We start from the raw sequence: 55736 nt of genomic DNA, 5'->3' as shown, positions 1-55736 counted from the left end.
GTGCCCGCCGCGTCAGCGGTAGTGGCCGTGCTTCTCCAGCACCTCGATCTTGTAGCCGTCCGGGTCCTGGATGAAGAAGAAGCGCGCCAGCAGCTCGCCCTCGGCCTTGAACTCCTTGACGGGCAGCGGCGCGAAGCCTTTCTGCACCAGCTCGGCATGCTTCTCCGCCACGCTGTCCACGACCACCGCGACGTGGCCGTAGCCGTCGCCATGGGTGTAGGGCTCCTCGCGGCCCTTGTTCCAGGTCAGCTCGATCTCGAAGCCGCTCTCCTCGTTGCGCAGGTACACGAGCGAGAAGTCCGGGAAGTCGAGCCGGTGCGCGGGCTGCATGCCCAGCACCTGGCGGTAGAAGTCGAGCGACGCGTCGAGGTCGCGCACGCGGATCATGGTGTGGATGATCTTGGCCATGGTTGCTTCCGAAACTGTTGGGGGAGTAATCAAAACTTCAGTCAGGACCTCATTCTGGAGCACGCGTTTCGCCCTGCGCCGCCGACAGCGCCGCGCGCCACCAGGCGGCATCGACGTGGCCGGGCCAGTCGTTGTGGCCGCTGTCGGGCAGCACCAGCAGCCGCCGGGGGCCGCGCAGCGCGTCGTGCAGCGCGCGGCCGTAGCGGGCGGGAACGATTCCGTCGTGCTCGGCCACGACCACCACCACGGGCCGGTCGAAGCCGGCCAGGTGCGCCGCGCTGTCGTAGCGGTCGCGCAGCAGCCAGCGCACGGGCAGCCAGGGATAGTGGTGCGCGGCGACGTGGACGAGCCGGTCCCAGGGCGTGATGAGCAGCAACCCGTCGGCCTGACCGCGCTGCCCGGCCGCCGCGCCGGCCGCCACCCCCGCGCCCAGCGACTCGCCGACGACGACCAGCGGCGCGCCGTAGCGCTCGCGCGCCAGCGCCAGCGTCGCCTGCGCGTCCGCCACCAGCGAGGCCTCGCCCAGCGCGCCGCCGCGCGGGCCGTAGCCGGGATGCTCGGCCAGCAGCACGCGCCAGCCCAGCGGGCCGAGCATCTGCGCGTAGTACGCGCGGTGCCCGACGTGCCCGCCGTTGCCGTGGAAGACGACGACCGTGCCGCGCGCCGCGCCTTCGGGCTCGGCCACCAGGCCGCGGAAGTCCTGCGCCGAGGGCCAGGGCCGCAGCGCGCCGACGGCCAGCTGATCCACGGCGGCGCGCTGCGGGAAGTAGATCAGCCGGTCCTGCCAGTGCCACACCGCCGCCAGCAGCAGCAGCGCCGCGGCGGCGAGCGCCAGGAGGGCGGCGGCCATGCGCTTCATGGGACGGCGCGGCACCCGCTTAGCGCCGCCGGCGCGGCCGGGCGGTGCGGTCCCAGTACTCCGGCGGCTTCTTCGCCACCCAGGCGATGAAGTCGGCCATCTCCGGATGCGCGCGCAACGCGGCCCAGGTGTGGAAATGCCGCGCCAGCTCCTTCTCGCTGAAGGTCGCGTGGATCTTGCGGTGGCAGATGCGGTGCACCAGCTCGGTCGCCTTGCCGCCCTGGCTGCGCGGCACCAGGTGGTGCTCGTCGGCCGAGGGGCCCCGCACGATCTCGCGCCCGCACAGTGGGCACGGCGGCACGGGCGCGTCCGCCGCCGACGCGAAGGGCTCCCCGGTGCGCAAGTGCCGTTTGCCGACCATGGGGTCGGTTCTACCGCAGCCCGTGGAGCCCTCGCCCGCGCGGGGGCTCGCCGCGCGGGCCGGTGCGGGCCGTCACGGCGCGGGCCGAGGCGCCGGCTCCAGCTTCAGCGTCGCCAGCACGCCGGCGTGGTCCGAGGGCCAGAGGCCGGCGCCGTCCGGGCGCAGCGGCGCGGCGCCCAGCAGCGCCGCGTCCACGGCCCGCACCGCGCCGCGCAGCCAGACCAGGTCGGCGCGGCGCGACAGCAGCGACTCGGCGTTGTCCATCGACGGCGCCTGGCAGCAGGTGGCGCCGCCCGTCCCGGGGCGCGCCTGGGTCCAGGCGTCCCTGAAGCCCTCGGCCAGGAAGTCCGCGTACACCGCGTCCGGCGGCGGCCCGGCGCTGCCGTGGCTGGACAGCGCCAGCGCCACCGGCAGCGGGCTGGCGCCGGCCATGGCCCGCAGCAGCTCGCCGTCGAAGCGGCGCTCGTGCGGCATGAACGGGTCCAGGTGCGCCAGCTGCGCGGTGACGACGCGCAGCAGCCGGCCGTGCCAGCGCACATCCACCGAGGCCCAGGCGCGCCCGCCCGGCCACACGCCCAGCTGCGCCGTGCCGCGCGGCGCGAGCGCGGTGGGCGGCAGCGCCGGCGCGTCAAGCCGGCCCGACTGCGGGTTGTGCCAGCCGCCCCGGCCGCGCGGCAGGTCGGCGCGCACCAGGATCACGTTGCGCTCGGTGACCTGCACGCAGCGCCGCAGCCCCGGCGCGAGCTGCGCCGGCATGGGCGGCAGCGCGAACTGCGTGGCCTGCACCGCGACGCGATAGGGCACGCCGCGCTGGCGCAGGCCGTGCTGCAGCGCGGCGAGCATGTCGGACTCCAGCCGCATCGGCCCGCAATGCAGCCCCGGCGAGCGCGCGCCGACCGACCAGCGCCCAAGCGCCTGCACCGCGGCCACCTCCGGCGCGGCCTCGGCGATGTGCGCCGCCAGCGCATGCATGCGCGCCTGCGGCCGCGTGGCGCGCACCTCGCGCAGCACCTGGCCGGCGCCCGCGACGTAGGAATCGACATCGACGGCGAAGTACAGCGGCGTCCAGGTGGTGCCGGCGCCGGCGTCCCAGGTGAGCAGGCGCAAAGGGGGCGCGGAACCGGAGTCCGGCCCCGCGGGGCGGTCCTGCGCCGGCGCCGGCAGCGCGGCCAGCACGGCGGCCAGGGCCAGCAGGGTGGCCGCGGCGCGGGGGCGGCGGGAAGATTTCTTCGGCGGGACTTCGGCGTTCACGGGCGGGATCGTGCCGAAGGGGGGCGGGCGGGCGCCTTGATGCGCATCAAGACCGTGGGAACGGTGGTCCGTAGGCACGCGCAGCCCGCACCTCACTTCGTCATTCCCGCTTGCGCGGGAATGACGAAGCAGTAGGCGTGGTGTTTCAGCGTCTGGCCGACGCCTTTTCAACTTCCCCGGACAGCAGTGCGCCTCCCGGCCAACCAAGCCCGGTCCCCAGAGGTCACACCGGATAAATGATCGAGTTCGGAATCATCTCGCTGTCGTACACCACCAGCCGCGCCTTGAACTTCAGCGCGCCGTCCCCGGCCCGCACGATCGTGTCGAGCGTGCGGCCGACGTTGAATACGGTGGTCAGCTCCGAGAGCTTGGTGCGGAACACCGCGTAGTTGGCCTCGCACTCGAAGCGGCCGGCCTCGGCCTTGCGAATCAGCGGCGCGCCCAGCACGTGGCGCTGGTAGTAGGGGTCGTGGAACAGCGTCTCGCGGATGCCGTAGGCGCGGTCCTTGAGCATGCCCTTGCTGGTGAAGGAGAGCGTCGCCAGCGGAAAGCCGCGCTCGTGGTTCTCGCGCGGCTGCAGGCGGTAGCTGCAGTCGTCGGTGAAGAACTCCACCCAGCGCTCCCAGTCGCCCGCGTCCACCGTGGACGCGTAGTCGGCGTAGAGCTGCTGCAGCGCGAGGTAGTCGGCGAAGCCGATGTCGGGAAGGGGGTTCACTGCTCGGCCTCCATGACTTCGCGCCAGTAGCGGTACATGCCGCGGATCAGCGTCTCCGTGACCATGTGCGGCGTGTGCTCGTCCACGCCGCGCCCGCCCAGCTCGGCCAGGGCGCGGTGAGACGGCTTGCTCTCGAAGGCCTGCTGCGAGAACTCGATGACCTCGCCGTCGTCGGCCGACACGAACCCGGCCGGGCCGAACAGGTTCGCTTGCCGCAGGCGGCGCTGGGTCATCTCCTCGGTGTCGTCCTCAAAGCCGAAGTGCGTCCAGACGAAGTCAAAGCTGCCGTGGCCGCTGGGCTGGATGTGGCGGGTGGAGACGCTGTTGACCTGCTGCTGCAGGATCACGCTGGGGAACAGGGTGGTCATCACCGCCGTCGGGCCGCCCCACCAGGGCTCCGGGACGATGTCCAGGAAGCTCGGGTCGTGCAGCTGCATGGTCTGCTTGAAGCTGGCGACCTGCGTCACCTGCCCGCTGGCGCCAGCGGCGCCGCCGGTGCCGCGGGTGGAGACCATGGCGGCGTGGCGGTGCTTCGCGTCCATGACCAGCTCGGACTGGTTGTCCGCGCGCCAAAGGCCGAAGGTGACGAACCAAGTGTGCAGCAGGCCCGGGTGGTACGGGTCCTTGATGTTCTCCTGCATCAGCTTCCAGTTGCCCGGGATGCGCTGGCGGTTGTAGCCCAGCAGTGTGAGTTTTCTGCCGTTGAAGAGTCGGTCGAAATACTTGAGCACCGTCGGGCCGATGTAGTCCTCCAGCGGCTCCACGCCGTGGTCGAAGCTGGCGAAGACGACGCCGCCGCGGGTGGCGACTTTCAGCTTGGTCAGGCCGTGCTGGGACTGCTCGAAATCGGAGGGCATGCCGCCGTCGAGGCGCCCGTCAGGCTGGCGCACGCCGCGCTTGAAGGGCACGCCCATGAGGTCGCCCTTGGGCGAGTAGCTCCACTGGTGGTACGGGCAGACGTGCAGCTTGCGGTTGCCGTGGCGCTCGCGGCAAAAGCGCATGCCGCGGTGCGCGCAGACGTTCTCGACCACGTGGATGGAGCCGTCCGCCGCGCGCGTGAGCAGCACGGAGCGCTCGCCGATCGCCGTGCGCTTGAAGTCGCCGGGGTTGGGAATCTCCGCCTCCAGGCCGACGTAGCACCAGTGGCCGCGGTAGAAGAAGCGCTCCAGCTCGCGCCGGTAGAGGTCGTCGCTGGTGTAGGCCAGGAAGGGGATGCGGCTGGTGCCGTCGCCTTCCCAGCGCGGCAGGGCAGCCGCGGCGGGGTTGGGATCGCTCATGGGGTTGTCTCCTGGGGTGGCCTCTGCGGGCCGGTTCCGTTGGTGGCCCCTCGACGCGGCACGCGGGGCGCAGCGGCGGGAGCGGGGACATCATCGCGGGCGACGGTGATTCAGTAAACGGAAAGTGCGATGGGCGTGGTCGGCGAAGCGCTTGCGGGCCCGGTCGGCAGGTCTGGCCGTCGAAGCGCATGAGCGCTCCGGAGGCTTGTCATTGAAGAAGTTGGTGCCAGGGATTGTTGGTTAATATGGCCTATTGCATAGCGACATGCGCGCAGGCGAATGACAGGAGTTTGAATATGAAATCACCCCTATATGACCAGGATATTTTGCTGTGGGCGGAACAACAGGCGGCCGCCCTGCGGGCCGGCAATTTGTCCGCGCTGGATACCGCCGGCCTGCTGGAGGAACTGGAAGACATGGGCAACGAGCGCAAGGAAGCACTGCAATCCCTGCTGCGCAACATCATGGCGCACCTGCTCAAGCTGCAGTATTCGCCGGCCCACGATCCGCGCGCGGGCTGGGTCGAGGAAATATCGGAATGGCGGGCCCAGATCGAAACCAAGCTGGACGACACGCCCAGCCTCAAGCATTACAGCGAGGAGCTGTACCGCAAGGCTTGGCCGCAGGCCCGGCGCGTGGTCGATAGATCGTTCCGGCAGTATGGCGAGCATGCCCAACTGCCCGATGATTGCCCGTATGCGCTGGAGCAGGTACTGGATTACGACTTTTTTCCGGAGCAGTGAACTCACTGCCTGCATTGAATTGCACGAGCCGGGATATTTTCTAATATAGAAGACGCTGAATGCTGTCCGAAGAACCGCAAAAACTGGCGCAACGACCAGTGACTTCATACAACAAAATTTCAAAATTCACAAACAGGGCCGAAATAATACAATGCAAAAGCCAAATGAAAATTAGTTATATTGCTGAAGCTCCATTCGAATCGATTTTGCAAGACCACCCAAATCTCCATAAATTGTTTTAGAATTGATATTCATTTTTCTGAGACCAACAAAGATACCCTCCAAGAATTGAAATGGTATAATTATCTTGTGCATAGACGATTCGTCGTAAATACTCTCAGACAGAACCGATTCAATAGGTCTCTCCAAGTTTCCAGAGATCAAAAAAGTGCCAGCTTGTCTATCGATACGAGCGTTCAGTTCGCATGGCTCTGTAATCCACGCTATATCGTATGAGTGCACATCTACAATTTCGTCAAAAACTTCATCTGGTTTCTTAGAAATACTATGCCGTGTCTCATTAAACTTTGCATGCCTTGACTTTATTAGTGAAATTGATTTCTCCATAATATCAGTATAATCAAAGGCATAGACAGCTAAATTATTTTTAGATAAAACATCGTAGGTTTCCAGCGCAAAATAAAGAGCTGTGTAAGGACTCGTGGTAAAGTCAATAAGCCTCGTTGGAACCCCATAATGCTGCATCACAGACAACCAAGCCAATTTTGATTTCGGCGTATGCTCATTACCGTTGTTGTAAATATGATATTTTGACTTAAAAGCATCTAGAGAATAATCCTCGAAAGTGCGAGCGCGAATAGGACTCCACTCGTCTCCCAGTACACGCTCAAGCGCAGACTGAATTTTCCACTCAGCGTTTGCCTGTCCACGGTACGCAAAATGATTAGGCAGAGAATTTAGGTTATGGAATAACTCCTCAATGCTTTTCACGACGAATGACTTTATCATTCTGCACCTCCCTATAAGCTTTAAGAACCGCTTCCATCACATCCTCCATCTTTTCATCTACCTCAGCAAATGCTTTCTTTGCGTGCTCGCCAAATTCAACCTTCGTTGATCTTGACTGAGCGGCTACCTTTATGATTGCGGAAGCTTTATTTGCTGTTGCTGCCGTCGATTTTGCAACAGCTTCCACTACGTCCTCGTTTAACGATGCGCCTTGTACTGTCACACTTCCGTGGTCGCCTCCGACTTGTTGACAGTAAAAAGCCAAAGGTTTTTGAAATATTTCATCCGCATCAATTGGATTAGGCCCCGTGAACGACGCGGTAAATTTCTTTATTGAATGCGCGCTCCTGATCTTTTTCAGAAAACTTTCAGGATCAAGAATTTTATCTACACGAACGTCTATTTGATTCTGCATTACCAACGGTGAAACAGACAGCAGCTTTTTAATTTTATCAGCAATTGCCTCAACATCTGACGCCAACTTTGTTTTCTTAGCAATCCCAAGCAAACCAATTCTGCTATCAAAGTATACATATGTATAAGGCCCCGTCTGCTCGATCTGACGGACAAAATTCCTAGAATCTTTATCAAATTTTTCTTGCGCCGCTCTTGCATCTCTTCCAATAGCAAATCTCCCCGTTGTATTGTCAATGTATTCTATATTTCCTATACGCCAAACATTTTCTCTTCGGGACTCTATAGAAGGTCGATCGGCAATACCTTCGATAAACATAGCCTGCGGGGTTATTTGAGGATCAAAAAGACCTTTTTGGGCTGGCTTTATGAACTTAGTTCTGTACAAGTGAAGCTCGAATTGGGACATATGTTGTTTTGCGCGCGCTTTTGGAAATGACTTGGCACCTTAGGTGTCAGTTGATAAGCCAACGGAACGACAGTGTTAGTTACGACACTTTAGCTTAATATTCACACTTTTCACACCTTCGGCCCCACCCTCAACACCGCCTCCGGCACCGGCAGTTTCTCCGCCCCAAACAGCTTCGGATCACGGTTTTCCCACTGCCCCAGGACGGCATTCAACTGCCCCAGCCTTTCCTCCGCCTGCTCACACCAGGCCGTGAAGTTTTCAGGCTCGAACGGCAAATCCTTCGTCCCGGCCAGGTTCCCCGGGAAGCCCTGGAAATGCGGCCCGTTGAGCTGCCGCCGCATCTGCATCAGCCCGGCTTCCAGCTGCGTGGACAGCACGCGGAAGCGCACCCAGCTGTGGACCTTGAAATTGAAGTCGTTGAGCAGCGTCTCTCCCGCCCGGTCGCCCTTCCGGATCACGCCCTGGATCGTCTCCGGCGACATCGCCAGATTCAGCCCGCCCTCGTCGTCCCGCAGCCGGATCTGCACGATGCGCTCGCGGTAGCTCGGCAGCATCGCCTGGTCGTTGTCGCGGTACACCTGCGCGGTCGTGAATATCGAGAACAGGAAGCGCGCCAGATTCCCGTCCAGGTTCACCCACTCGGTGGCTGGCGTGGCGTCGGGTTTCGGGAGGTAGATCGGGTCCAGCACCGGCGCGGTGCGCTCGCCTTCCTGCCGCGTCGGGTCGCCGACGTAGCTCATCTGGCTGTCGTGCAGCGGCGCGCCTTTCCCGTCCATCGCCTCGGGCGGCATGGAGGTCAGGTTCACGCCGAAGGTCGGCCGCCCCGGCAGCCAGCCGTCGAAGAATTGAATCGGGAAATTGCTGCAGATGCCGCCGTCGCTGAACCAGTTGCGCTGCAATTCGCCCTCTTCCACCGGCAGCACCGCACCCGGCGCGCCATAAGCCGCCTTGGACGGCGCGATCGTGTAGAGCGGAATCGCGCTGAGCAGAATCGGAAAGCTCAGGCTCATGCGCGTGGCGACGATCACGGGCAAATCATCGGCATCCGGGAACAGGAAATAGCCCGCCGGCAGCTTGAAATCCTTGGCGCGTGGATGCTTCGACGCCACGCTTTTCATGTGCTCGACCACGTCCGCCGGGAAGAAGCGCCGGAATTCGGCTTCCTGGAAAACGAACAGGTGGTTCTCGAACGGCAGCACGTACGGCTGGTACTGGCTCAGGTCGGACGTGAACATGCGCAGCGTCACGTGCTTCTTCGCCAGGTCGCCGAAGGTCAGCACCCGGCCCGCCAGCGCCGGGCCGGCCATGGCGGTGAAGCGCTCGTGCAGCCAGTCGGTCAGCACGGCGGCCGGGGGCGCGGACGCGCCATGGGCGTGTGCCGGTCCGTGTCCGTGCCCCGCCGCGCCCCCGTCCGCGCGCCCGGTGCACATGCCGAACTGGTTGTTGGGCAAATCCCTGGTGACCAGCTCGAACAGCGCGCCCACCACCGCGCCGATGCGGCCCAGGACGAAACCCAGCAGCACGAAAGCCGGCAGCGCCGCCAACGGGTTGAACTCGGCGCCCGCCAGCGCCAGCGAGGCCACCGGCAGCCCGGTGAACAGCAGCGCCAGCAGGACGCCGGTGAACAGGCCCACCGTCCCCGCCTTCCCCTCCCACTGCGGCCAGGGCTGGCGCAGCGCGGACCACAGGAACCACAGCACGAAGCCGGCGCCCTTTGAACCCTTCGCGCGCCTGTCCATGGCCCTGAGCGCCAGCTGCATCAGCGGCGCCAGCCGCGGCGCGGGCTGGAACAGGTCGCGCAGGAAGGTGCCCTGGGACAGCACTTCCTGCATCTTGCGCAGCTCGTCGAAGCCGCCGGTCTCGCGCCCAAGCTCCGCGGCCGCCGCCCCGGCCGCCGCGATCGCCCCGGCCGAGGTGCCGCCGATGGCGCGGAAGCGGTAGCGGTCCTTCAGCTTCAGGATCAGCGGCGGATACACGATCCCGCTGGTGATGCCGCCTTTCATCACGAGGTCGCATTCCTCGGTCGGCACCGCGGCGGTGCCAGCTGCGCGATCGGACATGGAGCGCTCCAGAAGCTGAGGGCCGTAATGTTTCCAATTGTTGTGGAAACCGCCCGGCCGCGGTGATGCTTTTTGCGCTCGCCTGCTGCCCTCCGCTCAGCCGGCGGCGGGGTCGCCCGCCCTGCGCCGCCGCGCCGCCACCGCCCCGACCACTCCCATCCCCGCCAGCAGCATCGCCCAGCTCCCGGCTTCCGGCACCGGCGTGGCGAGGTAGATGCGCTGGCTGCCGTCGGGCGCCGTGCCCCGCCCGATGAACTGGCCCCGGTCGTTCACGGCATTGGCGCTTTCCAGCCGCCAGCCCTCCGCCGCCGAGCCGATGAGCAGGTCGTCCAGGGCGCGGCTGCCCTCGGCCCGGTACAGCATCGCCACCCGCTCGTACTCGTGGTAATCGACCTCGTACACGTCCGTGCCCACGGCCAGGTCGCGGTTGTTGATGTCCACCGCCAGGCTGACGCTGCCCAGGTTGACGTAGCGGCCGTCGATCCACAGGCTGCTGCCGACCTCGCCCCAGTTGTAGTCGTACCAGCGCACCACGGCGTTGCCGCGCTCGTTCACGGCGGTGAAGCTGTACTCGCCGCCGTACTCGAACACGATGGGCTCACCCATCACCGTCACGCCGCCGCCGCGCGGGGCCGTGAAGCCCCGCTGGTCGAGGTCGTCGCCCTCGCCCGGCTCGAAGCCGCCCACGACCAGGCCGCGGTCGTTGATGTCCAGCCCGACGCTGCCGCGGGCGCCCGGCACGTCGAGCCAGCGCACGCGCCCACCCTCCCAGACGTAGGCCAGGCCGTCGGCCGTGCCGATGACGGCGCCCCGGGCGTTGATGCCGTTGGCCTGGCCGTCGCGGGTGCCCAGCACGCCGGACAGGTCCTTGAAGCTGCCGTCGCGCCAGACGAAGGGGCGGCGGCTGCCGTCCGCGCCCAGCCGCGCGCCGGCCACCTCGCCGCGGTCGTTCACCACCACGTCGCCGCCGCCCCACGCCCCCAGGTCGTGCAGCCGGCCGCCGCGCCACAGGAAGCTGTGGCGGCTGTCGAAGTCCAGCAGCGTGAAGTCGCCGCGCCGGTTCATCGAGAACACCGACACGTCGTCGAGACCCGTCAGCGCGCTCAGGTCGCGCAGGCGGTATTCCGCGAAATCGGCCTGCGCCAGGGCGCCCAGGCTCGCGCCGGCACCCAGCGCCAGCGCCGCCAGGCGGTGGAGGAACGAGGGGAAAAGGGATGTCGCCATGGCCGTGCCGCTTCCTCACGAAAGACCGGGCCGCGCGGGCCCCGAGGCGCCCATTGGGGCAGCCCGGCGCCCGCAGGGTTCTTGCGCGGAAGTACGCGCTGCAACCGGAGGTTGCGCGGCGGCGGCCTGGCCGGCCCGGGCGCGACGCGACAATCCCGCCCCGGGAGGCACCGACCAGACATGAAGAAGACGCAGGCCCTGCGCATCCACGCCGGCCGCCGGGCGCTGTCGCACCTGCGCGAGCACGGCCTGCGCCCCGCCGACGTGCGCGTGCTGCCGGCGGCGGCCTCCGGGCCCACGGGGCTGGTGCTCAACCCGCTGGACCGCTTCGTCTTCGGCCACTGGCTGCCGCGCTCCAGCCAGCCGGTGCACCTGCTGGGCGCCTCGATCGGCGCGTGGCGCATGGCCAGCGCCTGCCTGCCCGACGCCGACGCCGCCTTCGCGCAGATGGCGCAGGACTACGCCCACCAGCGCTACGAGCACGCGCCCGGGCGCATGCCGGCGCCGGGCCACGTCAGCGCCGTGCTGGGCGCGCTGTTCGACGACCGTTTCACGAGCCGCGCCGACGCGGTGCTGGGCCATGCGCGATTCCGGCTGCACCTGTTCACCGCGCGCGGGCGCGGCGCGCTGCTGCGCCGGCAGTGCCGCTGGCGCAACCCGCTGGGCTACCTGGGCGCGGCGGCCTTCAACACCCTGATCAGCCGCCGCGCGCTGGGCGCGTGGCTGGAGCGCGTGGTGTTCCACGACCCGCGCGCGCCGCTGCTGCCGCTGCGGCTGCACGATTTCCGCAGCCGGCAGGTGGCGCTGGACGCCGGCAACCTCGGGCCGGCGCTGCTGGCGAGCTGCTCCATCCCGTTCTGGCTCGATGCCGTGCACGACATCCCCGGCGCGCCGCGCGGCGCCTACTGGGACGGCGGCCTCACCGACTACCAGTTCCACCTCGACTACGCCTCGATGGGCGACGCCGGGCTGGTGCTGTACCCGCACACCGAGGCGCGCATGGTGCCGGGCTGGCTCGACGGTTTCATGAGGCACCGCCACCGCGGCCGCGGCCGGCTCGACAACGTGGTGGTGATCTCGCCCGACCCGGACTGGGTCCGCACCGCCCTGCCGCGCGGGCGGCTGCCGGACCGCACCGACTTCACCGCCTTCGCCGGCGACATCGAGGGCCGCGCCCGCACTTGGCTGCGCGAGATCGCCGAGAGCCAGCGGCTGGCCGACGAGTTCGCGCGGCTGGTCGAGCAGCCGTCGATCGAGGCGCTGCCGCTGGATTGAGCCCGCGCCGGCCGGGCACGCCGTGCAACCCCAGGCGCACGCGAAGGCCGGCGCCCTCGGTACTCACGGCGCGCCGGCGCCGCGCGCCATCTCGGCCGCCAGCCAGTCGCGGAACGCCGCCACCGCGGGCAGCGCTCGCTTGCGGGCCGGGCAGACGAAGTGATAGGACCGCGCCACGGGCAGCACCACGTCCAGTGCGCGCACCAGCCGGCCGCCGCGCACCTCGTCATCGACCAGCATCGAGTGCGCCAGCAGCACGCCCGCGCCCTGCACCGCGGCGTCGATGGCGTGGTCGGCGCTGCTGAAGTGCATGCCCGGCACCGGCGCCACATCCGGCGCCAGGCCGGCAGCCCGCCACAGCTCGTCCCAGCCGGGCATCTCGGGCCGGCCGGCGAGCTGGTCGTCGTGGATGCGCGGCAGCCGGCGCAGCCGCTGCCGCGCCGGCGCGCCCTTCGCGCCCGCCAGCAGCCTCGGGCTGCACACCGGCACCAGGCTGACGTCGGCCAGCTTCTCGTACACCAGCCCCGCCTCCCGCGGCCGGCCGTCGGGCACGTTGCGGATGGCGGCGTCCACCCCGTCGCTGCCGAAGTTGGCGTAAGCGGCCGAGGAGGCCACGCGCAGCTCGATGCGCGGATGCGCCTCGGCAAAGCGGTACAGGCGCGGCGCCAGCCACTTCGAGGTGAAGCCCGGCGGCGCGCTCAGCACCAGCACCTGTTGCCCGTCCAGCGCGCGCAGCGCCTCGACGGCCTCGCGGATCTGGCCGAAGCCGCTGCGCAGGCCCGGGAACAGCGCCTGGCCCTGCGGCGTGAGCGCTACGCCCCGCGCACGGCGCTCGAACAGCCGGCAGCCCAGCAGTTCCTCCAGGCCGCGGACCTGATGGCTCAGCGCGCCCGGCGTCACGTGCAGCTCGTCGGCCGCCCGGGTGATGTTGGCGTGCCGCGCCACGGCCTCGAACGCGCGCAGCGCAGCCAGCGGGGGAAGCGCATGAGCCATGAGCCTTCCTCAAGGATCGGTGGACAAGATCTCCATTGTGGCCATGCGCCACGGAGGCTCCAATGAAGCTTCACAGGCATTGAGCCGAATTCAACTCACGCGGGCTCCCGGGCCCGCGCACCGCGCACCGCGCACCGCGCACCGCGCACCGCAAGGAGCTTCGCCATGTCCGTCCTGCACTTCGCCGTCCACACCGCGCTCCACCCCGCCGCGGCCGGGCAGCCGCCCGATGCCGCCGCGCTGCCGGCGCGACTGAAGGCAGCGCTGCGCCGCTGGAGCCGTGCCGCCGCCGCGCTGCAACTCGCCGCCGAGCAGGACGTGCGCCTGGCGCTGGCGCGCCGCGAGCGCGTGGTGTTGCGCGGCCTGCGCGGGCAGGCGCTGGTGTGCGAGTCCGGCGAGCTGTGGGTGACGCTGGACGGCGACACCGCCGACCACGTGCTGCAGCGTGGCGAGCGCCTGGCGGTCGCCGCGAATGCCTGCGCCGTCGTGACGGCGACGCGGGCCTCGCTGCTGCGCGTCACGGCGCTCCGTACCATGGCCGCCCCCGCACCACACCCCTGAACGCCCCGCCATGCCTGCTGCCGCCGCCCCGACCGCTCCGTCTCCCACCACCCCGCCCGCCCGCATCGCCGTCATGGGCGCCGGCGCCGTGGGCTGCTTCTACGGCGCGATGCTGGCGCGCGCCGGGCACGAGGTGACGCTGATCGGCCGCCCGGCGCACGTCGAGGCCATCCGCCGCGACGGCCTGAAGCTGGAGATGAACGGCGCGGTGGAGACGCTGCTCGTGGCCGCCGACACCAGCGCGGCCGCCGTGGCCGGCGCGTCGCTGGTGCTGTTCTGCGTCAAGTCCACCGACACGCTCGACGCCGCGGCGCAGTTGCGGCCGCACCTCGCGCCCGGCGCCCTGCTGCTGTCGCTGCAGAACGGCGTGGACAACGCCGAGCGGCTGCGCGAGGCACTGCCAGGTTGCGAGGTGGCGGCCGCCGTCGTCTACGTCGCCACCGGCATGGCCGGCCCCGGCCATGTGCGCCACCACGGGCGCGGCGAGTTGGTGATCGAGCCGTCGGGCCAAAGTGAAAGCGTGGCCCGGATGCTGGCCGCCGCCGGCGTGCCGTGTGAAATCTCGGACAACGTGCGCGGCGCGCTGTGGGCCAAGCTGATCCTGAACTGCGCCTACAACGCGCTCTCCGCCGTCACGCAGCTGCCCTACGGCGTGCTGGTGCGCGGCGAGGGCGTCACCGACGTGATGCGCGACGTGGTCAGTGAATGCCTGGCCGTGGCCGCCGCCGACGGCGTGCAGGTGCCCGGCGACGTGGAGGCCGCCGTGCGCCGCATCGCCGAGACCATGCCGGCGCAGCTCTCCTCCACCGCGCAGGACATGGCGCGCGGCAAGCGCAGCGAGATCGACCACCTCAACGGCTACGTGCTGCGCCGCGGCCAGGCGCTGGGCATCGCCACGCCGGTGAACCGCGTGCTGCACGCGCTGGTGCGGCTCATCGAGGACAAGGCCGCCGGGGCGGCAAAGCCGGGCGCATGACGCACGCGACCCGGCCTGCTTGACCCGCCTCAATCGGCGGGCCGCGCGCAAGCGCCTAAACTTGCGGGACTTCCCTGCCCCGATTCATTCCCGCTTCAGCCCGTGCGCCGCCTCATCGCCATCGTCCTGATGCTCCTGCTGCCGATCCAGTCGGCGTGGGCGCTGGTGGCCATGCCGTGCCAGGGGCAGGTGGACATGAGCCAGGCACATGCGGCGCACGCCGGCCACCACGGCGACGCCATGCAGCACGCGCTGCACGCGGAAGCGGTCGCCACGGCCGCCCTGGCCGATCCGGCGGGACACGACGCCCACCACGGGCATCACGGCCTCGATGGCCTCGATGGCTTCGACGGCCACCACGCCGCGCCGCAGCCGGCCGGCCATCCCGATGGCGACCCGTGCAGCGGCTCCGCCGCCTGCATGAGCCTGCACTCCCCGCCGCTGGCGGCGGATTTCGACGCCGGTCTCCCCGTGCTGCAGCTGCCCCACGCGCTGCGCCCGGCCGGCGGCAGCGCCTTCAGCTCCGTGCCGCCGGCGCGCGAGCAGCGTCCGCCCATAGGCCTGCCCGCCTGAAGCGGCGGGAGTCCGTCCACCGATTCCTGTTGCGCGAGCCGCTGACGCGGCCGCGCGCGCCCGCCGGGCCGTCGAGCCCGGAGCCGGGCGCCTCCTGCCGCTTCCCCACCGCCATGCATCCGCATCGTCGTTGTCGAGGAAGCCTTGTTGATCAAACCTCTACTTGTGTCGGCGGGACTCGCGGCCACGCTGGCCGCGGCCGCCGCGGCCGCCGCTGCCGACGCGCCCACGCCACGCCCGGCCGAGCCCGGGACCGGCGCCGCCTGGCCCGATACCGCCGCGCCGTCCACGCTGCGCGCCGCGCTGGAGCACGCCTGGGCGCGCACGCCCGCGGCCCGCGCGCTCAACGCGCGCCATGAACAGGCCCGCGCCGCGGCCGACGCGGCGGGCTCGACGCTCGCCGGTCCGCCCACGCTGAGCCTGGGCGTGCTCGACGACCGGCTGCACCGCCGCGCCGGCCGGCGCGAGTGGGAGGCCGAGATCGGCATGCCGCTGTGGCTGCCCGGGCAGCGCGGCGCGCAGCAGTCCGTCGCGCAGGCCCGGCTGCACGACCTGGCCGAGGGCGCGGCCGCGCGCCGCCTGCAGCTCGCCGGCGAGCTGCGCGAGGCCTGGTGGGCGCTGGCCGCCACGCGCGAGGATGCCGCGCTGCAGCGCGGCCGCCTGGACGCGGCACGCGTGCTGCAAGCCGACGTCGAGCGCCGCGTGCGCGCGGGCGAGCTGGCGCGCACCGACGCGCTGCTGGCCACCGGCGAGGCGCACGCCGCCGAGGCCGCGCTGGCCGACGCGCTGCTGCAGGAGCGGCTCGCGGCCGACCGGCTGCGCGCGCTCACCGGCACGCCCGTGCCCGCCGCGCTGGCGCCGGAGGGTTTGGCCGAGGCCGAGGCGCCACCCGCGCCGCACCCGCGCCTGGCCGCCGCCGCGGCCGCCGTGCGGCTGGCGCAGGCGCGGCTGGCGCTGGTGGCGCGCAGCACGCGCGAGGCGCCCGAAGTGGCGCTGCGCCTGCAGCGCGAGCGCGACGGCGTGGGCGAGCGCTGGGCCGACCGCGTGGGCGTGCGCCTCAGCGTGCCGCTGGGCTCGGCGCCGCGGCAGCTGCGCGACAGCGCCGAGGTGCGTGCCGAGCTGCTCGAAGCGCAGGCCGAGGAGGCTTTGCTCCAGTCGCAGCTGGCGCTGGACATCGACGCCGCGCGCCGCGAGCGCGACACCGCCGAGGCCAAGGCCGCGCTGGCCGCCAGCCGCGCCGCGCTGGCCGCCGAGGCGCTGCAGCTGATCCACAAATCCTTTGCGCTGGGCGAAAGCGATTTACCGGCGCTGCTGGGCGCCCAAGCCGCCGATTTCGATGCACGGGCCGAGGTGCGCCGGCTGGAGGTGGCGCGCGCCGCCGCCGCCTCGCGCCTGCGCCAGGCCCTGGGAGTGATGCCATGAACCTGTTGACCCGATGCCTGCTGTTCACGCTGGGCCTGGTGCTGGGCGCCTGGGCCGCCGCCGCGCTGGCGCACGGCGGCGAGGACCACGGCCCGCCGGCCACCGTCAACGCCCGCCCGCTGCTGCCGCGCGTGACGGCGCATTCCGACCTGTTCGAGCTGGTCGGCGTGCTGGAGCCGGGCGGCCGGCTGCTGCTGTGGCTGGATGCGGCCGCGACCAACGAGCCGGTGGCGGGCGCAACCGTCGAGGCCGAGGGCGCCGGGATCAATGCCCGGGCGGCGGAGGTGTCGCCGGGCGTGTACGAGATCAGGCTGCCCCAGGCCCCCGCCGCCGGCCAGCACCCGTTCACCTTCACCGTGCAGGCGGGCGACGACATGGATCTGCTGGGCGCGCCGCTGGTGGTGGGGAAGGCCGAGGCCGATGCGCCGGCCGCGGCAGTGGCCGCCGGCACGGGCGCATCCGCGGCGTGGCGGGCGCCGGCCGGCTGGGCGGCGCTGGGCGCGGTCGTCGGCGCTGCGCTGATGGCGGCGCTGTCGGCCCTGCGCCAGCGGCGTCGGCCCGCGATCGATACGGCAGGGAGCGCGCGATGAAGACGATGAAGAACACCTTGCTGGCGCTCGGCCTCGGCCTGGCCGCCACGGGCCTCGTCCACGCCCACGGCGGCGAGGACCATTCCCACGACCAGCCCCAGGCTGCCGCGCCGGCGGGCAAATCGGCCACGGCGGCCGCGCCCGCCGGCGCCGCCAGCCTGGAAGCGTCCGCGCGGCTGCCCGACGGCGGCCTGTTCGTGCCCAAGCACGTGCAGCGACTGCTGGCGCTGCGCACGCAACCGGCGGCGGTCGGCGCGCTGGGGGGGAGCATGGCGCTCAACGGCCGCGTCGTGGTCGAGCCCGGCAGCGGCGGGCGCATCCAGGCCACGCAGCCGGGCACGGTGCTGCCCGCCGGCAAGGCCTTCCCGGCGCTGGGCCAGCGCGTGCGCAAGGGTGAGGTCGTCGCCTGGCTCAAGCCCGCCGCCAGCTCGCTGGAGCGCGGCGACCGGCTGGAGAGGCAGGCCGAGCTGGGCGCGCAGGTGGCGCTGGCCGAGCGCCGCGTCGCGCGGCTGGAGCAGCTCGAAGGCTCCGTGCCGGCCAAGGAGATCGAGGCCGCGCGCGTGGAGCTGGGCGCCTTGAAGAAGCGTCAGGCCGCGCTCGCCACCGCGCTGGACGCGCCGCAGCCGCTCACGGCGCCGGTGGACGGCGTCATTAGTGCGGTTGAAATCGTGGCCGGCCAGGTGGTGGACGCGCAGGCGCTGCTGTTCGAGGTGGTCGATCCGACGCGGCTGGCGGTCGAGGCGCCGGCTTATGACCTGAAGCTGGCGCAGGCCATCGTCGCGGCCGAGGGCGAAGCCGGCGGCGTGGCGCTGAAGCTGCAGCCCGCGCCGGTGGGCCGGCTGCTGCGCGAGCAGGCGCTGCCGCTGCGCTTCCGGGTGCTCGAAGGCGGCGCCGCGCTGGCCGTGGGCCAGCCGGTGCGCGTGGTCGCGCGCACGCGCGGCGAGGCAGGCGGGCAAGGCGTGGCGCTGCCGTCCTCCGCGCTGGCGCGCAACGGTGCGGGCGAAACCATCGTCTGGGTGCACGGGGACCCCGAGCGCTTCGAGCCGCGGCGCGTGCGCGTGGAGCCGCTGGGCGCGGAGCGCGTGGCCGTGCGCGAGGGCCTGAAGGCGGGCGAGCGCGTGGTCACCTCCGGCGCGGCGCTGCTGTCGCAGGTGCGGTGATGAGTTCAAGCCCGTTGCGCCCCGTCGGCCGCAATGCCTCGCACCCCGATCCGTCATTCCGGCGAAAGCCGGAATCCACGATCGCCGCGATGCCCCGCTCGCGGGTGTTGGCACATGCCGACGCCAGCCATTCCGCCACTTCAGCGCGCGTGGATTCCGGCTTTCGCCGGAATGACGACGTTTTTTCTTGCGGCCCGCAACGTCATGCGCGCGTCTCGGTCATGAGCCGTCACGCGCTCCCTGTCAGGCAACGCCGTGCTTGCACCGGCACGTCGGGGCACGGCCGTGGCAGCGCGCAACGAGCCGTCTGAAGGTCCATCGCCCATGTTCGACCGCTTGATCCATTTCAGCCTGCGCCAGCGCCTGTTCGTGCTGGGCGCGGCGCTGCTGCTGGTGGCCTGGGGGCTGGCCAGCCTGCGGCAGATGCCGGTGGACGTGTTCCCCGACCTGGACAAGCCCACCGTCACGCTCATGACCGAGGCCGGCGGCATGGCGCCGGAGGAGGTGGAGCAGCTCGTCACCTTCCCGATCGAGGCCGGCCTGAACGGCCTGCCCGGCGTCACGCGCGTGCGCTCCGTCTCCGGCGTCGGGCTGTCGGTGGTGTACGTCGAGTTCGGCTGGGGCAGCGACATCCATCTCAACCGCCAGCAGGTCAGCGAGCGGCTGAACCTGGTGCGCGAGCAGCTGCCCCCGGGCATCACGCCGCAGCTGGGGCCCATCGCTTCGATCATGGGCGAGGTGCTGCTGCTGGCGCTGCCGGCCGACCCGGCGCAGGTCAGCCCCATGGCCGTGCGCGACTGGGCCGAGGCCGTGGTGCGGCCGCAGCTGCTGACGCTGCCCGGCGTGGCGCAGGTGGTGGCCATCGGCGGCGAGGTGCGCCAGCTGCGCGTCGAGCCCGATCCGGCGCAGCTGCGCGCCCTGGGCGTGGGCCGCGAGCAGCTCGTGGCCGCACTGGGTGGCTTCGGCGCCAACACCAGCGGCGGCTTCCTGGAGTCGCAGGGGCGCGAGCTGCTGATCCGCCCCATCGGGCGCAGCACCGACGTGGAGGCGCTGCGCAACCTGGTCGTCACCGTGCGCGACGGCCAGCCCATCCTGCTGCGCCAGCTCGCCGAGGTGCGCGTGGCCGCGGCCGTCAAGCGCGGCGAGGGCGGCTTCGGCGCGAAGCCGGCCGTGATCCTGTCGGTGCAGAAGCAGCCCGGCACCGACAGCGTGCGCCTGACCCGCGCCGTGGAAGCGGCGGTGCAGGAGCTGGCGCGCACCCGCCCGGCGGGCGTGGCCGCGCCGGAATTCCTGTTCCGGCAGGCCGACTTCATCGAGCGCTCCATCGGCAACGTGGCCGAGGCGCTGCGCGACGGCGCGGCGATGGTGGCGATCGTGCTGTTCGTCTTCCTGCTCAACGGGCGCACCACGCTGATCTCGCTCACGGCCATCCCGCTGTCGCTGCTGATCACGGCGGTGGTGTTCCACTGGGCGGGGCTGTCCATCAACACCATGACGCTCGGGGGCCTGGCCATCGCCATCGGCGAGCTGGTGGACGACGCGGTGGTGGACGTCGAGAACGTGCTGCGCCGCCTGCGCGAGAACCGGGCGCTGCCCCACCCGCAGCCGGTGCTGGAGGTGGTCGCGTCCGCATCGAAGGAGGTGCGCTCGGGCGTGGTCTATGCCACGGCCATCGTGGTGCTGGTGTTCGTGCCGCTCTTCGCGCTGCCGGGCATCGAGGGCCGGCTGTTCACGCCGCTGGGCGTGGCCTACGTGGTGTCGATCCTGGCCTCGATGCTGGTGGCCACCACCGTCACGCCCGTGCTGTGCTACTGGCTGCTGCCGCGCATGAAGCGGCTCGATCACGGCGACAGCCCGCTGGTGCGGCGGCTCAAGGCCTGGGACACGCGGCTGCTGCACTGGAGCTTCAGGCACGACCGCGCGCTGCTGGCCGGCGCGGCCGGCGCTGTGCTGCTGGCCGCGCTGGCGGCCTTCGGTTTCCCGCGCACCTTCCTGCCGCCCTTCAACGAGGGCACGCTCACCATCAACCTGCTGCTGGAGCCCGGCACGGCGCTGGAGGCCTCGAACCGCGTGGGCAGCATGGCCGAGGCGCTGGCGCTGCAGGTGGCCGAGGTGACGCACGTGGGCCGGCGCACCGGGCGCGCGGAGCTCGACGAGCATGCCGAAGGGGTGCACTACACCGAGCTGGACGTGGACCTGCGCGCCTCCGATCGCCCGCGCCAGGAGGTCGTCGAGGAGCTGCGCGCGCGGCTGGCGGTGCTGCCGGCGTCGGTGAGCATCGGGCAGCCGATCTCGCACCGGCTCGACCACCTGCTCTCCGGCGTGCGCGCGCAGATCGCGCTCAAGGTCTATGGCGACGACCTGGACACGCTGCGCGGCCTGGCCGAGCAGCTGCGCGCACGGCTGGCCGCCATTCCCGGCGTGGCCGACCTGCAGGTCGAGAAGCAGGTGCTCATCCCGCAGCTCAAGATCCGGCTGGACTACGACGCGGCGGCGCGCCACGGCGTGGCACCGGGCACGGTGCTGCGCGAGCTGCAGGAGCAGCTCGACGGCGAGCGCATCGCGCAGCTGGTCGAAGGCAACCGCCGCATCGACCTGGTGCTGCGGCTGCCCGAGGGCGCGCGCGGGGCGCAGGCGCTGCGCGAGCTGCCCATCGAGACGCCGCTGGGGCACGTGCCGCTGTCGCGCATCGCCAGCGTCGAGGAGGGCGACGGGCCCAACCAGATCGGGCGCGAGAACGCGCGCCGGCGCATCGTCGTCTCGGCCAACGCCGCGGGGCGCGACCTCTCCGCCGTGGTGGGCGACATCCGCGCGGTGCTGGCGCAGACGCCGCTGCCCACCGGCTACGCCACCGCGCTGGAGGGGCAGTTCCAGGCGCAGGAGGAGGCGTCGCAACGCATCGCGCTGCTGGCGCTGGTGTCACTGGCGCTGGTGTTCCTGGTGCTGTACTCGCGCTGGCGCTCGGCCGTGTTGGCGCTGGTGGTGATGGCCAACATCCCGCTGGCGCTGGTAGGCAGCGTGATCGCGCTGGCCGTGGCCGGGCAGCCGCTGTCGGTGGCGGCGCTGGTGGGCTTCATCACGCTGGCCGGGATCGCCGCGCGCAACGGCATCCTCAAGATCAGCCACTGGCTCAACCTGTGCGCCTTCGAGGGCGAGCGCTTCGGCGACGCGCTGATCGTGCGCGGCTCGCTGGAGCGGCTCACGCCCGTGCTGATGACGGCGCTGGTGACCGCCTTCGCGCTGGTGCCGCTACTGCTGGCGGCCGACGCGCCGGGCAAGGAGGTACTGCACCCGGTGGCGGTGGTGATCTTCGGCGGCCTGCTGAGCTCCACGCTGCTCGACACGCTGCTGACGCCGCTGATGTTCCGCCGCTGGGGCCGCGCCCCGACCGAGCGGCTGCTGGCCACGCGGGCCACCCAGAGCTATTGACCCCTGTTTTTTCCTGACCGCTTGCGAAAGGAGACCTTCCCATGAAAGCCCTTCACACCCTGTTTGCCGCGCTGGCCCTGGCCGCCGCGGGCGGCGCCTTCGCCCACGACGACGCGACGCTCGACGGCATGAAGGCGCCCAACGGCGGGCAGATGCGCGCCGCGGGCGCACAGCACTACGAGCTGGTGGTGGCCCAGCCCGGCACGGCGGGCGACGCGCTGCCGGTGGCGGTGTACGTGACGGACCATGCCGGCGCCAAGGTGCCGGTGCAGGGTGCCACCGGCACGGTGACGCTGCTCTCCAACGGCAAGAAGTCCACCGTGGCGCTGCAGCCCGCGGGCGACAACGTGCTCAAGGGCAGCGGCGCCTACGCGAGCGGCCGCGATCTGAAGGCCATCGTGTCGGTGACGTTGCGCGGGCAACCGGCGGCGCAGGCGCGGTTCGAGCCGTTTGCGCATGCGGGCACGGGGCACGGCCACTGAGAAATGACGTGCGGCCGCCCGGACCTCCTACCTCCTGAAAGGGACCTTCACCATGGTCGAGTTTTCAACGAGCCTTCGCCGCGGCCTGTGCGCCGTGTCACTGTCGTGCCTGGGCGCCGTGTCGATGACGGCGGCGCTGGCGCAGCCCTCGCCGCCGGCCTCCGGCCCCGGCATGGGCCACCAGGGCATGGGCCCGGGCGGCCACGGCGGCATGGACATGCACGGCGCGATGATGCAGGGCATGGAGTCGATGCGGCAGATGAAGCCCACGGGCGACGCCGACCGCGACTTCGCCGCCATGATGAAGATGCACCACCAGCAGGCGGTGGAGATGTCGCAGGCCTACCTCCAGCAGGCCAAGTCGCCGGAACTCAGGCAGATGGCGCAGAAGATCATCCGCGACCAGCAGAAGGAGATCGCGCAGCTGGACAAGTGGCTGCAGGGGAGGAAGTGAGGGGATGCTGCTTTGACTGGTTACGCGAGCACCGGCTAACGACAACCCGGAGAGCGTTGACCGAAGCAGACACGCCTCGCCTCCTGCTTTGTCATCTCCGCGCAGGCGCACTGCTGGCCAGGGAAAGTAGAGAGGGCGTCAGCCGGAGGCCGATACGGCTCGCCTACTACTTCGTCATCCCCGCGCAGGCGGGGATCCAGGCGGTCCCCGAGCAGCCGGTAGCTGATCGGTCGGCTCAGCAAGGCTCAAGGCACGGCAGGCGCCGCGCACGGGCTTGCGGCTGACCTGGGGACCGCCTGGATTCCCGCCTTCGCGGGAATGACGAAGTGGGGTGCGGACCGCCCGTGCCTATGGGCTACCAGCCGTTGCCACCGTTCCCGGACAGCAACGTGCCCCGCGCCCTGTTGCCCTCTCCCCTATCTCACGCCGCCGGCCGCAGTCCTTCGTGGGGTGCCACCACCTGCGCCGGCGCCAGCGCCGCCTCGGCCAGCGACGACGAGGTCGTGACCAGCGGCTCGGACAGGTGCCAGGTCTCGAAGATGGCCTCCAGCACCGCCGGCGTGGCGGTGTGGTGCAGCATGTGGCCGGCGCCGTCGATCACGCGCAGGTGCGTCTGCGGCAGCCGCTCGTGCAGCCGCTCGGCCTGCCACTTCGTCAGCACCAGCAGGTCCTGCGCGCCGGCGATGATCATCGTCGGCACCGCCAGCGCGCCTTCGCGGCGGCGCTGCTTGATGCCTTCCAGGATCATCATCCCCGACTCCGCCGCGCTGGCCTGCAGCGTGTGCGGGCGCAACGACAGCCAGGTCGGGTAGCGCTCCTTGAAGGCCTGCGTCACCGGCGCCGGGGCGAAGATGCGCCGCGTCATCAGCGGCCAGATCAGCCGGCTCAGCAGCGGCGAGACGGTGTGGCGCATCAGCGGCCCGATCAGCGGCAGCGCGGCGACGCCCATCAGCGGCGCGTCCAGCCGCACGCTGGGCGTGTAGTAGCCGGCCATGACGATCAGGGCGCGCAGCGACTGCGGCTCGGCCAGCGCCATGGCGAAGGCCACCATCGAGCCCCAGGAATGGCCCAGCACGATGGGACGCTCGATGCCCAGCGCGCGCAGCGCGTTCAGGAAGAGCTGCGCCTGCGCCTCGGCCGTGTAGTCGCGCTGCGGCGGGCGCTGGCTGTGGCCGTAGCCCGGGCGGTCGAACACGAAGACCTGGAAATGCCGCGCCGCGAGCTGCGGCAGCCCGCTGATCTCCATCTCCGTGGCCGAGGCGCCGTTGCCGTGCAGCAGCACCAGCGGCGGCCGACTGGCGTCGCCGTGCACGGTGTAGTGCAGTTGCACACCGTCCACCTCGACGAAGCGGCCGTGCGGCGGGTTCTCGGCCTCGGCCTTGCGCGTCATCACGCGTGTGGCGAGGTACGAGGCGCCGAGCACCGCGGCGGTGCCGAGCACGCCGGCCCAGAGCTTCGAAGGCGCGTGGCGCGTCATGCCGATGCCGATGGTCATGTCAATCTCCCCAATGAAAAAAGCTTGCGTGGCTCCTCCGGGGGCAACCGCCGTTCCCGTCTTGTTGCGGCGCACCAATCTTTTGCTGCCGGCGACGCGCGCGGGCGGCGGGTTGCCCGGGATCAAGGATCGATGCCGGCCACGGTCCTAGCCTGGGGGCTGCCATGGTCCGTCTTGCGCACCCTTCCCGTGCCTGGCCGCCGCCCGGCGGCGCGGACCCACCACTGCCGTACTGACATGGACACCCTGCCGCTGCTGACCCTGGTGCTGCTTGCCACCGTCGGGGCGCTGGGCGCCGTTGTGGCGGCGCTGCTGCGCTGCAACCGGCGCCTGCGCGAGGCCAATGACGCGCTGCAGGCGCGGCTGCGCGAGGTGGAGGCGCTGCAGTCGCGCTTCCACGAGGAGTCGCTGCGCGACCCGCTCACCGGCCTCTTCAACCGGCGCCACCTCGACGGGACGCTGGAGCAGGAGCTGGCGCGGGCACGGCGCGGCGGCTATCCGCTGGCGCTGGTAATGCTGGACCTGGACCATTTCAAGCGCATCAACGACACCTACGGCCATGCCGGCGGCGACGCGCTGCTGCGCCAGCTCGGCCGGCTGCTGCGCGCCGCCTGCCGCAGCGGCGACACGGCCTGCCGCTGCGGCGGCGAGGAGTTCGTGCTGGTGCTGCCCGGGCTCGACGAGCCGGTGCTGGACGAGCGCGCCGAGTTCTGGCGCTGCAGCATCGAGGCGATGGTCACGCACTTCGGCGGCAAGGCTTTCAGCGTGACGGCCTCGCTGGGCGTGGCGGTGTTCCCGCGCCATGCGGACGATGCGCTGTCGCTGCTGCGCTGCGCCGACCGCGCGCTCTACGCCGCCAAGCAGGCCGGGCGCAACCGCGTGGTGCTGGCGCCGAAGGCCGGCGATGACGATGCGCGCGCGCCGGCGGCCGACAACCGGGCACGCGAAGCCGCGACGGCGTGAGCGGGCGCGCGACGCCGCTCCACAATCCCGGGATGGACCCTGATGCAGACCCGGGTGAATGCCTGCGCCGCGCCGGCCCCGACGCGCTGGCCGCCGCGCTGCAGGCCAGCCGGCGCGACACGCTGGCCACCTTCGCGGTGTTCGAGGCGGCGCTGCCGGACTTGCGCGCCGCGCCGCCGGGCCACCCGGACCTGAACCCGCCGCTGTGGGAACTGGGCCACGTGGGCTGGTTCCAGGAGTTCTGGATCGCGCGCCACCCCGGGCGCGGTCGCGGCGCGGCGGCCGACCCGCAAGCCCCGCGCGCCGCCCCGCTGCGCGCCGAGGCCGACGCGCTCTACGACTCCGGCCGCGTGCCGCAGGCCGCGCGCGCCGCGCTGCCGCTGCCCGATGCGGCCGCCACCCGCGCGGAACTGGCGGACCAGCTCGTGGCCTGCCTGCGGCTGCTGCGCGAGGCGGCGCCGGACGACGACGGCCTGTACTTCTTCCGCTTGGCGCTGGCGCACGAGGACATGCACCACGAGGCCGCGCTGTGGCAGGCACAGCTGCTGGGCCTGCCCGTGGCGGATGCGCGCTGGCAGCCCGCGCCGCTGGCGGGGGCGCGCACGCCGCTGCGCGTCGAGGCCGGCACGTGGCGGCTGGGCATGGCGCCGGGCGACGGCTTCGCGTTCGACAACGAGCTGCCGGCGCACGCCGTGGCGCTTGAAACCTTCGACATCGACCGCCGCGCCGTGAGCTGGGACGAGTTCATTCCCTTCGTGGAAGCGGGCGGCTACCGCGAGCCGCGCTGGTGGGACGAGGCCGGACGGCGCTGGCTGCTGCAGGCCCGGCCCGAAGCGCCGCAACACCTGCACCTGGATGCCGGGCGCTGGTGGCATCGGCAATGGGACGCGTGGCGGCCGCTGGACGGGCGTCTGGCGGCCTGCCACTTGAACCGGCACGAGGCGCGCGCCTGGTGCGCCTGGGCCGGGCGGCGCCTGCCGAGCGAAGCCGAGTGGGAGGCGGCGGCGCTGGCGCATCCCGCCGACTTCGCCTTCGGCGCCGTGTGGGAGTGGACGGACAGCGAGTTCCTGCCCTACCCCGGCTTCGTGCCGCATCCGTACCGCGACTATTCACAACCCTGGTTCGGCCACCGCGCCGTGCTGCGCGGCGGCTCCTTCGGCGCGCAGCGGCGGCTGCACCATGCGCGCTACCGCAACTTCTTCGAGGCGTCGCGGCGGGACGTGTTTTCGGGGTTCCGGAGTTGCGCGCGTTAGGGGCGCGGGCGGCTTACTGCACCGCGCGCGCCATGGCCGCCGGGTTCCTGGGCTTGCTCACGTCCGCCGGGTCCACCTCGACATCCGCGCTCTCCGGCGGGCACGACAGCTCGGCGGCGCGCTTCCAGGGTTGATCGACGTAGATCTGCCACAGGCGCCGGTTCGCCGGGTAGCTCTCCTGGCCGCTGGTGTCGCCGCAGGTCTGGGCCGACACCGACTGGCCCGGCCCCACCACCACCACCGCGCCCGGGCGCAGCGTGCAGCTTGCCAGCCAGGTCAGCTGGTTCCAGGTGTTGCAGACCTCGTAGTCGGTGCGGTACTGCGCCACCGGGCCGCTGGGCTTGTCGGCCGACCACCAGCCGCCCAGGCGGTTGGTGTTGCCGTTGGCGTCCCGGACGCCGGGACCGTTCCAGAGGCGGTACACCGGCACGTCCTGCGTGATGCGCACCACCGCCACGCCCAGCACGCCGCCGTCGCCGGGCTTCTTCAGCGCGTTGAAGGCCATGGCGCGCTCAAGGTCAGGGTCGTCCAGGCGCAGCACCTCGGCGCGGCCCTGCAGCGAGGCGGGCAGGCCCAGCGGGTCGCGCGCCGTGGTGGCGCAGCCGGCGAGCACGGCCAGCGCCAGCAGGGCCAGCGAGGCGCGGGGCCCGTGGGCCCGGGGTGCGGGCAGCGGGTTCGGCTTCTTGTCGTTCATGGGTGTTCTCCCGGTAGGGCGGCCCCTCAAGGCCGCGAAGGTCTCTTGCGTACTGCCTGCTTGGGAACGAGGCGCAGGAGCCGCCGCCGGGTGCCGAACTGCGCACGGGCATGCCGCTCGCTGCACGATGCGGCGCAACTGCCCGGGCGCCGCCGCCGGGCATCGTGCCAGCGCTGCCCGGCACGCGGCTGACACCGACGCGGCGCAACGACAATGAACCGGTTGCCGGGCGCATCCACCCGGCAGGACGAACGAACCAGGACCGACCCCTCATGAGCAAGGACCGCTTCCACAGCCTCTACACCCATGGCTTCGCGCGCGTGGCCGTGTGCGTGCCCAAGCTGCGCCTGGCCGACCCGCGCCACAACGCGCAGGAGACGCTCACGCTGCTGCGCCAGGCGCACGAGCGGCGCGCGGCGGTGGCGCTGTTCACCGAGCTGGGCTTCACCGGCTACACCTGCGACGACCTGTTCCACCAGCGCGTGCTGCTCGACGACTGCGAGGCGGCGCTGGCGCAGCTGCTGGCCGATTCGGCGGACCTGCCGATCCTGGGCGTGGTGGGCCTGCCGCTGCGCGTGGACGAGCGGCTCTTCAACTGCGCCGTGGTGTTCCAGCGTGGCCAGATTCTGGGCGTGGTGCCCAAGACCTACCTGCCCAACTACGGCGAGTTCTACGAGGCGCGTCAGTTCAACGCCGCCTTCAACGCCATCTCCGACGAGGTGACGCTGGCCGGGCAGACGGTGCCCTTCGGCTCGGAGCTGCTGTTCCAGGCCGAGGACCAGCCGCTGCTGAAGATCCACGTCGAGATCTGCGAGGACGGCTGGGTGCCGATCCCGCCCTCGACCTACGGCGCGCTGGCCGGCGCCACGGTGCTGCTGAACCTGTCGGCGTCCAACATCACCATCGGCAAGGCCAGCTACCGGCACGAGCTGGTCGGCCTGCACTCGGCGCGCTGCCTGGCGGCCTACCTCTACAGCGCCGCGGGCCCGGGCGAATCCAGCAACGACATGGCCTGGGACGGCCACGGCCTGGTCTACGAGAACGGCACGCTGCTGGCCGAGACCGAGCGCTTCGCCGAGGACCACCAGGTCATCTGCGCCGACCTGGACCTGGAGCGGCTGCAGCACGAGCGCATGCGCATGACCACCTTCGGCCAGACGGTCGGGCGGCACCGCGACGCACTCGATGGCTGGCGCATCGTGAGCTACCGCGCCGAGCTGCCGGTGGAGGAGCGGCTGCCGCTGCGGCGCCACGTGCCGCGCATGCCCTACGTGCCGAGCAACCCGGCGCAGCGCGACGAGCGTTGCCGCGAGGTGTTCAACATCCAGGTGCAGGCGCTGGTGCAGCGGCTGCGGGCCTCGGGCATTGAAAAACTCGTGATCGGCGTGTCGGGCGGGCTGGACTCGACGCACGCGCTGCTGGTGTGTGCGCGCGCGGTGGACCTGATGGGGCTGCCGCGCAGCAGCATCCTGGGCTACACCATGCCGGGCTTCGCCACCAGCGGCCGCACGCTGGACCAGGCGCTGCGGCTGATGGCGGCGATCGGCTGCTCTTCCCAGCAGATCGACATCCGGCCCAGCTGCCTGCAGATGCTGAAGGACCTGGGCCACCCCGCCGGCCACGGCGAGGCGGTGTACGACGTGACCTTCGAGAACGTGCAGGCCGGCGAGCGCACCAGCCACCTGTTCCGACTGGCGAACCTGCACAACGGCATCGTCATCGGCACGGGCGACCTGAGCGAGCTCGCTTTAGGCTGGTGCACCTACGGCGTGGGCGACCACATGTCGCACTACGGCGTGAACGCCAGCGTCCCCAAGACGCTGATGCAGTACCTGGTGCGCTGGGTGGCCGAGACGGGGCAAGTGGGCGAAGCCGGCAGCCAGGTCTTGCTGGACATTCTCGGCACCGAGATCAGCCCGGAGCTGGTGCCCGGCGGCGGTGGCGAGGGCCAGCAGCCGGCGCAATCGACGGAAAGCGCCATCGGCCCTTATGAGCTGCAGGATTTCAACCTGTTCCACCTGCTGCGTTACGGCTACGACCCCTCGAAAATCGCTTTCCTCGCGCACCATGCTTGGTGCTCGGGCGAAAACGCCAAGTATTCACTCGCGGACGTGCGCAAGCATTTGCACACTTTCCTGCGCCGATTCTTCGCCAACCAGTTCAAGCGCACCTGCGTGCCGAATTCTCCGAAGGTCGGCTCGGGCGGCTCGCTGTCGCCGCGGGGGGATTGGCGGGCGCCGTCGGATGCGTCGGCGGCGGCCTGGCTGGCGGAATTGGAGAGGAATGTGCCGGAGAATTGAAACCTCGGCCGGACTATGCAACCAAAGATCAATGTCAAGCGCACATCCAGCCAGTGCCTCTGGCCCTTGCTCGGCGATGAGGAATTTCTGCTTCCCTTCGAGCATTTCCCGTGGTTCAGGAAGGCCACCGTCGAGCAGTTGACCGACGTGGAATGGCCTTCTCCCAATCACGTTTACTGGCCGCAACTGGATGTGGATTTGTCGGTGGAGTCCATCCGCAACCCGGCAGCTTTCCCGTTGACGGCCGAGAAAACAACCTGATTTTCATGCATATCACCGTCCACACCACCCACCCGGAGCTTCAACGGGATAGATCCTTTCAACGCTCCTGATGTCCTCAATTTTCTCTTGGTGCAGATAGGCAGAAATCAAAACCCCATCGAACGGGCTATCCAAGCCGTCATACCTTCTCTCCTGGGCAAAATTTCCGCCATGCCGCCGCCTGCTCCCACCCCCTTCGTCAGCCTCGTCCTGGAAATGATGGCGCCGCTGGGCGGCATATCAGCAAAGAAAATGTTCGGCGGCTGGGGGATTTTCAGTGGCGGGCTGATGTTCGCGGTCGTGATCCGCGACGAACTGTATTTCAAGGTGGACGATGAAAACCTCGGCCGCTTCGAATCCCGGGGATTGAAGCCGTTCACCTACGAAGCCAAGGGACGCGCCGTGTCGCTGCGCTATTTCCAGGCGCCGCCGGAAACGCTGGAAGAGCCGCAGGCCATGGCCAACTGGGCCCGCAGTGCCCTGGATTGCGCGCTGCGCCAGCGCCGGCACGGCGGCTGAAATCCGGTCATTTCAGCGACCCCCCAGGATGCTCCAGGGACATTCCTCCCATTGCCCACGGCAAACGGCCCGGCACCATGGTCCGGCCATGCCTGCTGTCGAATGAGGCCCATCGAAGGAGGAAACGAAGGTGAGTGAACAACGCGTTTCAGCCCTGCTGTCCCGGGCTGTGAATCCATCCGCCCTGAACGTCATCGGACCGCTCACCTCGCCGCGCAGCTGGGGCGTGTACGAGGTTTCTCCCGCCTCCCCTTCCGCCACCCGGCGCTTTCGCAACGGCAACCATCCGGTGCGGCAACGCGAGCTGGAGCGGGAATTCAAGGGCGCGGTGCGGCAGGTGGCGCTGTTCACGTCCAAGTCGCTCGCCGAGGAATTGTCCGGCCTGCTCAACGCCGCGCGCTGATGAAAACGTCCATGCTTCCTGCCCGCCCGCTCCTGGCTCCGCTCCTCCTGGCCGCCCTGTCCCTGCCGGCCCTGTCCCAATCCGTCCTCCAGCCCGGCGCCTGGGAAAGAAACCTCGAAGGCGCCGTGCAGGACCCGCAAACCGGCCAGTACCGCACCATGCAGTCCGAGCAGCGCCGGGAATGCCTGACCGAGGCCTCCCTGAAGACCGTGCCCTACCTGGACCCGGCCATCCAGCAGCGCGTGAAGGGCGGGTCGGGCGACTGCCGCGTCGCCGACGAGCAGCGCAGCGCCGAGGCCGCCTCCTGGCGCATGGCCTGCACCGCGGCCGACGGCACGCGCCGCGATTTGCGCTTCGAGGCCACGGCTTCCGCCACCCGCTTCGAATCCGTGCTGCACTCCACCGAGCTGCCGGCCGGCGACCCGGCCCGCACCGTCCACGTCCGCTTCCAGACCCGCATGACGCGCCTGGGCGAGTGCACGCCCGGCATGGCCGCGCCCTGAAGCACCGCCCAACACCGCGCGCCGGCCGCGGCGCAAGCTATTGCCGCGATTTCCTAAATTTCCGAAGGCCGCCGGGCGGCGCGCTTGGAGCGGTGGGTGTCCTTGCCCACAATCGCGCCCCGATGAACACCCGCACCGCCCTCCGCAAGCCCCTGTTCAAGCGTCTCATGGCCGCGTCCGCCCTGCTGGGCGCGACCCTCGTGGCTGCCGCCGCGGTGCCGGCCCCGTCCGACGCGGCCCCGGCCGCGCCGCAGGCCCGCGTGGTGGACGCGAAGTGGCGCGCCGACTTCGAGGCCTTCGACGCGGCGGACAAGGCGAGGCCGGTGCAGCCCGGCGGCGTGCTGTTCGTGGGCAGCTCCTCCATCCGGCTCTGGGACGACCTGGAGCAGCAGTTCCAGGAGCTGCCCGTGCTCGTGAAGCGCGGCTTCGGCGGTTCGCAGCTCTCCGACTGCGCCGCGCATCTCGACCGCCTCGTCGTTGCCTACCAGCCGCGCCTGGTGGTGCTCTACGCCGGCGACAACGACCTCAACGCCGGCCGCACGCCGCAGCAGGTGTTCGACAGCTACCAGCAGTTCGTGGACGGCGTGCACCGCGCGCTGCCCGACACGCGCATCGCCTACGTCTCGATCAAGCCCAGCCCGTCGCGCGCGAAGCTGCTGCCGCAGGTCCGGGAAGCCAATGCGCTGATCCGCCAGCGCGCCGCCGCCGACCCGCGCCTGGACTACATCGACATCTACCAGCCCATGCTCGGCGCCGACGGCCAGCCGCGCGCGGAGCTGTTCCGCGAGGACCGGCTGCACCTCAACGCCCAGGGCTACGCGCTCTGGCACCAGGTCATCGCCCGCCACCTGCGCTGACGCGCCGCTGCCGGCGCCGCTCGCGCCGGGCTTTCCATCGCGCCTTGACGCCGGCCGCATGCCGGTCGATGGCGTCGCTGCCGAGCGCCACCGCCCAGAGCACGGCGAAGGACACGGCCAGGATGCCCGTGTCCACCCACCACGAGCGCCCTCCGTGCGCCGCGCCGAAGAAGGCCAGCGCCAGCAGCACCAGCAGCAGGTGCGCGCCGAACACCGGCAGCGAGGCCCGGCCCAGCAGCTCCAGCGCGCGCGGCCGCCGCAGCCGCGCCGCCAGCGCGGGCCCGTGGTGCAGCGCCAGCAGCACCAGGGCCGCGAGGTTGAGCAGGCGCAGCGGACCCAGGTGCCACTTGTCGAAGGCGGCGTTCACGGCAGGGGCCCAGGCGTGGACGCTGGTGTCCGGGAAGGGCACCTGGCCGGCGGCGTGCCGCCACGCCAGGCCGACGAGCGCCACCGCCCAGGCGGCGCGCACCAGGCCCGGGCCGGGCGGTGGCAGCACGGCTTCGCCGCGCCCGGCGCGCGCCCCCATCCACAGGCCGAGCACCCACAGGAACTGCCAGCCCAGCAGCTCGAAGGCGCCGGTTTCGCGCACCGGCACGGGAATGCGCGCCCAGCGCGCCGCGGCCTCGTACAGGTGCGTGCCCACGTCCAATTGCGCGGCAACCCACAGCCCGGCGCTGGCGGCCAGGATCACGGCCCAGCCGCGCCGCCCGCCCGCCAGCAGCAGCAGCGGGCTGGCCAGCATGAACAGCACGTACATCGGCAGGATGTCGAGCAGCGGCGGGTTGTAGATCAGCATCAGCCCGGCCACGAAGGCCACCAGCGGCCGCTCCAGGTAGAAGGACAGCAGGTCCGTCACCGCCGGCTGGTCCATCAGCAGGCCCAGCAGCGCGATCAGCGTGAACAGGCAGCACAGCAGCGCGGCCTGCACCGCCCAGATCTTCAGCGCCCGGCCGTGGAAGCCGCGCGTCAGCGCCGCGTCGCCCTCGCGCTGCTGCTTGAGCGTGTAGACCTTGGCCGCGACGAGGGCGGAGAGGAAGACGAAGCCCTCCGCCGCCGAGACGAAGCCGAAGGGCTGGCTCAGCGGCGTCGCGAAGCGCGTGGGCAGGTGCGTCAGCGTCATCAGCACCAGCATCAGGCCGCGCAGCGCGTCGATCTCCCACTGGCGTTGGGAGGCAGCGGAGGGCATCGGGACGGAGGCAGGCGCCGGCGGCGGCGCGGGCAGGGCGGCCATATCCCGGGGCGGCATGGCAACCGGTAGGCCCGGGAGAACGCCGGGGTGGGCCTCGGCACCGCCGGGCTCGCCGGGCTGCGACACGGGCCGGCCAGGCAGGCGTCGGCCGGCACGGGCACGCGCTACGCTGCACCCGGGAACCACCACGCCCGGAGACACCGCCTTGAACGAAGCCGACGCCCGCACCGTGCTGCTGATCCAGGCCCTGGAAACCGCCGACGGCGAGTCGCGGCTGATCACGCCGGCGCAGGGGCGCGACGCGTCGGACCTGGTGCGCGCGGGGCTGCCCAAGCCCGGGCGCACGCTGCGGCACCAGGAGTGGTCCGAGCGTTTCGTGCTGCTGCGCGCGCAACGGCTGTTCCAGGAGGCGGCGGCGCGGCGGCCGGCGCTGCGCGGCATCGTCGAGGCGCCCTCGGCCTGGCGCCTCGTCGTGCTGCTGATCGCCGCCGTGGCCTTCGCGGCCGGCTTCGGCTCGGACGCGCTGGCCAACCCGGACCGCATCAACCTGCTGTCCGCGCCGCTGCTGGGCGTGCTGGCCTGGAACGCGCTGCTGGCGCTGGCCTGGCTGGTGTCGCGGCCCTTCGCGTGGCGGCAGCGGCAGCGGCCGCCACGCGCCCTGCCGGCGCTGCTGGCCGGGCTGGCGGCGGGGCCCGGGCGCTGGCGGCGCGGCGGCTTCGACGTGGCGCGGCGCTTCGGCGGCGCCTGGGCACGCGCGGCCGCGCCGCTGTGGCAGGCGCGCGTGCGCGGCGCTCTGCACCTGGGCGCGGCCATGGTGGCGCTGGGACTGCTGGCCTACGTCGGCGCGCGGGCGCTGCCGCACGAGTTCCACGTCGGCTGGGAAAGCCAGCTCATCAAGACGCCCGAAGGCGTGCTGACGTTGCTGCAGGTGGTCTTCGCGCCGGTGACGTTGCTGGGCGAGGCGCTGCGCTGGCCGCAGCTTGCGCCCTTCAACCTGGGCGAGGTCATGCGCATGCACCACTGGGCCGACCCCGACCCGGCGCTGGCCGACCGCTGGCTGGCGCAGGTCACGGCGCTGCTGCTGCTGGGCGTGGCGCTGCCGCGCGTGCTGCTGGCGCTGCTGGCCTGGCGCCGGGCGCGGCGGCTGGCCCGGCGCTTCCCGCTGGACCTGGCCGAGCCCTACTTCGCGCGGCTGATCGCCGACGGCAGCGGCCAGCGCTGGCGCCTGGTGGTGTGGCCGTACGCGGTGGCACCCGACGCGGCACAGGCCGCGGCGCTGCAGCGCCAGGCCGCGGAGCTGCTGGGCGGCGCGGCCGAGCTGACGCTGCAGCCGGCCCTGGACTACGGCGCGGCGCCGGAGTCGCTGGCGAAGCGCCCTGCTCCCGCCGAGGGCGAGCTGCTGGAGACGGCCGGGCTGCTGTCGCTCTCCGCCACGCCGGAGGCCGAGACCCACGGCGCCTTCCTGCGCCGGCTGGCGCAGGTGGCCGGCTCGGAGGCGCTGCTGCTGCTCGACGCCGGCGCCTTCACCGCGCGGCTGGGCCGCGGCGAGCGGCTCAAGGAGCGCGAGAGCCTGTGGCGCGAGTTCGCGCGGCAGCATGGTTTCACGCGCATCCACGTGGTGGAGCTGGGGGGCTGAACCGGCTTTCCGTTCGTCCTGAGGTATCGAAGGATGAACGGCCCAAGCCGGGCAGCGGGCCGAAAAAGCTTCACGGATTCGTCCTTCGAAACCTCGGGACGCACGGGATCTTCATGGACAAAAAAGACTTGATTGACATGCCAGAACCACTGTCCTCCTTCGATGCCGCCGCCCGCATCGAGCTGGTCCTGGTCTCCCACACCAACGTGGGCAAGACCACGCTGGCGCGCACGCTGCTGGGCCAGGACGTGGGCGAGGTGCGCGACGCGGCGCACGTGACGGTGACGGCCGAGTCGCACCGGCTGCTGGAAACCGCCGAGGGCGACGCGCTGATCCTGTGGGACACGCCGGGCCTGGGCGACTCGGCGCGGCTGGTGCGGCGCCTGGCCGGGGCGTCGAACCCGATCGGCTGGTTCCTGTCGCAGGTCTGGGACCGCTGGACGGATCGGCCCTTCTACCTGAGCCAGCAGGCCATGCGCGCCGCGCGCGAGCATGCCGACGTGGTGCTCTACCCCGTCAACGCCACCGAGGCGCCCGACGGCGCGGGCTACCTGGAGGCCGAGCTGCAGTTGCTGGCCTGGTTCGACCGGCCGGTGCTGGTGCTGCTCAACCAGACCGGCCTGGCCGCCGAGCGCGGCGCCGGCGCGGCCGAGCTGCGGCGCTGGCGCGAGCACCTGCGCGACCGCCCCGGCGTGCAGGGCGTGCTGGCGCTGGACGCCTTCACGCGCAGCTGGGTGCAGGAGCAGGCCCTGTTCGACGCGCTGGGCGCGCACGTGGCCGAGGACAAGCAGCCCGGCTGGCAGCGGCTGCAGGCGGCCTGGCAGCGGCGCAACGTGGCGCGCTTCAGCGACTCGATGCGCGCCATCGCGGCGCAGCTGGTGGCGGCGGCGCAAATCGAGCAGGCGGTCGAGCCCGCCGCCGAGGGCAAGGCCGGGCTGCTGTCGCGGCTGGCGGGAGCGGGCGGCGGCGACGCGCGGCGCGAGCGCGGGCAACTGGCCCTGCAGCGCCAGCTGGAGGCGGGCCGCGCCGAAACCACGCGCGAGCTGCTGCGCCTGCACGGGCTGCTGGGCCGCGCCGAGCACCCGTTCCTGAAGCGGCTGGACCGGGCCGACCTGGTGTCGCGCGCGCCGCTGGACCCGGTGCAGGCCGGCCTGGGCGGCGCCATCGCCTCCGGCGCCGCCACCGGCCTCGTGGCCGACGCGGCGGCCGGCGGGCTGACGCTGGGCACCGGCGCGCTGCTGGGCGCGCTGGCCGGGGCGGTGGCCTTCGTGGCCGGTGCGCGCGGCTACAACCAGGCGCGCGGCGTGGCAAGTGAAACGCTGCGCCTGGGCGACGCGGCGCTGCGCGCGCTGCTGCAGGACGCGCTGCTGAAATACCTGGCCGTGGCGCACTTCGGCCGCGGCCGCGGCGATTACGAGCACGAGGCGCTGCCGCAGGCTTGGGTGGACGAGGCACGCGTGCGGGTGGAAGGCCAGGCCGCGCAGCTCGACGCCGTGTTCGGCGCGCTGCGCATCGGCGACCTGGAGACGGAGGCGGCGCGCTCGCAGCTGGAGTCGATCGCGGCGCGGCTGGCGCTGGATCTGCTGGCGTGGCTGTATCCGCAGGCGGACGTGGCGCGGCTGCGGCGGGAGGTGGAGTTGCGGCCTGCACGCGTTGATGGCCCGAACACGTAGGCATGAAGTGCCACGAGCCGCAAGCCAACCCGCCGTCATTCCGGCGAAAGCCGGAATCCACGCGCACCGTTGCGGTGGAATGGCAGCGCCGGCACGTGCCATGGCTGGCCAGCGGGGCATCGCGGCGTTCGTGGATTCCGGCTTTCGCCGGAATGACGAACCGGGGTGCGAGGCATCGCGGCTGACGGGATGCCGCAGCCGCGGCTAGCCAGGCAGCAGCGCCCGTGCGCCGACCTGGCGCCGGCTCTTCAATACGTCTTGTACGGCAGGAACTTGCCCGACATCGTGATGCTGACGCGGTCGCCGGCCGGGTTGGGCTCGCGCTGCAGGTCCATCTTGAAGTCGATGGCGCTCATGATCCCGTCGCCGAATTCCTCGTGGATCAGTTCCTTGAAGGTGGTGCCGTACACGCTGACGAGCTCGTAGAAGCGGTAGATCAGCGGGTCGGTGGGCACGCTGGTGGGCAGCGAGCCCTTGTAGGGCACCACCATCAGCCACTTCTTTTCCTCCTCGCACAGGCCGAAGATCTCGGCGACCACGCCGGCCTGCTCGGCGGTGAGCGTCATCTGCCCCAGGCAGGCGGCCGTGACCCATTCCTTGCTCAGGCCCACCTTCTCGGCCACGTCGGCCCATTTCAGGCCCTTGGACACCTTGGTGGCGATGATCTTTTCAGTGACTTCCAGACGGCTCATGCCGTGTCTCCTTGCGCGGTTCGGGATTCGACCGCGCGCGCGGGGCACGCACCACTTGAGGGAAGTCAGGCAGCGAATGCCCCGCGCGGCGGTCCAGACGGGTGCGCCGGCCCGCTGCGGGCGGCGGCGCGGGGGCTGGAGCGCAAGGGTTGTGCCATGCGGCGCCGGTGCCTCAGTAGCCGCTGCCGCTGCCAGGCGCCAGCAGCCCCTCGATCCCATGCGACTGCTCGATGTATTCGAGCTTCTCGACCACGCGCCCGGCCAGGTGGGTGCGCACCTCGGCCGGCAGCGTGGCGAGGTAGCCGGGCGTGACCTGGATGTCGTGGCGCTCGCCGTTGCGCGCGTCGGGCGCGTCCACGCCCACCACCAGCACCGGGCGGGCGCGGTCGCCGCGGTGCGCGGTGCCGCGGTGGATGGTCAGCGCCGAGCGCGCGGAGATGTCGCCGCGCTGCGCCATGCGCACCTGGCGCCGCGCCTCGTAGCGCGGGAACCACTCGCGCGGCGGGAACATGCCGGCCTCGCGCCGCCCGCTGTCTTCGGCATCGAGCCCGAACTCGTCCCACTGCGTGCCCGGCGCGACCTCGAAGGGGCCCATCTCCGGCGTGGTGTCCACGGCGGTGAGGTTGAAGGCCAGCGAGTTCAGGCGCCGGCCCAGGCTGGTTTCCGGCGGCATGGGGAAGTCGCGGTGCCAGGGCTGGTCCTGCGCGCCGGGCAGCGGCACGTCGAAGCCGACCTCGACGATGCGGTAGTCCGGGCCCAGCACCGCGCGGCACACGGCCTTGAACCACGGGTGCGTGACGATGTCCACGAAGCCGCGCAGCCGCTCCGGGTGCACCTCGACATACCAGCGCTGCGGCCCGCGCGGCAGCGCGCCGCGCGGGCGCTGGCGCGCCTCCTCGAAGAGCTGCTCGATGTCCTCGCGCAGCCGGTCGGCCCAGGCCGGCTCGAAGGCGCCGCGCAGCGCGATGATGCCGTCGCCATAGAGGCCGCCCATGATCCGGGCCGTGTCGTAGTCGGGCTGCGGGGGCTGCGGCGCGGCGCCGGCGCTGGGGGTGTCCATGCGGGTTGTCTCCTGCTCGCTGCTGCTGGAAGGAAAGCGCGCCACGGGGGCGCGCAATGCTGGCTCCAGGCGGGGCAGATTCCGCGCCCGCTCAGCCCGCCGCGCCGTAGCCCCCGCCGCCCGGCGTCTCGATCACGAAGCAGTCGCCCGCGGCCATCTGCACCGAGCCGATGTGGCCCAGTTCCTCCACGCGGCCGTCCGCACGCAGCACCGCGTTGCGCCCCGGCGCGCCGGCCGCGCCGCCGGCCAGCCCGAAGGCCGGATGCACGCGCCCGTTGGAGAGGATCGACGCCGTCATCGGCTCCAGGAAGCGCAGCACGCGCGTGCCGCCGTCCCCGCCCTTCCAGCGCCCGGCACCGCCCGATCCGGGCCGGATCGCGTAGCTCTCCAGCCGCACCGGGAAGCGGTGCTCCAGCACCTCCGGGTCGGTCAGCCGCGAGTTGGTCATGTGCGTCTGCACGACCGAGGTGCCGTCGAAGCCCTCTTCGTTGTCGCCCAGGGCGACGCCCGCGCCGGAGCCGCCCGACACCGTCTCGTAGTACTGGTACTTGTCGTTGCCGAAGGTGAAATTGTTCATGGTGGGCTGGGCCCCCGCCAGCACGCCCAGCGCGCCGTAGAGCGCGTTGGTGACGCAGGTGGACACCTCCACGTTGCCGGCCACCACCGCCGCCGGCGGCGCCGGGTTGAGCATGGAACCTTCGGGAACGATCACCTCGATCGGCTTCAGGCAGCCGGCATTGAGCGGGATCTCGTCGTCCACCAGCGTGCGGAACACGTACAGCACCGCGGCCATCGAGACGGCCTTCGGGGCATTGAAGTTGTCCTCGCGCTGCGCGGACGTGCCGGTGAAATCGACCACCGCGGAGCGCTTGTCCCGGTCGATGCGCAGCGCAACTTCGATCTTCGCGCCGTTGTCCAATGGCAGGGTGAAACGGCCGTCGCGCGTGAGCGCCGGGTCGAGACGCGCGATGGCCATGCGCACGCTTTCCTCGGCGTTGTCCTGCACGTGGCCCATGTAGGCGCGCACGGTGTCCAGCCCGAACTGCGCCACCATCGCGTGCAGCTCCTGCACGCCCTTCTCGTTGGCGGCGATCTGCGCGCGCAGGTCCGCCAGGTTCTGCTGCGCATTGCGCGCGGGATACGGGCCGCCTTCAAGCAGCGCCAGCATCTGCGCCTCGCGCAAGCGGCCGCCCTCGACCAGCAGCACGTTGTCGATGAGCACGCCCTCCTCCTCGATGCGGCGCGAGAACGGCGGCATCGAGCCCGGCGTGATGCCGCCGATGTCGGCGTGGTGCCCGCGCGAGGCCACGTAGAACAGCACCGCGGAGCCGTCGCCGGTCCACACCGGCGTGACTACCGTCACGTCGGGCAGGTGCGTGCCGCCGTGGTACGGGTCGTTGAGCACGAACACGTCGCCCGGGCGCATGCCGGGATTGCGCGCGATCACGGTCTTGATCGACTCGCTCATCGAGCCCAGGTGCACCGGCATGTGCGGCGCGTTGGCGATGAGGTTGCCCTCGCCGTCGAAGAGCGCGCAGGAGAAGTCCAGCCGCTCCTTGATGTTCACCGAGTGCGCCGTGTTCTGCAGCCGCAGTCCCATCTGCTCGGCGATGTTCATGAACAGGTTGTTGAACACCTCCAGCATCACCGGATCGACCTCGGTGCCCACGGCGCGGCGCGCGGCGCGCGGCTGCACGCGCTGCAGCAGCAGGTGCTCCAGCCCGGTCAGCCGCGCCTGCCAGCCGGGCTCGACCACGGTGGTGGCGTTGGCCTCGGCAATGATGGCCGGGCCGTCGATGAGCGCGCCCGGCAGAAGCTGCTCGCGCAGGTAGAGCTTGGCGTCGCACCACTGCCCTTCGGAATGCATGCGCACCCGCGCCAGCGAGGGCGCGCGGTGCTCGTGCGCCTCGCGCTCGGCCTGGCCCGGCTGCGCGCCCGGGCCCACGGCCTCCACCACGGCGCTCTCGATGACCAGCGCGCGCCCGGGCATCAGGAAGGCGAAGCGCAGCCGGTACGCGGCCTCGAAGGCGGCGCGCACTTCCTCCTCGTTGCCGGCCGGCACTTCCAACGCCGTGTCGGTGCCCTGGTAGCGCACGCGCAGCCGCCGCAGCACGCGGATGTCGTTGCGATTGAAACCCTGGGACTCGATCTCCGCCGCGGCCTCGGCGCCCAGGCGCTGCAGCAGGCCTTCCGCCTGCGCCAGCCCGGCGGCGTCGAGCGTGCATTCCAGGGTCGCCTCGCGCAGCGCCAGCTGGTCGGCCAGGCCCATGCCGTAGGCCGAGAGCACGCCGGCGAGCGGGTGCACGAACACGCGTGTCATGCCCAGCGCGTCGGCCACGGCGCAGGCATGCTGCCCGCCCGCGCCGCCGAAGCACTGCAGCGTGTACTGCGTGACGTCGTAGCCGCGCGCCACGGAGATCTTCTTGACCGCGTTGGCCATGTTGGCGACGGCGATCTGCAGGAAGCCCTCGGCCAGCGATTCCGGCGTGACGGCGCGCCCGCCCGCGCGCGCCACCTCCACCGCCATCTGCGCGAAGCGGCGCTGCACCACGGCGCGGTCCAGCGCCTCGTCGCCCCTCGGCCCGAACACCTTGGGAAACCAGTCGGGCTGGAGCCGGCCGAGCATGACGTTGGCGTCGGTCGTGGCCAGCGGCCCGCCGCGGCGGTAGCAGGCCGGGCCGGGGTTGGCGCCGGCGGAGTCCGGGCCCACGCGCAGCCGCGCGCCGTCGAAGTGCAGGATGGAGCCGCCGCCGGCCGCCACGGTGTGGATGCTCATCATCGGCGCGCGCATGCGCACGCCGGCCACCTGCGTCTCGAAGGCGCGCTCGAACTCGCCGGCGAAGTGCGACACGTCGGTGCTGGTGCCGCCCATGTCGAAGCCGATGACCTTGTGCTGCCCGCCCGCCAGTGCCGTGCGCGCCATGCCCACGATGCCGCCGGCCGGGCCGGAGAGGATCGCGTCCTTGCCGTTGAAGCGCTCCGCGCGCGTGAGTCCGCCCGAGGACTGCATGAAGTACAGCGGCACGCCGGGCATCTCGCTCGCCACCTGCTCGACGTAGCGGCGCAGGATCGGCGAAAGATAGGCATCGACCACCGTGGTGTCGCCGCGCGAGACGAACTTCATGAGCGGGCTCGCCGCGTGCGAGGCCGAGACCTGCGTGAAGCCGACCGCGCGCGCCAGGTCGGCCGCCGCCTGCTCATGCGCCGGATGGCGCCACGCGTGCATGAAGACGACGGCGCAGGCGCGGATGCCGGCGTCGAACGCGTCCTGCAGCGCCGGGCGCAGGCTCTCCACGTCCAGCGCCTGGACGACGTCGCCCTGCGCGTCCAGCCGCTCCTCGGCCTCGACCACGCGCTCGTACAGCAGCTCGGGCAGCACGATGCGGCGCTCGAACAGGCGCGGCCGGTTCTGGTAGGCGATGCGCAGCGCGTCGCGGAAGCCGCGCGTGGTCACGAGCAGCGTGCGCTCGCCCTTGCGCTCCAGCAGCGCGTTGGTGGCCACCGTGGTGCCCATCTTCACGCAGGCGACCTGCTGCGCCGGGATGAGCGCGCCGGGGGGCAGGCCCAGCAGGCGGCGGATGCCCTCCACCGCGGCGTCACGGTACTGCTCGGGATGCTCGGACAACAGCTTGGCGGTGGCGAGGCTGCCGTCGGGGCGGCGCGCCACGACGTCGGTGAAGGTGCCCCCGCGGTCGATCCAGAACTCCCAACGCTTGGCTTCGCTCATGTCGCGTCTTGCCTCCTGTAAACAACGGCTGGCAGGTGTTCAAACCAGCATAAGGCAATCCCAAGCCCCCCTGAGCGGGCGGCCGGGCAGCGGCCGAGGTGCCCGCCGGGCTCCGCAGAATCCCTGATCAGCCCCGACCGCGGAACCCGGTCGTCGCCACTGGCCACGGCCGATGCAACTTTCAAGAGGAGTCCCATGCTGAAACCCCTGCTGGCCGCGCTGGCCCTGGCCGGCGGCGCCCTCGGCGCCCCGGCGCTGGCCGCCGACGCCCCCGCCCCGAAGACGGCCGACGCGCCCGAATCCATCACCTGGCGCGTCGCCACGCCCTGGCCGGCCGCGAGCCTCCACACCGAGACGCTGCTGCAGTTCGCCCGGGAAGTTGAGAGCGCATCCGAAGGCCGGCTCAAGGTGGAGGTGAAGCCCGATGCGAGCCTGAAGTCGCCCGCCGTCAAGCGCGCGGTGCAGAGGAACGCGGCGCAGCTGGGCGACGTGGCGCTGGCCGAGCTGCAGTCCGAGTGGCCGGGATTCGGCCTGGACAGCCTGCCCTTCCTGGCGCGCGGCCACGAGCCCGCGCGCCGGCTCTACCAGGCGCAGCGCGTGCCGCTGGGCAAGCAGCTCTCTGGCCAGGGCGTGGTGATGCTGTATTCGATCCCGTCGCCGCCGGTGGGCCTGGCGCTGAAGCAGCCGGCCGCTGACCTGCCGGCGCTGCGCGGCCTGGCCTGGGGCACGTGGAGCCCGGCGGGCGAGCGCATGGCCAAGCTGGTGGGCGCGAAGCCGGTGGCGCTGCCTGAAGCGCAGGCCGCCAGGGCGCTGCACGGCGGTCAGCTGCAGGCCGCGCTGGTGCCGGCCGAGGCGCTGGCGGGCGGCACGTCCGCCGAGGGCGGCGGCGTGTTCCTGGACCTGCAGGCCTGGGCGCCGCGCCACGGCGTGCTGATGAACGTGAAAGCCTTCGAGGCGCTGGACAAATCCCTGCGCAAGGTGGTCGTCAAGGCCGCGCTGGCGGCCGAGAAGCGCGGCTGGGAGCAGTCCGAGGCGCGCCACCGGCGCGCGCTGGCGCGGCTCAAGGACGTGGGCGTGGAAGTGGCCGAGCCGCCCGAGGCGCTGCTCACCGGGCTGCGCAAGACCGTGGGCGAGCCCTTCCTCGACGACTGGCTGCAGCGCGCCGGCGCGCCGGGGCGGCTGATGCTCGACGAGTACCGGCGCTGACCCATCCCGTTCGCCCTGGGCCTGTCGAAAGGTTGGCCGGAGGACAATCCCGGGCCCAGCCTTTCAAGTCTTACGCGCCATGCCCACCCTGCCGCCCCCCAGCGTCGAATCGCTCGACGAGATCCTGCCCCAGGAACCGCTGCTGATGATGGGCGCCGGCCCGGTGCCCATCCCGCACAAGGTCGCCTACGCCAACTCCATCGTCATCAACCACCTGGGCGAGACCATGAACCGGGTCATCGAGCAGGTGAAGGCCATGGGCCGCTACGTGTTCCAGACCGGTTCGGCCCACGTGCTGGGTGTGGCCGGCCCGGGCTCGGCGGCCATGGAGATGGCCATCGCCAACCTCGTCTTCCCCGGCGACCGGGTGCTGTGCGTGTGCAACGGCTACTTCAGCCGCCGCATGGCCGAGATGGCCACGCGCGTGGGCGGCGAGGTCACGGTGCTGCAGGTGCCCGACTTCGAATACGCCCTGGCCTCGCGCGTCGAGGAGGCGCTGCGGGGCGGCGACTACAAGGTCGTCACCATCGTGCAAGGTGAAACCTCCAACACCGTGTGCAACCGCGAGCTGGAGCAGATCACGAAGCTGGCCGACGCGCGCGGCTGCCTGGCCATCGTGGACGCGGTGTGCACGCTCAGCACCATGCCGCTGGAGATGGACGCGTGGAAGGTGGACGCCGTCATCACCGGCGGCCAGAAGGGCCTGTCGTCGATTCCCGGCGTGTCGCTGCTGGCGCTGTCCGAGAAGGCCTGGCGCAAGATCGAGAGCCGCCGCCAGCTCATGCCGCACTGGTGCCTGGACGCGCGGCTGGCCGACAACTTCTGGAACAAGAAGTCCTACCACTACACCGCGCCGGTGTCGGGGGTGCTGGCCATCCACGAGGCGCTGCGCCTGGTGGTGGACGAGACGCTGCCGCGGCGCTTCGAGCGGCACCGCGTGTGCAGCCTGGCGCTGCAGCGCGGCATCGAGGCCATGGGGCTGGAGCTGTTGGTGCCGCAGGCCGCGCGGCTGAACTCCGTCATCGGCATCAAGGTGCCCGCGGGCGTGTCGGCCGACGCGGTGCGCGCGCACATGTCCCGCGTGCACCGCGTGGAGATCTCCGGCTCCTTCGGGCTGGAGATCGTGCGCATCGGCCAGATGGGCGAGCAGAGCCGCGCCCACAACCTGTTCCGCACCCTGCACGCGCTGGGTTCCAGCGTGCAGCACGCCGGCGCGGCGCTGGACCTGCCGGCGGGCATCGCGGAGCTGGAGAAGGGGCTGTCGGAGGAGGCGTTGACGGCCTGACAGGTATCGAATTTGGCCCTCGAACACCAATCCCGTTCGCCCTGAGGTATCGAAGGGTGAAGCCGTCAGGCTGGTACGAAGGCTGGGAGCTTCAGCCCTCCGAGCCGTTCGGACTGAGGTAGCGAAGGCCGAATCCGATAGGCTGCGATGGCGGCACCGCGGCTCGGGCCGTCATCCTTCGATACCTCAGGACGAACGGAACACGGGGTGCGAAGACTCGATAAGGCGCGATTCAACGCTACTTTGCCGCCACCACGTCCGGCCCCGTGGACGGCACCCGCGCCAGCACCGCCTCCACGTCGCCCAGCGCCACCGGCTTGGTCAGGTGGGCGTCGAAGCCGGCCTCGGCGCTGCGGCGCTTGTCGGCCTCGCTGCCCCAGCCGGTGAGCGCCACCAGCAGCGTGCCGGCCAGCGCCGCGTCGGCGCGCAGCCGCCGCGCCACCTCGTAGCCGTCCATCCCGGGCAGCCCGATGTCGAGCAGCACGATGTCGGGCTGCCACGCCGGCGCCTGCTCCAGCGCTGCGGCACCGTCGTGCACGGCGCGGGCCTCGTGGCCGATGAGCTGCAGCATCATCGCCAGGCTGTCGGCGGCGTCCACGTTGTCGTCCACCACCAGCACGCGGCGCGCGGCGCGCCCGGGCATGTCCACTTCGGCCAGCGGCACCGGCGCTGGCGCCTCGGCATCCGCTTGGGACAGAGGCAGGCGCAAAGTAAAAACGCTGCCCCGGCCCGCGCCGGCGCTCTGGGCCTCGATGCTGCCGCCGTGCATCTCGGCGAGCCGGCGCACCAGCGACAGCCCGATGCCCAGGCCGCCCTGCGCGCGGTGGCGCGCGCCCTCGGCCTGGGCGAAGAGGTCGAACACGCGCGGCAGCATGTCCGGGGCGATGCCGATGCCGTCGTCGGACACGCGCACCACGGCCTGGCCCGCCTCCACGCCGGCCCACAGCTCGATGCAGCCGCCCGCGGGCGTGTACTTGGCGGCGTTGTTGAGCAGGTTGCTCACCACCTGCGCCAGCCGCGTCAGGTCGCCATCGACGCGGATCGGCTCGGCCGCCACGCGCAGCGCCAGCGCGTGGCCGTTGGACTCGATCAGCGGCCGGCTGGCTTCCAGCGCGTGCTCGATCACGGACTGCAGCGCCACGCGCTCGCGCCGCAGCTCGACCTTGCCGCGGCTGATGCGCGAGACGTCGAGCAGGTCGTCCACCAGCCGCACCAGGTGCGCGAGCTGGCGCGCCATCATGTGCGCCGCCCGCGCCGCGGTCCCCTGCAGCGCCGGGTCCTGGCGCAGGATCTCCAGCCCGTTGCGGATGGGCGCCAGCGGGTTGCGCAGCTCGTGCGCCAGCGTGGCCAGGAACTCGTCCTTCTGCCGGTCGGCTTCCTTGAGCGCCTCCTCGGCCAGGCGGTGGTTGGTCACGTCGCGCGTCACGCCCAGCACGTGCTCGACCTCGCCGCCGGCGCCGAACTCGGGCACGAAGCGCGCGCTGTAGTGGCGCAGGCCCAGCGGGCCCTCGAAGGCGAAGTCGAGCTCGCCGGGCTCGCCGGTGTCGAACGCGCGCTGCAGGTGCGCGTCCCACACCGCGCACTGGTCGGGCGGCATGCCCAGCTCGCGGTTGCTGCGGCCCAGGAACTCCGCGCGCGGCCGCCCGGTGGCCTTCTCCACGGCGACGTTGACGAAGACGTGGCGCAGCGCGCGGTCGAAGCGGGTGAGGATGTCGGGGCTGTTGTCGGCCAGCGTCTGCAGCTCGCGCTCGCGCGTTCGCAGCGCGTCCTCGGCGCGCTTGCGCTGGCTGATGTCGGTGATGGTGCCCAGCATGCGCAGCGGCTTGCCGTCGGCGTCGTACACGGCGCGGCCGCGGTTCGCCACCCACAGCAGCTCGCCGCCCGGGCGCACGATGCGGAACTCGCACTCGTAGAGCGTGCGCGCCGCGATGGCCGCGCGCACCGTGGCACTCACGCGCGCGCGGTCCTCGCGGAACACCAGGGCGAAGAAGGACGCGCCGGTGTTGTCGAACTCGTGCGGCTGCAGCCGGTGGATGCGGTAGGTCTCGGCCGACCAGGCCACGGCGTCGGTGTGCGGGTCCCACGTCCACAGCCCCGTGTCGGCCGCCTCCAGCGCCAGGCGCAGGTGCGCCAGCTGGTCCGCGGTATCGGCTCCCGGCAGCGGCGGCACCGGCGCGGGCGCCGCGGCACGATCGGTCATGGGCTCTCCTCGGCATGGATGTCGGACACGGCGCGCAGGGGCAGCGGCCACGGCGGCGGCCGGCGCAAGGCGGTAAGGCTTGCACCGGCACTGCGAGGGATTATTGCGTGGGCAACCGGGATGCCCCGTGCCGCAGCGCACACAGCGGCCCCGCCGCCGACCGGGCCGGGCGCGGCCGCTAGCATCGCCGCCCATGTCCGACGTCCTCCCGCTGAAATACCTGGCCGGCTATCCGGAGACGCTGCTGGAGCAGGTGCGCACGCTCATCAGCCAGGACAAGCTCGCCGCGATGCTCGCGCGCCGCTACCCCGAAGCCCACGCCGTGCGCACCGACCGCGCGCTGTGGGACTACGTGCAGGCGCTCAAGGCGCAGCACCTGCGCAGCAGCGAGCCGCTGGCCAAGGTGCAGTACGACCCGCAGATCCGGCTGCTGCAGCACGCGCTCGGCACGCACCGCATGGTCTCGCGCGTGCAGGGCGGGCGGCTCAAGGCCAAGCGCGAGATCCGCATCGCCAGCCTGTTCCGCGACGCGCCCGCGGCCTTCCTGCGCATGATTGCCGTGCACGAGCTGGCGCACCTGCGCCACCAGGAGCACGACAAGGCCTTCTACCAGCTGTGCGCCTACATGGAGCCCGAGTACCACCAGCTGGAGTTCGACCTGCGGCTGTACCTGACGCAGCTGGAGCTGGAGGGCAGGTTGGCGGGGTGAGGGGGATGCGTCAGCTCGCGTGCCGTGACGCGGGCCGGAGAAGGAAGGCCGTCATTCCCGCGCAGGCGCACTGCTGTCCAGGGGAAAGAGGGCGAACGCCAGTAGCCCGCAGGCACGCGCAGCCCGCACCCCACTTCGTCATTCCCGCGCAGGCGGGAATCCAGGCGGCCCCCAGGCCGGCCTTGAGCTGACGTGCAGCGCCTGCCGTGCCTTGGACCGTGGCGCGCCAACCGAGCGGCCATCGGCGACTTGGGGACCGCCTGGATCCCCGCCTGCGCGGGGATGACGAAGTAGTGGGCCTGGCGTGTCAGCTTTCGGCCGGCGTTCCGTCAACTTTCCCCGGACAGCAGTGGACTTGCGCCGGAGTGACGGATCGGGGTGCGAAGCGTCGCGGCTGACCGGATGCCGGGATGCCGGGTGCAACGCCCCGGCCCGGCTTCAGCCCTACTTGGAATTCGCGCTCTTCGGCGCCGACCCCTGGTTGTTGCGGCTGCCGACGTGCGCGTCGCGCTCGGCGGTCTGGGCGCCGCGGCTGTAGTGGCCTTCCTCGTCCTCCGGTGTGATCAGCTCCTCCAGTTCCTCGCGCTCGGTGGCGGCTTCGCGCCGCTCGGTGGTGGACTTGCCGGGTCCGGCCGGGCTTTTCGCGTCAGGCATATCTCGTCCTTCCAGGGGTTGGCGCGGACCAGGACGGTCCGCTCCCGAAAGGGCGGCAACCGCCGTGCCGCCGGCCAGAATCGGACCTCGCCTCATCCGGGAAGACCGCATGCCGCCCTCCTCTCCTATGCCAACCTCCTCCATGCCCCCCGCTTCCACCGGCCCGCTGGCGGGCTTTCGCATCGTCGAGTTCGCCGGCCTGGGGCCCTGCCCCTTCGCCGGCATGCTGCTGGCCGACATGGGCGCCGACGTGATCGTGGTCGAGCGCGCCGCCGCGGCGCCCGGCGCCCAGGGCGGCCTGGAGCGCACGGCCACCGACCGCGGCAAGCGCTCCGTCGTGCTGGACCTCAAGCACCCTGACGGGCTGCAGGCCGCCTGGCGGCTGCTGGAGACGGCCGATGCGCTGATCGAGGGCTTCCGGCCCGGCGTGATGGAGCGCCTGGGCCTGGGCCCCGACGCCGTCGCGGCGCGCCGGCCGCGCCTGGTGTTCGGCCGCGTCACGGGCTGGGGCCAGGACGGGCCGCTGGCGCAGGCGGCCGGGCACGACCTGAACTACGTCGCGCTCAGCGGCGTGCTGTCGCTGGCCGGGCGCGCGGGCGAGGCGCCGCTGACGCCGCCCACCGTCGTCGGCGACATGGCCGGCGGCGGCCTGTTCCTGGCCTTCGGCGTGGTGTGCGCGCTGCTGGAGGCGCAGCGCTCGGGGCGCGGCCAGGTCGTGGACGCGGCCATGGTGGACGGTGCCGCGGCGCTGTCCGCGCTGGTGCGCCACATGCGCGGCAGCCCCTGGTGGCCGGCGCGGCGCGAGCACAACCTGCTGCTGGGCAGCGCCCCGTTCTACGACAGCTACGCCTGCGCCGACGGCCACTGCGTCACGCTGGCCGCCATCGAGCCGCCCTTCTACGCCGAGCTGCTGCGCCGGCTGGGGCTGGACGACGAGGACCCGGCGCGCCAGCACGAGCACGCGCGCTGGCCCGCCTTGAAGGAGCGCATCGCCGCGCTGCTGCGCACCCGGCCGCGCGCGCACTGGTGCGCGCTGCTCGAAGGCAGCGACGCCTGCTTCGCGCCGGTGCTCGACCTCGACGAGGCGGCGGCGCACCCGCACAACGCCGCGCGCGGCACCTTCGCCACGGTGGACGGCGAAGTGCAGCCCGCGCCCGCGCCGCGCCTGTCGCGCACGCCGGCGCGCGTGCCGCAAGCGGCGCCGCGGCGCGGCGAGCACACCGAGGCGCTGCTGCGCGAGCTGGGGTACACGGGAGCGGAGCTGGAGCAGCTGCGGCTGATCGCCAGCTTGTAGGAGGCTGCGGCCGGCTGCCCGGCACGGGACCGTTTTCGCTCCTGCGTGACGGGAAGCGCGGAATGCCGGCGCCTTCACAGTCGTAACGCGTTCGGGCCGGGGGTGGCCTTGAGGAACCCGAAGAAGATACTTCCCCGCCATGGGATTTGCGCCGGGTTACTTCCAGTGGGCGGCCAACGGCCTGGTGCTGCTGCACCTGCTGTTCATTGCTTTCGTGGTGGGCGGCGCGGCGTTGCTGCCGCGCTGGCCGCGCCTGGCCTGGCTGCACGTGCCGGCGGTGCTGTGGGGCGTGTACGTGGAGACGGCGGAGGCCACGTGCCCGCTCACGCCGCTGGAGAACCGGCTGCGCGCGCTGGCCGGCGCGCAGGGCTACAGCGGCGGCTTCGTCGAGCACTACCTGCTGCCACTGCTCTACCCCTCGGAGCTCACGCGCGAGCTGCAGTGGCTGCTGGCCGTCGGCGTGGTGGTGGTCAACGCGCTGCTGTACGCGCGCTGGGTCTGCAGCCGGCCGTCGCGCGTGCTGCGGCACGACGGGGACGACGCGGCGCGCTGACCGCCCCCGCTCAAGGCGACACCGGCGGCAGCGAGGTGCGGCACTGCGCCTCGTCGAGGCGGCGGTAGGTGATGAAGCCCAGCTCGTGGCTCACCAGCCGGCCGTTGGCGTCGAGCTTGAGGTTGTGCTCGTTGTGGATCCAGCCGCGCGGCGTGATCAGCAGCGTGTTGGTGCGGTCGAGCACGGCGTAGTCGGTGCGCTTGAAGCCGAAGGGCGCGCCCGAGTCGCGGAACGGCTTCAGGGCCCGGCCCGCAGCGCAGTGCCACTGGTTCATCGACCACGGCGCCGTGCACTGGTAGCGCAGCGCGCGCTCCGGGTTGTCGGGGGTGCGGCTGTAGACGGCCTGCGTCCAGCCGCCCGGCCCCGGCGTCCAGACCTCGTGCCAGTGCGGCACCGGCTGGCCCTTGTCGTTGATCGAGGCGTGCTGCAGTGCCCAGCCGGCGTGCCGCTGCGCGGCCCAATCGCAACAAGACGTTCGCGCCTCGCAACAAGTGGGTGCAGCCCGCCGGCGCCGCCGTGCCGGTCAGCGCCCGCGGAACACCGGCGCGCGCTTCTCCTGCCACGCCCGCACGCCCTCGCGCAGGTCTTCGGAGGCATTGACGCGGGCGATGTCGGTCGCCAGCGCCTGCGCGTCCAGCGCGCCGCGGGCGATGGCGTCGAGATGCCGCTTCATGCCCAGCAGCGCCAGCGGCGCCATGCGGGCCAGGCGTGCGCACCAGTCGGCGCCGGCTTGCGCCAGCGCGTCGGGGGCCACGGCGCGGTCGAGGTAGCCGAGCTGCAGCATCTGGGCCGCGTCAAGCCTCTCGGCGGCAAGCAGGATGCGCCGCGCCACGGGCAGGCCCAGCCGCGCCACGAAGCGCTCCATGCCGCCGCGGTAGAACAGCAGCCCCAGCTGCGCCGCGGGCACGAACATCTCGGCGGCGGTGGTGCCGATGCGGAAGTCGCAGGCCAGCGCCAGGTCGGTGGCGCCGCCATAGACGCCGCCGTTGATCACGGCCACCGTCACCGGGCGCGCGCCTTCCAGCGCCGCGGCCAGCGCCTCGAAGCGTTCGGCAGCGGTGGCGATGTGCTCGCCGGCCTCGCCCAGGTTGAAGCCGCTGCAGAAATGCCGCCCCAGCGCGCGCAGCCGCAGCACCAGCACCTCGGGCCGCGCGTTGACCTCGGCCAGTTGCGCCTGCAACACGTCCAGGTCCGGCAGCTCCAGCCGGTTGGCCACGGCCGGGCGGCGCAGCGTGATGGTGGCGATGGCGCCGTCGAAGTGAAGCTCCGGCGGCTGGCCGGCGGGGTCGTCTGGGCGGGTACTCATGGGGACGCAAAAGCTGTGAAGTATTGAAGCTGGCCCGTAGCGTATTCCGTTCGTCCTGAGGTATCGAAGGATGAACGGCCCCCGCTGCAAGGCCGCCATCCAAGCCTGTCGGATTCGGCCTTCGATACCTCACGGCGAACGGGTTTGAATCAGTCCTCCTCCAGCGCCGCCGGCACCGCCTCGGCCAGGAAGTCGAAGACGCGGCGCACCAGGCGGTTGCCGTGGATCTCGCGGTGCACCGCCAGCCAGCACGGCAGCGGCGGGATGCCGAGTTGCGGCAGCAACGGCAGCACGCCCGGCCAGTGCGGCAGGCAGTAGCGCGCCACGAAGCCGATGCCCGCGCCCGCGGCCACGAGCTGGCCGTAGGCGACCTGGTCGTCGGTGCGCAGCGCGAAGGCGTTGCGCGTGACCGGCATGCCCATGGCGGCGAAGCCGCGCAGCACGGTGTCGTCACGGTCCAGGCCGATGAGCGCGTGGCGCCCAAGCTCCGCGGGCTCGCGCGGCGTGCCCGCGCGCGCGAGGTAGCGCTCGTGCGCCGCGGCGGTGAGCCGCACCTCGCCGAGGCGCCGCGCCACCAGCGCGCCCTGCTCCGGGCGGACCATGCGCAGCGCGATGTCGGCCTCGCGGCGCAGCAGGTTGCTGACCTGGTCGGAGGCGACCAGCTCGACCTCGATGCCCGGCTCGGCCTCGCGCAGCCGCGCCAGCAGCGGCGGCAGCAGCCAGGTGGCGGCCACGCGCGAGGCGGTCAGCCGCACCGTGCCGCGCTCGGCGTCGCGCGCGGCTGCCAGCGCGTGCAGCAGCGCGCCGGCGCCGTCGCGCATGCGGCGCGCGCCTTCCGCAATCGCCAGCGCCGCGGCCGTGGGCGTGACGCCGCGCCCGGTGCGCTCGAACAGCGGCACGCCCAGCTGCGCCTCCAGCTCCGCCACGTGGCGCGAGAGCGTGGGCTGCTGCGCGTGCAGCCGGCGCGCCGCGCCCATGAGGCTGCCCGCGTCCAGCACCGCCAGGAAGCTGCGCACCAGGCGCCAGTCGAAGTGGTCGAGCGCGGCGCCGGATGGGGGCGGCGGCGCAGGCGTGTCGGGCGGTTCACTCATGCGAAAGCGTATGGCTGGGTTGCTGTGCACGGTGATTTTCGGATGCCGCCGCGCTGGCCACACTGGGCGCCATCAAGCCAACCACACCCCGCGGGAGCCGCGCATGAACACCCCGAGCACACCCTCCACCGTCCTGATCCTGGGCGCCAACGGCCGCATCGGGCTGGCCGCGGCGCAGGCCTTTGCCGCCGCCGGCTGGCAGGTGCTGGCGCAGGTGCGGCGCGACGCCGTGCCGGGCATGCCGCCTTCGGCGCGGCTGCTGCGCGTGCCGGTGGACGACGTGGCGGCCCTGGCGGCGCAGGCCGCCGGCGCAGGCGTGTTGGTGCACGCGCTGAACATGCACTACGCGCGCTGGGAGCGCGAGGCGATGCCGCTGCTGAGCCACGCCCTGGACCTGGCGCAGGCGCTGGGCGCGCGGCTGATGCTGCCGGGCAACGTCTACAACTACGGGCTGAACCTGTCGGTGCCCACGCCGGAGGACGCACCGCAGCGGCCGCACACCCGCCATGGCCGGGTGCGGGTGGCGATGGAGGCCGAGATCGAGCGCCGCTGCCGCGCCGGCGCGCTGCGCGCCACGGTGCTGACGGCGGGCGACTTCTACGGCGGCGACGGCACGGGCACGGCCTTCGACCTGGTGATCCTCAGATCGCTGGCGCGCGGGCGGCTGACCTATCCCGGCCCGCTGGACGTGCCGCACGCCTGGGCCTACCTGCCCGACCTGGGGCGCGCCTTCGTGGCGCTGGCCGAAGCGCCGGCGCTGCCCGACTTCTTCCGCTGCCATTTCGCCGGCCACACGCTGACCGGCGCCCAGGTGCTCGACGCCGTGGAAAGCGCCGCCGCGGCGCTGGGCCTGCGCCCGGCGGCCGGCTTCAAGCGCGGCGGCCTGCCCTGGGGACTGATCCGCGTGCTGGGCCTGGCGGTGCCGCTGCTGCGCGCGCTGGCCGACATGTCCTACCTGTGGCGCGTGCCGCATGGGCTGGACGACGCGCGGCTGCAGTCGGTGCTGGGCGACAGGGTGCCGCACACGGCACCGGATGCGGCGCTGCTGGAGACGGTGCGCGCATGGGCTCGTGCGGAAGCGGCGCGCGCGACCGGCGCGCCGCGCGGGCAGGCTGCCTGATCAGGAAGGGCGTCGCCGCCCCGCCATGCGGCGCGTCGATCCCATTGCTGCCAAAGCCAAGCCCACCAGCGCCCACGAAGCCGGCTCGGGCACGGCACCCGCCGCGGCCGTCGTCACGTTGTCGAACGAGTAGTTGCCAGTTCCACCCAAATTGCCAAGGTTGCGGAAGGAAACACTCAACAGGCCGGCCGCATCATTGAAACTCCAGAAATCTGCCGCGCCGCTACCGGTGAAGACAGTCGTACCACTGACCCCCACGACGGTAACCGAAAACTCGTCATTGGAGGCGATTGCATAAAAGTCACTCGCCCAATATGACGTGCCAGCGGGGAACATTGAGAAAGTTCGGGGTTGATTCGCCGTCAGTTGATCGACAAGGCAATTGGTACCGGAATTGCAGAAAACCAAGATATCAGCAACAAAAGGGAAAGGCGACGTATAGCTGCCGTTGGCCAAGGTCATTGGATTGGGCTGATTGCCGATCGAGAATCCCTCGAAATTCTCGACCACCGTGGACAGGCCGGCGGTTTGCAACGTGAACTGCGCCCGGGTCAACTGCACCGGTGCTGCGACCGCCATCGTGCAGCCCAGCACCAACGCCACGCCGGCCACTGCTGCGGCCAAGCGCTGGCGGGCAGGACCCTCAGCGGCCTGCGCCGCGGCCTTGGTCTCGGCGGACGGCATGCCGTGCGATTTGCCGATATCGCTACCCTGATTCATGGCCATTTCCTCCGTTGAATCGCAAAGAACGCTTGCGAAATTTGTGCATGCCGCCTGTACTCCGTAGGCAAGGGACAGGCGGCATGTTTTGTTCAATTCGAGCGAACCGAACTCGCCACGATTTTCCGGACCGACAAGTTGATTGCCAAGATCCTGCTCATGCACCGTAGCGCCGGCGGCAATTCCTGGGGAATCACCTGAACCATGTCCCGAGAATTCGTGCTACGGCCAACGGCGCAAAAAAACCCGAACGCAGTCTTCAAGATGCCGAACTGCCGGGCCGCTGGAACGCCTGGCGCACCTGCTCGACCTCGGCGCGCGCGGCGCATCCGGCCGCATGGTCGTTGACCAGGCCCATGGCCTGCATGAAGGCGTACACGGTGGTCGGCCCGACAAACTTCCAGCCGCGCTGCTTCAGCGCCTTGGACAGGGCGACCGATTCCGGCGACGTGGACACCGTCTGCGGCTCGGCGGCCGCCTCCGGCGCGGGCTCGAAACGCCAGAAGAACGCGGCCAGCGAACCGGCCTCCCGCACCAATTCCCGCGCGCGGCCGGCATTGTGGATGGCGGCCTCGATTTTCCCGCGATGCCGCACGATGCCCGCGTCCAGCAGCAGCCGCTCGACATCCTCGCTGCCGAATTCCGCCACCACGTTGAAATCGAAATTGCGGAAGGCCGCTCGGAAGTTTTCCCGCTTGGCCAGGATGGTGCGCCAGCTCAGGCCCGACTGGAAACCTTCGAGGCAAATCTTCTCGAACAGCCGCCGGTCCTCGGCAACCGGAAAACCCCATTCCTCGTCGTGATAGCGCAGGTATTCGGGCGTGGCGGCGCACCAGAAGCAGCGGGGGCGGCCGTCGGGGGCGGTGAAGAGCGGCGTGGGAGCAGGCATGGATGGATTTTCGTCAGAGGCTTGAATCGAAAGAGAAACGGCCTGGATTTCCGGGCGAAGCTTGGGCATGCCCGGCATGCGATTATTTCCGCATGAATGATGAGATCAAACCCCGCCGCGCCGTTTGCGGGCGGTGCCTGCGTCCGCGAATGACCTGCCTGTGCGCCCTGGCCCGGCCGACCGCGCACCGCACCGAGGTGCTGGTGCTGCAGCACCCGCAGGAGCAGCGCCAGGCGAAGAACAGCGTGGCGCTGCTGCGCCTGTCGCTGGCGCGCTGCGAGGTGATCGTCGGGGAGCGCTTCACGCCTGATGAGTTGCAGGCGCTGCTGCACCGCCCCGGGCGGGAGACGCGGCTGCTCTACCCGGACGTGCCCGCCGCGCCGGCGCCGCCGGCCCCGGCGCTGACGGGAGCGCCGCTGCGGCTGGTGGTGATCGACGCGACGTGGCGCAAGAGCCTGCGCATGCTGCTGGAGCACCCGGCGCTGGCCGCCCTGCCGCGGCTGTCGCTGGACGCGCCGCTGCCGACACGCTACCGCGCCATCCGCGCGGCGCGGCGGGCGGACCAGGTTTCAACGCTGGAAGCGACGGTGCAGGCGCTGGGGGTGGTGGAGGGAGACGAGTTTGACGGGGGGCCGCTGTTGGGGGCGTTTGGGGAATTTGTGGAGGGGGTGAGGGAGCGGCAGGGGAATCAGAGTTGAACAATCCAAATTAACTTGAGAAAAACCTTCCCTTATGCGCTCGTTGTCCGCCTAAGGAGCCTCTGCGTAAAGCCGTGGCAAGTGTGCTGAGCGAACATCCAGGCCATGAAGCAGGCTGACCTCGGGTTGAACCTTTCGACCAAGCGCACACGCAAGCGCGAGTTCCTGGAGCAGATGG

The 55736-nt window shown here is 71.3% G+C and carries 52 protein-coding genes; 28 read left to right on the top strand and 24 right to left on the bottom strand.

From position 1 onward, the window contains the following. Positions 1–12 precede the first annotated feature (12 nt). From FJ694_RS06330 to FJ694_RS06305, 6 genes are all read right to left on the bottom strand, one after another. Positions 13–408 (bottom strand): VOC family protein, encoded by a 396-nt coding sequence (locus tag FJ694_RS06330; RefSeq protein ID WP_157265269.1) that lies wholly within the window; start codon positions 406–408, stop codon positions 13–15. Positions 409–457: 49 nt separating this feature from the next. Next, the gene (locus FJ694_RS06325) at positions 458–1258 is read right to left on the bottom strand and encodes an alpha/beta hydrolase (RefSeq protein ID WP_157265268.1); all 801 of its coding nucleotides are present in this window, start codon (positions 1256–1258) and stop codon (positions 458–460) included. A 28-nt stretch (positions 1259–1286) separates the two neighbouring features. Then, the gene (locus tag FJ694_RS06320; protein ID WP_157265267.1) at positions 1287–1628 is read right to left on the bottom strand and encodes an HNH endonuclease signature motif containing protein; all 342 of its coding nucleotides are present in this window, start codon (positions 1626–1628) and stop codon (positions 1287–1289) included. Between the two features lie 72 nt (positions 1629–1700). After that, positions 1701–2879 (bottom strand): exonuclease/endonuclease/phosphatase family protein, encoded by a 1179-nt coding sequence (locus tag FJ694_RS06315; RefSeq protein ID WP_157265266.1) that lies wholly within the window; start codon positions 2877–2879, stop codon positions 1701–1703. 223 nt (positions 2880–3102) lie between these two features. After that, the gene (locus FJ694_RS06310; protein WP_157265334.1) at positions 3103–3576 is read right to left on the bottom strand and encodes an aromatic-ring-hydroxylating dioxygenase subunit beta; all 474 of its coding nucleotides are present in this window, start codon (positions 3574–3576) and stop codon (positions 3103–3105) included. Positions 3577–3590: 14 nt separating this feature from the next. Beyond that, complete coding sequence (locus FJ694_RS06305) at positions 3591–4871, bottom strand: aromatic ring-hydroxylating dioxygenase subunit alpha (protein ID WP_157265265.1); 1281 nt, start codon at positions 4869–4871, stop codon at positions 3591–3593. 296 nt (positions 4872–5167) lie between these two features. Between FJ694_RS06305 and FJ694_RS06300 the strand changes: the two genes are divergently transcribed. Beyond that, complete coding sequence (locus tag FJ694_RS06300; protein WP_157265264.1) at positions 5168–5614, top strand: DUF29 domain-containing protein; 447 nt, start codon at positions 5168–5170, stop codon at positions 5612–5614. Between the two features lie 171 nt (positions 5615–5785). Here FJ694_RS06300 and FJ694_RS06295 read toward each other — a convergent pair whose 3' ends face one another. From FJ694_RS06295 to FJ694_RS37040, 4 genes are all read right to left on the bottom strand, one after another. Continuing rightward, complete coding sequence (locus tag FJ694_RS06295; RefSeq protein ID WP_198320735.1) at positions 5786–6565, bottom strand: FRG domain-containing protein; 780 nt, start codon at positions 6563–6565, stop codon at positions 5786–5788. Continuing rightward, on the bottom strand, positions 6552–7406 hold the full coding sequence (locus tag FJ694_RS06290) for a hypothetical protein (RefSeq protein ID WP_157265262.1): 855 nt from the start codon (positions 7404–7406) through the stop codon (positions 6552–6554). The genes FJ694_RS06295 and FJ694_RS06290 overlap by 14 nt, the downstream gene beginning before the upstream one ends. Positions 7407–7516: 110 nt before the next feature. After that, positions 7517–9469: a patatin-like phospholipase family protein gene (locus FJ694_RS06285; RefSeq protein ID WP_157265261.1), complete on the bottom strand. Its 1953-nt coding sequence runs from the start codon at positions 9467–9469 to the stop codon at positions 7517–7519. A 96-nt stretch (positions 9470–9565) separates the two neighbouring features. Then, positions 9566–10693 carry a PEP-CTERM sorting domain-containing protein gene (locus tag FJ694_RS37040; RefSeq protein ID WP_232539920.1) on the bottom strand — a complete coding sequence of 376 codons (1128 nt, stop codon included), beginning with the start codon at positions 10691–10693 and terminating at the stop codon, positions 9566–9568. 180 nt (positions 10694–10873) lie between these two features. Here FJ694_RS37040 and FJ694_RS06275 point away from each other — a divergent pair, with 180 nt between their 5' ends. After that, positions 10874–11968, top strand: a complete 1095-nt coding sequence (locus FJ694_RS06275) for a patatin-like phospholipase family protein (protein WP_157265260.1) — start codon at positions 10874–10876, stop codon at positions 11966–11968. A gap of 63 nt (positions 11969–12031) precedes the next feature. Here FJ694_RS06275 and gcvA read toward each other — a convergent pair whose 3' ends face one another. Next, positions 12032–12961: a transcriptional regulator GcvA gene (gene gcvA, locus FJ694_RS06270; protein WP_157265259.1), complete on the bottom strand. Its 930-nt coding sequence runs from the start codon at positions 12959–12961 to the stop codon at positions 12032–12034. Positions 12962–13126: 165 nt separating this feature from the next. Between gcvA and FJ694_RS06265 the strand changes: the two genes are divergently transcribed. The 9 genes from FJ694_RS06265 (at position 13127) to FJ694_RS06225 (ending at position 22608) form a co-directional block, all read left to right on the top strand. Further along, positions 13127–13522, top strand: a complete 396-nt coding sequence (locus FJ694_RS06265; protein WP_157265258.1) for a DUF2917 domain-containing protein — start codon at positions 13127–13129, stop codon at positions 13520–13522. Between the two features lie 10 nt (positions 13523–13532). Continuing rightward, complete coding sequence (locus FJ694_RS06260; protein WP_157265257.1) at positions 13533–14498, top strand: ketopantoate reductase family protein; 966 nt, start codon at positions 13533–13535, stop codon at positions 14496–14498. A 102-nt stretch (positions 14499–14600) separates the two neighbouring features. Further along, the gene (locus tag FJ694_RS06255; RefSeq protein WP_157265256.1) at positions 14601–15071 is read left to right on the top strand and encodes a hypothetical protein; all 471 of its coding nucleotides are present in this window, start codon (positions 14601–14603) and stop codon (positions 15069–15071) included. A 144-nt stretch (positions 15072–15215) separates the two neighbouring features. Then, positions 15216–16493 (top strand): TolC family protein, encoded by a 1278-nt coding sequence (locus FJ694_RS06250; RefSeq protein ID WP_157265255.1) that lies wholly within the window; start codon positions 15216–15218, stop codon positions 16491–16493. Next, entirely contained in the window at positions 16490–17083 is a 594-nt protein-coding gene (locus FJ694_RS06245; protein WP_157265254.1) for a hypothetical protein, read from the top strand. The genes FJ694_RS06250 and FJ694_RS06245 overlap by 4 nt, the downstream gene beginning before the upstream one ends. Beyond that, on the top strand, positions 17080–18243 hold the full coding sequence (locus FJ694_RS06240; RefSeq protein ID WP_157265253.1) for an efflux RND transporter periplasmic adaptor subunit: 1164 nt from the start codon (positions 17080–17082) through the stop codon (positions 18241–18243). The genes FJ694_RS06245 and FJ694_RS06240 overlap by 4 nt, the downstream gene beginning before the upstream one ends. Positions 18244–18567: 324 nt before the next feature. Continuing rightward, the gene (locus FJ694_RS06235) at positions 18568–21672 is read left to right on the top strand and encodes an efflux RND transporter permease subunit (protein ID WP_157265252.1); all 3105 of its coding nucleotides are present in this window, start codon (positions 18568–18570) and stop codon (positions 21670–21672) included. Positions 21673–21713: 41 nt separating this feature from the next. Further along, on the top strand, positions 21714–22154 hold the full coding sequence (locus FJ694_RS06230; RefSeq protein ID WP_157265251.1) for a hypothetical protein: 441 nt from the start codon (positions 21714–21716) through the stop codon (positions 22152–22154). Positions 22155–22206: 52 nt separating this feature from the next. Continuing rightward, a complete protein-coding gene (locus FJ694_RS06225) occupies positions 22207–22608 on the top strand; it encodes a DUF305 domain-containing protein (protein WP_232539919.1) in 402 nt (133 codons plus the stop codon). A 421-nt stretch (positions 22609–23029) separates the two neighbouring features. On the opposite strand, the gene FJ694_RS06220 is transcribed toward FJ694_RS06225, so the two are convergent. Beyond that, positions 23030–24103 (bottom strand): alpha/beta fold hydrolase, encoded by a 1074-nt coding sequence (locus tag FJ694_RS06220; RefSeq protein WP_157265250.1) that lies wholly within the window; start codon positions 24101–24103, stop codon positions 23030–23032. A 237-nt stretch (positions 24104–24340) separates the two neighbouring features. On the opposite strand from FJ694_RS06220, the gene FJ694_RS06215 reads away from it, so the two are divergent. Together FJ694_RS06215 and senA are read left to right on the top strand one after the other, a co-directional pair. Next, positions 24341–25066, top strand: a complete 726-nt coding sequence (locus tag FJ694_RS06215; RefSeq protein ID WP_157265249.1) for a GGDEF domain-containing protein — start codon at positions 24341–24343, stop codon at positions 25064–25066. A gap of 32 nt (positions 25067–25098) precedes the next feature. After that, positions 25099–26319 carry a selenoneine synthase SenA gene (senA, locus tag FJ694_RS06210; RefSeq protein ID WP_157265248.1) on the top strand — a complete coding sequence of 407 codons (1221 nt, stop codon included), beginning with the start codon at positions 25099–25101 and terminating at the stop codon, positions 26317–26319. 13 nt (positions 26320–26332) lie between these two features. Here the strand turns inward: senA and FJ694_RS06205 are convergent, their stop codons facing one another. Further along, positions 26333–27013: a hypothetical protein gene (locus FJ694_RS06205; protein WP_157265247.1), complete on the bottom strand. Its 681-nt coding sequence runs from the start codon at positions 27011–27013 to the stop codon at positions 26333–26335. A 272-nt stretch (positions 27014–27285) separates the two neighbouring features. Between FJ694_RS06205 and FJ694_RS06200 the strand changes: the two genes are divergently transcribed. The 6 genes from FJ694_RS06200 (at position 27286) to FJ694_RS06175 (ending at position 31856) form a co-directional block, all read left to right on the top strand. Continuing rightward, positions 27286–29313, top strand: a complete 2028-nt coding sequence (locus tag FJ694_RS06200) for an NAD(+) synthase (RefSeq protein ID WP_157265246.1) — start codon at positions 27286–27288, stop codon at positions 29311–29313. 15 nt (positions 29314–29328) lie between these two features. Beyond that, the gene (locus FJ694_RS06195; protein ID WP_157265245.1) at positions 29329–29574 is read left to right on the top strand and encodes a DUF2442 domain-containing protein; all 246 of its coding nucleotides are present in this window, start codon (positions 29329–29331) and stop codon (positions 29572–29574) included. Positions 29575–29745: 171 nt separating this feature from the next. Beyond that, a complete protein-coding gene (locus tag FJ694_RS06190) occupies positions 29746–30093 on the top strand; it encodes a TfoX/Sxy family protein (RefSeq protein ID WP_157265244.1) in 348 nt (115 codons plus the stop codon). Between the two features lie 130 nt (positions 30094–30223). Then, positions 30224–30496, top strand: a complete 273-nt coding sequence (locus tag FJ694_RS06185; RefSeq protein WP_157265243.1) for a hypothetical protein — start codon at positions 30224–30226, stop codon at positions 30494–30496. After that, complete coding sequence (locus FJ694_RS06180; protein ID WP_310735033.1) at positions 30496–30999, top strand: DUF3617 domain-containing protein; 504 nt, start codon at positions 30496–30498, stop codon at positions 30997–30999. The genes FJ694_RS06185 and FJ694_RS06180 overlap by 1 nt, the downstream gene beginning before the upstream one ends. Positions 31000–31166: 167 nt before the next feature. Then, positions 31167–31856, top strand: a complete 690-nt coding sequence (locus FJ694_RS06175; RefSeq protein WP_232539918.1) for an SGNH/GDSL hydrolase family protein — start codon at positions 31167–31169, stop codon at positions 31854–31856. Here the strand turns inward: FJ694_RS06175 and opgC are convergent. After that, on the bottom strand, positions 31834–33042 hold the full coding sequence (gene opgC, locus FJ694_RS06170; RefSeq protein ID WP_157265240.1) for an OpgC domain-containing protein: 1209 nt from the start codon (positions 33040–33042) through the stop codon (positions 31834–31836). The genes FJ694_RS06175 and opgC overlap by 23 nt on opposite strands. Before the next feature lie 208 nt (positions 33043–33250). On the opposite strand from opgC, the gene FJ694_RS06165 reads away from it, so the two are divergent. Then, positions 33251–34681, top strand: coding sequence for a DUF2868 domain-containing protein (locus FJ694_RS06165; RefSeq protein ID WP_157265239.1), 1431 nt, complete (start codon positions 33251–33253; stop codon positions 34679–34681). Positions 34682–34818: 137 nt separating this feature from the next. Beyond that, on the top strand, positions 34819–36354 hold the full coding sequence (locus tag FJ694_RS06160) for a GTPase domain-containing protein (RefSeq protein ID WP_157265238.1): 1536 nt from the start codon (positions 34819–34821) through the stop codon (positions 36352–36354). 248 nt (positions 36355–36602) lie between these two features. Here the strand turns inward: FJ694_RS06160 and cynS are convergent, their stop codons facing one another. The 3 genes from cynS to FJ694_RS06145 all read right to left on the bottom strand — a co-directional run bounded on the left by cynS (position 36603) and on the right by FJ694_RS06145 (position 41833). After that, on the bottom strand, positions 36603–37046 hold the full coding sequence (gene cynS / locus FJ694_RS06155) for a cyanase (RefSeq protein WP_157265237.1): 444 nt from the start codon (positions 37044–37046) through the stop codon (positions 36603–36605). A 172-nt stretch (positions 37047–37218) separates the two neighbouring features. Continuing rightward, on the bottom strand, positions 37219–38106 hold the full coding sequence (locus tag FJ694_RS06150; RefSeq protein ID WP_157265236.1) for a phytanoyl-CoA dioxygenase family protein: 888 nt from the start codon (positions 38104–38106) through the stop codon (positions 37219–37221). 91 nt (positions 38107–38197) lie between these two features. Then, entirely contained in the window at positions 38198–41833 is a 3636-nt protein-coding gene (locus FJ694_RS06145) for a hydantoinase B/oxoprolinase family protein (RefSeq protein WP_157265235.1), read from the bottom strand. 195 nt (positions 41834–42028) lie between these two features. On the opposite strand from FJ694_RS06145, the gene dctP reads away from it, so the two are divergent. Together dctP and FJ694_RS06135 are read left to right on the top strand one after the other, a co-directional pair. After that, positions 42029–43039 (top strand): TRAP transporter substrate-binding protein DctP, encoded by a 1011-nt coding sequence (gene dctP / locus FJ694_RS06140; RefSeq protein ID WP_157265234.1) that lies wholly within the window; start codon positions 42029–42031, stop codon positions 43037–43039. A gap of 79 nt (positions 43040–43118) precedes the next feature. Beyond that, positions 43119–44324, top strand: coding sequence for a pyridoxal-phosphate-dependent aminotransferase family protein (locus FJ694_RS06135; RefSeq protein WP_157265233.1), 1206 nt, complete (start codon positions 43119–43121; stop codon positions 44322–44324). A gap of 238 nt (positions 44325–44562) precedes the next feature. Here FJ694_RS06135 and FJ694_RS06130 read toward each other — a convergent pair whose 3' ends face one another. After that, the gene (locus FJ694_RS06130; RefSeq protein WP_198320733.1) at positions 44563–46524 is read right to left on the bottom strand and encodes a hybrid sensor histidine kinase/response regulator; all 1962 of its coding nucleotides are present in this window, start codon (positions 46522–46524) and stop codon (positions 44563–44565) included. Positions 46525–46717: 193 nt separating this feature from the next. Between FJ694_RS06130 and FJ694_RS06125 the strand changes: the two genes are divergently transcribed. Next, complete coding sequence (locus tag FJ694_RS06125) at positions 46718–47233, top strand: YgjP-like metallopeptidase domain-containing protein (protein ID WP_157265231.1); 516 nt, start codon at positions 46718–46720, stop codon at positions 47231–47233. Between the two features lie 444 nt (positions 47234–47677). Here FJ694_RS06125 and FJ694_RS06120 read toward each other — a convergent pair whose 3' ends face one another. Beyond that, positions 47678–47887 carry a hypothetical protein gene (locus FJ694_RS06120; RefSeq protein ID WP_157265230.1) on the bottom strand — a complete coding sequence of 70 codons (210 nt, stop codon included), beginning with the start codon at positions 47885–47887 and terminating at the stop codon, positions 47678–47680. A gap of 142 nt (positions 47888–48029) precedes the next feature. Here FJ694_RS06120 and FJ694_RS06115 point away from each other — a divergent pair, with 142 nt between their 5' ends. Continuing rightward, positions 48030–49181: a CaiB/BaiF CoA transferase family protein gene (locus tag FJ694_RS06115; protein WP_157265229.1), complete on the top strand. Its 1152-nt coding sequence runs from the start codon at positions 48030–48032 to the stop codon at positions 49179–49181. A 139-nt stretch (positions 49182–49320) separates the two neighbouring features. After that, on the top strand, positions 49321–49734 hold the full coding sequence (locus tag FJ694_RS06110) for a DUF2784 domain-containing protein (RefSeq protein ID WP_157265228.1): 414 nt from the start codon (positions 49321–49323) through the stop codon (positions 49732–49734). A 10-nt stretch (positions 49735–49744) separates the two neighbouring features. Here the strand turns inward: FJ694_RS06110 and FJ694_RS06105 are convergent, their stop codons facing one another. From FJ694_RS06105 to FJ694_RS06095, 3 genes are all read right to left on the bottom strand, one after another. Continuing rightward, complete coding sequence (locus FJ694_RS06105) at positions 49745–50128, bottom strand: DUF6607 family protein (protein ID WP_157265227.1); 384 nt, start codon at positions 50126–50128, stop codon at positions 49745–49747. A 129-nt stretch (positions 50129–50257) separates the two neighbouring features. Further along, positions 50258–51040, bottom strand: a complete 783-nt coding sequence (locus FJ694_RS06100; protein WP_157265226.1) for an enoyl-CoA hydratase/isomerase family protein — start codon at positions 51038–51040, stop codon at positions 50258–50260. 149 nt (positions 51041–51189) lie between these two features. Continuing rightward, on the bottom strand, positions 51190–52131 hold the full coding sequence (locus FJ694_RS06095; RefSeq protein ID WP_157265225.1) for a LysR family transcriptional regulator: 942 nt from the start codon (positions 52129–52131) through the stop codon (positions 51190–51192). Positions 52132–52234: 103 nt separating this feature from the next. On the opposite strand from FJ694_RS06095, the gene FJ694_RS06090 reads away from it, so the two are divergent. Next, the gene (locus FJ694_RS06090; protein ID WP_157265224.1) at positions 52235–53251 is read left to right on the top strand and encodes an NAD-dependent epimerase/dehydratase family protein; all 1017 of its coding nucleotides are present in this window, start codon (positions 52235–52237) and stop codon (positions 53249–53251) included. Here the strand turns inward: FJ694_RS06090 and FJ694_RS06085 are convergent, their stop codons facing one another. Next, entirely contained in the window at positions 53252–54136 is an 885-nt protein-coding gene (locus FJ694_RS06085) for a PEP-CTERM sorting domain-containing protein (RefSeq protein ID WP_157265223.1), read from the bottom strand. Positions 54137–54230: 94 nt separating this feature from the next. Next, positions 54231–54860: a DNA-3-methyladenine glycosylase I gene (locus tag FJ694_RS06080; protein WP_157265331.1), complete on the bottom strand. Its 630-nt coding sequence runs from the start codon at positions 54858–54860 to the stop codon at positions 54231–54233. A 92-nt stretch (positions 54861–54952) separates the two neighbouring features. On the opposite strand from FJ694_RS06080, the gene FJ694_RS06075 reads away from it, so the two are divergent. Further along, the gene (locus FJ694_RS06075) at positions 54953–55558 is read left to right on the top strand and encodes a tRNA-uridine aminocarboxypropyltransferase (protein WP_157265222.1); all 606 of its coding nucleotides are present in this window, start codon (positions 54953–54955) and stop codon (positions 55556–55558) included. The last annotated feature ends 178 nt before the right edge of the window (positions 55559–55736 follow it).

The organism is Azohydromonas aeria (assembly GCF_009760915.1).
In the GTDB taxonomy this organism is placed as follows: Bacteria; Pseudomonadota; Gammaproteobacteria; order Burkholderiales; family Burkholderiaceae_C; genus Azohydromonas; species Azohydromonas aeria.
The sequence above is the reverse complement of the archived record's forward strand: the minus strand, read 5'-3'. Positions and strand labels throughout refer to the sequence as shown.

Bases quoted from the DNA above. Each gene is read 5' to 3' on its own strand.
- dctP (WP_157265234.1), top strand. From the start codon at position 42,029: ATGCTGAAACCCCTGCTGGCCGCGCTGGCCCTGGCCGGCGGCGCCCTC.
- opgC (WP_157265240.1), bottom strand. From the start codon at position 33,042: ATGCCCTCCGCTGCCTCCCAACGCCAGTGGGAGATCGACGCGCTGCGC.
- FJ694_RS06180 (WP_310735033.1), top strand. From the start codon at position 30,496: ATGAAAACGTCCATGCTTCCTGCCCGCCCGCTCCTGGCTCCGCTCCTC.
- FJ694_RS06080 (WP_157265331.1), bottom strand. From the start codon at position 54,860: ATGCCTGCTCCCACGCCGCTCTTCACCGCCCCCGACGGCCGCCCCCGC.
- FJ694_RS06235 (WP_157265252.1), top strand. From the start codon at position 18,568: ATGTTCGACCGCTTGATCCATTTCAGCCTGCGCCAGCGCCTGTTCGTG.
- FJ694_RS06160 (WP_157265238.1), top strand. From the start codon at position 34,819: ATGCCAGAACCACTGTCCTCCTTCGATGCCGCCGCCCGCATCGAGCTG.
- FJ694_RS06145 (WP_157265235.1), bottom strand. From the start codon at position 41,833: ATGAGCGAAGCCAAGCGTTGGGAGTTCTGGATCGACCGCGGGGGCACC.
- FJ694_RS06260 (WP_157265257.1), top strand. From the start codon at position 13,533: ATGCCTGCTGCCGCCGCCCCGACCGCTCCGTCTCCCACCACCCCGCCC.
- FJ694_RS06205 (WP_157265247.1), bottom strand. From the start codon at position 27,013: ATGAACGACAAGAAGCCGAACCCGCTGCCCGCACCCCGGGCCCACGGG.
- FJ694_RS06325 (WP_157265268.1), bottom strand. From the start codon at position 1,258: ATGGCCGCCGCCCTCCTGGCGCTCGCCGCCGCGGCGCTGCTGCTGCTG.
- FJ694_RS06265 (WP_157265258.1), top strand. From the start codon at position 13,127: ATGTCCGTCCTGCACTTCGCCGTCCACACCGCGCTCCACCCCGCCGCG.
- FJ694_RS06100 (WP_157265226.1), bottom strand. From the start codon at position 51,040: ATGAGTACCCGCCCAGACGACCCCGCCGGCCAGCCGCCGGAGCTTCAC.
- FJ694_RS06220 (WP_157265250.1), bottom strand. From the start codon at position 24,103: ATGACCATCGGCATCGGCATGACGCGCCACGCGCCTTCGAAGCTCTGG.
- FJ694_RS06135 (WP_157265233.1), top strand. From the start codon at position 43,119: ATGCCCACCCTGCCGCCCCCCAGCGTCGAATCGCTCGACGAGATCCTG.
- FJ694_RS06330 (WP_157265269.1), bottom strand. From the start codon at position 408: ATGGCCAAGATCATCCACACCATGATCCGCGTGCGCGACCTCGACGCG.
- FJ694_RS37040 (WP_232539920.1), bottom strand. From the start codon at position 10,693: ATGGCGACATCCCTTTTCCCCTCGTTCCTCCACCGCCTGGCGGCGCTG.
- FJ694_RS06215 (WP_157265249.1), top strand. From the start codon at position 24,341: ATGGACACCCTGCCGCTGCTGACCCTGGTGCTGCTTGCCACCGTCGGG.
- FJ694_RS06115 (WP_157265229.1), top strand. From the start codon at position 48,030: ATGCCCCCCGCTTCCACCGGCCCGCTGGCGGGCTTTCGCATCGTCGAG.
- FJ694_RS06150 (WP_157265236.1), bottom strand. From the start codon at position 38,106: ATGGACACCCCCAGCGCCGGCGCCGCGCCGCAGCCCCCGCAGCCCGAC.
- cynS (WP_157265237.1), bottom strand. From the start codon at position 37,046: ATGAGCCGTCTGGAAGTCACTGAAAAGATCATCGCCACCAAGGTGTCC.
- FJ694_RS06320 (WP_157265267.1), bottom strand. From the start codon at position 1,628: ATGGTCGGCAAACGGCACTTGCGCACCGGGGAGCCCTTCGCGTCGGCG.
- FJ694_RS06090 (WP_157265224.1), top strand. From the start codon at position 52,235: ATGAACACCCCGAGCACACCCTCCACCGTCCTGATCCTGGGCGCCAAC.
- FJ694_RS06095 (WP_157265225.1), bottom strand. From the start codon at position 52,131: ATGAGTGAACCGCCCGACACGCCTGCGCCGCCGCCCCCATCCGGCGCC.
- FJ694_RS06290 (WP_157265262.1), bottom strand. From the start codon at position 7,406: ATGTCCCAATTCGAGCTTCACTTGTACAGAACTAAGTTCATAAAGCCA.
- FJ694_RS06200 (WP_157265246.1), top strand. From the start codon at position 27,286: ATGAGCAAGGACCGCTTCCACAGCCTCTACACCCATGGCTTCGCGCGC.
- FJ694_RS06190 (WP_157265244.1), top strand. From the start codon at position 29,746: ATGCCGCCGCCTGCTCCCACCCCCTTCGTCAGCCTCGTCCTGGAAATG.
- FJ694_RS06230 (WP_157265251.1), top strand. From the start codon at position 21,714: ATGAAAGCCCTTCACACCCTGTTTGCCGCGCTGGCCCTGGCCGCCGCG.
- FJ694_RS06130 (WP_198320733.1), bottom strand. From the start codon at position 46,524: ATGACCGATCGTGCCGCGGCGCCCGCGCCGGTGCCGCCGCTGCCGGGA.
- FJ694_RS06110 (WP_157265228.1), top strand. From the start codon at position 49,321: ATGGGATTTGCGCCGGGTTACTTCCAGTGGGCGGCCAACGGCCTGGTG.
- gcvA (WP_157265259.1), bottom strand. From the start codon at position 12,961: ATGGCTCATGCGCTTCCCCCGCTGGCTGCGCTGCGCGCGTTCGAGGCC.
- FJ694_RS06120 (WP_157265230.1), bottom strand. From the start codon at position 47,887: ATGCCTGACGCGAAAAGCCCGGCCGGACCCGGCAAGTCCACCACCGAG.
- senA (WP_157265248.1), top strand. From the start codon at position 25,099: ATGGACCCTGATGCAGACCCGGGTGAATGCCTGCGCCGCGCCGGCCCC.
- FJ694_RS06225 (WP_232539919.1), top strand. From the start codon at position 22,207: ATGGTCGAGTTTTCAACGAGCCTTCGCCGCGGCCTGTGCGCCGTGTCA.
- FJ694_RS06275 (WP_157265260.1), top strand. From the start codon at position 10,874: ATGAAGAAGACGCAGGCCCTGCGCATCCACGCCGGCCGCCGGGCGCTG.
- FJ694_RS06240 (WP_157265253.1), top strand. From the start codon at position 17,080: ATGAAGACGATGAAGAACACCTTGCTGGCGCTCGGCCTCGGCCTGGCC.
- FJ694_RS06175 (WP_232539918.1), top strand. From the start codon at position 31,167: ATGGCCGCGTCCGCCCTGCTGGGCGCGACCCTCGTGGCTGCCGCCGCG.
- FJ694_RS06125 (WP_157265231.1), top strand. From the start codon at position 46,718: ATGTCCGACGTCCTCCCGCTGAAATACCTGGCCGGCTATCCGGAGACG.
- FJ694_RS06245 (WP_157265254.1), top strand. From the start codon at position 16,490: ATGAACCTGTTGACCCGATGCCTGCTGTTCACGCTGGGCCTGGTGCTG.
- FJ694_RS06285 (WP_157265261.1), bottom strand. From the start codon at position 9,469: ATGTCCGATCGCGCAGCTGGCACCGCCGCGGTGCCGACCGAGGAATGC.
- FJ694_RS06195 (WP_157265245.1), top strand. From the start codon at position 29,329: ATGCAACCAAAGATCAATGTCAAGCGCACATCCAGCCAGTGCCTCTGG.
- FJ694_RS06300 (WP_157265264.1), top strand. From the start codon at position 5,168: ATGAAATCACCCCTATATGACCAGGATATTTTGCTGTGGGCGGAACAA.
- FJ694_RS06075 (WP_157265222.1), top strand. From the start codon at position 54,953: ATGAATGATGAGATCAAACCCCGCCGCGCCGTTTGCGGGCGGTGCCTG.
- FJ694_RS06305 (WP_157265265.1), bottom strand. From the start codon at position 4,871: ATGAGCGATCCCAACCCCGCCGCGGCTGCCCTGCCGCGCTGGGAAGGC.